The sequence below is a fragment of the Microbacterium sp. NPDC055988 genome (genome assembly GCF_042269505.1).
In the GTDB taxonomy this organism is placed as follows: domain Bacteria; phylum Actinomycetota; class Actinomycetes; order Actinomycetales; family Microbacteriaceae; genus Microbacterium.
The window spans coordinates 54522-110460 of sequence record NZ_JBHJXY010000001.1; the positions used below are offsets into that span (position 1 = coordinate 54522).

A 55939-nucleotide genomic window follows, 5' to 3' on the forward strand; every position below is an offset into this window, starting at 1 on the left:
CCTCGCACGCTCCAGATCGCCGGGAGTGGTGATCTTGAACGCGCGGGCGGAACCCTCGATGTGCCGCACCCTGTTTCCGGCGGCTGCGAACAGGGCAGCATCGTCGGTGTACTCGATCCCGTCGGCCAGCGCCGCCTCATAGGCCGCTTCGAGCCCTTCACGGGGGAAACCCTGGGGCGTCTGCGCGGCGGCAAGCTCGGAACGGTCGACGGCGGAGACCACGGCACCGCCCGCCACCTTCTTGAGCGTGTCGACCACGGGCAGCACGGGGATCACCCCCTCCCCCGGGACGACCGCCTGAGCGACCGCATCGATCTGCGCCGGAGGGGTGAGGGCGCGAGCGGCATCGTGCACGAGGACGGTCGTGACATCTCCCCAGAGTGCGGTCAGGCCCGCAGCCACGGACTGCTGTCGGGTGGCGCCTCCGGTCACGACTCGGCCGAGGTCGCGTCGATCACCTGCCGCCTCCTCCAACTCCGCCAGCGCATCCCCCTCGTACCCGGCCGGGGCGACGACGATCACCTGCGCCGGACCCGCAGCGAAGACGCCGTCGAGCGCGTGGCGGAGGATCGAATGCGCGTCGATTCCGACGAGAGCCTTGGGCGCCCCCGCATCCAGGCGGGTGCCGGAACCGGCGGCGACGACGATGATCGCGATGTCGGGAACGGGAAGCAGAGTCACCGTCTCACGCTACCGCGTGGCGAGTACGACGAAGGGGCGGATGCCGAAGCATCCGCCCCTTCGCAGAGAACTCAGGAGGCGAGGACCTCGTCGAGCAGTGCGCCCGCCTTGTCTTCGTCGGTCTTCTCCGCGAGCGCGAGCTCGGAGATGAGGATCTGACGAGCCTTCGCCAGCATCCGCTTCTCTCCCGCAGACAGGCCGCGGTCCTGGTCGCGGCGCCACAGGTCGCGGACGACCTCGCTCACCTTGATCACATCGCCGGAGGCGAGCTTCTCGAGGTTCGCCTTGTACCGACGAGACCAGTTGGTGGGCTCTTCGGTGAAGGGTGCGCGCAGCACCTCGAAGACATGATCGAGACCTTCTTTTCCGATCACGTCGCGAACGCCGACCAGGTCGACATTCTCAGCAGGAACCTCGATGATGAGATCGCCCTGGGTGACGTTGAGCTTCAGATATTTCTTCGCCTCACCCTTGATGATGCGCTCCTTGACCTCGATGATGGTCGCAGCGCCATGGTGGGGATAGACGACGGTTTCGCCAACCTCAAAAAGCATAAAAACGTGTCCTTTCGGCAACCTCAAGGATACCACAGGGGAGATGCGCTAAGGTTCGCGCCCCCTGGACCTCGGGGCGGTCGCGAGTTACCCATAGAATGGATGCGGACATCCCGCCGGACCTCAGGAGGACCCGTGAAATCGCGCCTTGTTGCGTCTGCTGCGCTCAGCGCTCTCGTTCTACTCGGCGCGACGGGGTGCACGTTCATCACTCCCCAGTCCACGAAGACCGAGTATGCGGCCTCGGACGGCGTCAACATCTCCGACGCCGACGGCCCGATCGATGTGCGCAACGCTCTCGTCATCGCCAACGAAGACGGCTCGGTCGGCAACTTCATCGCCGGCATCGTGAACCCGACCGATGAGAGCGCCACGCTCACCATCGCGCTCGCAGACAGCGAGCCGTTCATCGTCACCGTTCCGGCTGGTGGCACCGTGAGCCTCGGCGCCGACGAGGAGCCGCTGCGCATCGTCGGCCTCGACACCATGCCCGGCGCGACCGTCGAGATCCACTTCCAGTCGGGCGACTCCACGGGCGTCAAGGCAGAGGTGCCCGTGCTCGACGGCTCGCTCCCCTACTACGCAGACCTGGTCCCCTCGGAGTCGGTACCGTCTCCGACGCCGACCCCGACCGACACGGCGGCTCCGGCACCCGCCGACTGATCCTCCGCGCAGAACGCGCAAGAGGCCGGCACCCCGTGGGGTGCCGGCCTCTTCGTCGTTCAGCCCTCGAAGCGGTATCCGAGGCCACGCACGGTGACGAGCATCACGGGCTCGCTCGGGTTCTCCTCGATGCGGGAGCGGATGCGCTTGATGTGCACGTCGAGCGTCTTCGTGTCACCGAAGTAGTCGCTCCCCCAGACCCGATCGATCAGCTGACCGCGAGTGAGCACGCGCCCGGAGTTGCGCATCAGGACCTCGAGCAGCTCGAACTCCTTCAGGGGCATGTTGATCTGCTCGCCGGCGACCGAGACCGTGTGCCGGTCGATGTCGAGCGAGACCCTGCCCCCGTCGAGCACCCGCTCGTCGAGTTCGCTGTCGGCCTGCACGACGCGGCGCAGCACCGCGCGCATCCGGGCCAGAAGTTCGCGTGACGAGTAGGGCTTCGTGATGTAGTCGTCGGCTCCGAGCTCCAGGCCCACCACGATGTCGACCTCGGAGTCCTTGGCCGTGAGCATGATGATCGGCACCGCCGACGTCGAGCGGATCTGCCGGCACACCTCAGTACCGGGCATCCCGGGCAGCATCAGATCGAGCAGCACGATGTCGGCGCCCCGCTCCCGGAATCCCGCGAGCGCGCCGGGTCCGTCCTCCGCGATCTCCACCTCGTAGCCCTCGCGTCGCAGCAGGTACGCGAGCGGGTCGGCGAGGTCGGGCTCGTCTTCGACGAGAAGGATTCGGGTCATGCTCTCTCTCCGTTTCGAACGCGCGCGGATGCCGCGGCCTTGGCCGCTTTGCGTGCGCGCTTCTTCTTGCTCTTCTTGCCCGTGTCGGTGTGATCCGGGGCGTCGATCCGAGGAAGTCGGATCGTGAATGTGGAACCTCGTCCCGGGCGCGACCACAGTCGCACCTCCCCGCCGTGGCGCTGCGTGGCGTGTTTGACGATGGAGAGCCCGAGTCCGGTGCCTCCCGTGCGCCGGGAACGGGCCTCATCCGCTCGGTAGAAACGCTCGAAGATGCGTTCCCGATCCGCTTCGGCGATTCCGATGCCCTGGTCGGAGACGGCGATCTCGACCACGCCGTCCTCGGCCCGGACGCCTACCCCCACGCGCGAACCGCGGGGCGAGTAGACGATGGCGTTGGCGATCAGATTGCCGACGGCCTCGATCAGGATCTGCGCGTCACCGCGCACCCAGATACCTCGGTCGCCTCCCCTGGCGAGTTCTACGCCCGCAGAGTCGGCCTGCACGACATGAGCCTCGATGGAGGCGGCGATGACCTCGTCGATCGCGACGGGGCCCACCTTGGTCAGACCGTCCTCGGCCTGGAGCCGGGAGAGGCTCATGATGCGTCCGGTGAGCTGGCCGAGCCGCCCCGCCTCCGCCGAGATCCGCGCGGCGAAGATGCGTACCTGCGCCGGGTCGTCGGCCGCCGACTCGATCGCTTCGGCGAGCAGGCTCACCGCCCCCACCGGGGTCTTCAGCTCGTGGCTCGTGTTCGCCACGAAGTCTCGACGCATCTGATCGAGCCGTTCCTGCTCCGTGACGTCGCGGATGATCAACAGGACCAGGCGCGTGCCGATCGCGCTGGCACGAGCCGAGACGAGACGCGGATCGAGGCTCAGTCCGCCGCGCGTGATACGCATCGACTCGGTTGCCGAACCGCCGGCCGTCCTGACCCCGCGCACGAGCTGGCGCAGCTCCGGGTTGTCGAGCGTCGATCCGACGTCGATGCCGAACCGGCTCGCGGCGTCCGAGGCCGCGAGCACCAGCCCCGATGTGTCGACCACTCCGGCCGCGTCGTCCATGCTGTGCAGCACATCGGTGATGCCGGGAGGAATCGCCAGCGATGTCTCCTCCTGGACCCGCGCCCGCGCCCGATAGGCCCACACCACGAGCAGGGAGAGGCCGACGCCTATCACCAGCCCGATGGCGAGCGAAGACAGCGCGAGCTGCGGCAAGGTCATGTCATAAGGGTAGAGTGCGTTCACCCTCCGTCCGGCGGGTTTCCGCGCCCTGGCGGGAACAGGAGAAGTACTATTCACGTGCTGGGCACCGTTCGTTAACCTTCGAAGCAGACAATCGCTTCGGGCTTGTGCGGGAGCACAGACCTGCTCCTGTGCGGACGACCCGCCTTCTCGCGCTGACCCAGCCGAGATCCGAATGAAAGGTTGCGCCCCAACATGCGCGAAGTCTTCCACCAGTCCCTCGAGGACCTCCAAAACCGCCTCGTCGAGATCGCCGACCTCGTTACGGTATCGATCGACAAGGCCACCAGGGCTTTCGCCACCAGCGACGTCGCCCTGGCCGAAGAGGTCATCGCGGACGATGCGAAGATCGACGAACTCGCCGTCGCCCTCGACGAGCAGGCCATCGAGATCCTCGCCCGCCAGCAGCCGGTCGCCCGCGACCTGCGCATCGTCGTCACGGCGCTGCGCGTGAGCGCCTCACTCGAGCGCATGGGCGACATGTCCGAGCACATCGCCCAGCTCGCCCGACTCCGCTTCCCCGAGCGCGCCATCCCCAAGGGACTCAAGGGCACCTTCGTGAAGATGGGCGAGCTCGACGTCGAGGTCGCCCGTACGCTCTCGGAGCTGCTGCGCACCCAGGACCTGCGCTTCGCCGACGCGATCCGCAACGCGGACGACGACGTCGATGAGCTGCACGCCACGGTCTTCGAGAAGGTGCTCAGCGACAACTGGAAGGGCGAGGCCACGGCCACCGTCGACGCCACGCTCGCCAGCCGCTACCACGAGCGCTTCGCCGACCACGCGGTGGCCGTCGCGAAGAAGGTCGTCTACCTCGCCACCGGTGACTGGGCGGTCGAGGAGGAAGACATCCCCTTCGCCGTCGAGCAGCAGGAGCTCGGGCAGCAGGAGTACGGCCACGCCTGACCCGCGCACGCGAAACCCCGCTTTCACGCCGAAACCCCGTGCTGCAGACATCTGCAGCACGGGGTTTCGGCGTCTTCTCGGGGTTTCGGGCTCTTACTTCTTGCCCTGGGCCGCGACGGCGGCGGCGCCGGCGGCAGCGGCCTCCGGGTCGAGGTAACGCCCGGGACCGGTGGGCACGTTGTTCTCGTCCAGCTCGTAGACCAGGGGGATGCCGGTCGGGATGTTGAGCTCGGCGATGTCATCGTCGCTGATGCCCTCGAGGTGCTTCACGAGACCACGCAGCGAATTGCCGTGCGCCGTGACGAGCACGGTCTTGCCGGCCTCGAGGTCGGGGACGATCGCGCTCTCCCAGTAGGGCAGCAGACGGTCGATGACGAGCTTGAGCGACTCGGTGCGCGGCACCTCTCCGTCGATGTCCGCGTAACGGACGTCGCCGACCTGGCTGAACTCGCTCTCATCGTCGAGCACGGGCGGCGGCACGTCGAACGAGCGACGCCAGAGCTGGAACTGCTCGGGGCCGAATTCCTCGAGGGTCTGCGCCTTGTCCTTGCCCTGGAGCGCACCGTAGTGGCGCTCGTTGAGCCGCCAGGAGCGGGTCACCGGGATCCAGAGGCGGTCGGCGGCGTCGAGAGCGATGTTCGCCGTCTGGATCGCACGACTCAGCAAAGACGTGTGCAGCACGTCGGGGAGGATGCCGGACTCGGCGAGGAGCTCGCCGCCTCGGCGCGCCTCCTTCTGGCCCTGCTCGTTGAGGCGGACGTCCACCCAGCCGGTGAACAGATTCAGTTCGTTCCATTCGCTCCGGCCGTGGCGGAGCAGGATGAGGGTGCGCGTCGCAGTCATGTCGCCAGTTTATCCGGGCCGGGGCCGGCACCGGATTCGGATGCTGGGAGGATGGAGACATGGCGTCATCTCCCCTCGGTCGGCCGACCCGTGGCACCACGGGGACGAACCGGCTGCGGCGCAACGATCGCTGGATCGCGGCGAGCGACGCCCTGCGCCGAGCATCCGATCCCCTGGTCGTGGATCTCGGCTACGGTGCCAGCGGCGTCACTGCGTTCGAGCTCGCGACGCGCCTGGTCCGGGTGCGCGACGACGTCGAGGTGCGAGGTCTGGAGATCGATCCGGCCCGCGTCGCGACGGCCGACGCCCAGCTCGCCGAAGTGCGAGCGGGACGCACCTCCTTCGCCCCCGACCTCCCGGTCTCATTCGCGCGCGGCGGCTTCGAGGTTCCCCTTCCCGACGGTCGCAAGGCTGCGGTGATACGCGCCATGAACGTGCTGCGCCAGTACGACGAGCAAGACGTACCGACCGCGTGGGCGCGTATGGCGTCGCGCCTCGCACCGGACGGCCTGCTGTTCGAGGGGACCTGCGACGAGATCGGCCGCGTCTCGAGCTGGATCGACGTCGACGCCCGCGCTGTGCCGCTGTGCTTCACGATCTCTCTCCGGCTCGCCGATCTGGAGCGGCCGAGCGTCGTCGCCGAAAGACTGCCGAAGGCGCTCATCCATCGCAACATCCCCGGGGAACGGATCCACGCACTGCTCGTCGAGCTCGACCGCGAATGGGAGCGGGCCGCGCCCCTGTCGACGTTCGGTGCCACACAGCGCTTCCTCGCCGCCGTGGGCGCCCTTCGCGCCCAGGGGTGGCCGGTACTCGGCGGACGGACACGCTGGCGGCTGGGCGAGCTCACGCTGCCCTGGGCGGCCGTCGCTCCCCTACCGGGCTGAGGTCAGCTGCCGACGCCGGTGCTGCGCGGGTCCGGGGCGGACGGACGACGAGACAGTCGTGTGAGGCGCGGGATGTCTGCCACGGCACCGGCATCGGCCGGCACGATCACCTGCTGAGACGCGGCGATGTCGATGCCGTCGGCACGCACCACCAAATCGCCGATCGGCGCGCGACGGGAGAGGATGGCGAGCGCGATCGGCCCGTCCTCGTGGTGCCGTGCCACCGAGGTGATGTGCCCGACCTCATCGTCTCCCGCGAAGACCGCGTCTCCGGGCTCGGGAAGCACGGCGTCGCTGCCGTCGAGGTGCAGCGCAGCCAGACGGCGCGGAGGGTGTCCGAGGTTGTGCACCTTGGCGACGGTCTCCTGTCCGCGGTAGCAGCCCTTATTCAGGTGCACCGCACTGCGGATCCAGTCGGACTCGTGCGGCAGCGAGCGCTCATCGACCTCGGTGCTCCAGCGCGGACGCCAGGCGGCGATGCGCAAGGCCTCGGCGGCGAGGAGTCCGGCGAGGGCATCGCGGTCGAGCGATGCGGCGAGCGCATCCGCCGCGTCCGCGCTCAGGATCGCGACCCGCCACGCGTAGTCCGCAGCAGGATGCTCGACGACCTCGGCGTACTGATGCCCGCCGCTGCTGATCCGCTGCCACGGGTCGGCCCAGATCAGGGGGCTGCCGTTCGGCGCGAGCGCGGCGGCGGATGCCGTCGTGGCCACCGCACCCCCGTCGATGTAACCGATCAGCGCGAGGTCGGAGCGCACGTCGACCGTCGCCTGAGTGCGGAACTTCATGCGGGTCAACCAGCCCGCGAGCGCATCGGCATCGCCGGCGTCGGCGATCAGCCAGGTCGATGTACCGTCGTCGAGGACACCGGCCGCATGCTCGACGCGCCCCTGCGGGTCGAGCACCAGCAGCTCCGTGCTCTCGCCGGCGGCGAGACGGCCCACCGACTGCGAGGTGATCGAGTCGAGCCAGGTCAGCCGCTCCGGGCCCGCGACCTCGATGATCGTCCGGTCGCCGAGCGGGGCGAGGGCCGCGCCGTCGGCGAGACGCCGCTGCTCGCGGAAGGCGTCACCGAAATGCATGATCCGGTCGTCATCGGATACGACACCGTCGAGCTCGCCGAAACCCGGCATGTCAGACCTTGGCCAGTCGCGCCGAGGCATGCGCGCGGAGCGGGGTGCCGAGGGCCGCGACGTCCCATGCCCACAGCAGGTGACCGTCGACCAGGCCGTACATGCGGGAAGAAGCGGTGTGCACCTTCGCTCCGGAGCTGCGGACGACGGCATCCGTGCCGATATCGACGCGGGGTCCGTTGATCTCGCCGATGTAGAGCTCGAGCGCGCCGTCGGAGTGGGCGACGGAGACCTCGATCGGGAATCCGCCGCTGGGTGCGCGCAGCTCCTCGACGTCGTCGACCGTGCGGGTGACGGCGGGAGCCATCGGCGGGAGCAGTGCGGGACCCGGATCTGCCGACGTGGCCGGGCGAGCAAGCCGCCAGAAGCCGGTCTCGGCAAGGAGAGCCGTAGCCGGTGCGCCGTCTTCCGAGAGGAACGTCGCGGTACCGGAGTAGTTCAGGAAGGGGCCGCCGTCGTGGCTGAAGCTGACCCGGTGCGTGAACTCGCCCTGCAGACGTTCGTCACCCACCGGATAGTCGATGACGCCCGTGCCCTCCCACACGCCGATGAGCCACGCGAGAGGCGCGAGGTCGGCGGGAAGGTCGGTGGGGAGTTCGATCACGATCGCGTCAGCGCTGGCCGCGGAAGAGGTTGCGCAGCACCACTGCCGAGACGAAGACGATAGCGAGGCTCGCGAGGCCCAGCAGGCCGATGAAGAAGATTTCGAGCGCCATGAGGTCCATGTGCTCCACCTTACCGCGCCGCGCCGGCGTCAGGACGGGATCAACGCCGCCAGGCCGAAACCGATCGAGATGAGCCCCATCAGCAGCAGGGCGCCCGTGACACTGCTCGCCACCCGGAAGATGAAGCCCTGCGTGCGCCCGTACCAGAGCTGCACGGCGAACGACAGCAGCACGACGCCGCCGAAGCCGACCAGCATCCACGGCACGCGCCACTCCTCGGGCACGAAGATGCCGATCGCCACCGTGGCGACGAACGCCGCCGCCCACACGACGATCACGCCGACGAACGCGTTGCGCGGTGCGAGTGCTGGATCCGTCATGACACCATTGTTGCGCATCGCCTCCCGGTATCATGGCGGCACGACGTCGATCCCCCCGTCGGTGAGGAGTGCGCGTGGCCCTGGTCCTGGTTCTGACCAACGCTCCGCTCTCGGAGCAGGTCCTGCCCGCTCTCGAGTTGCTGAGCCATAAAGCGCGCCAGATTCCGGCGGAAACCGCACAGCTGGTCAACGCCCCGGAGTACGACGTCGTGATCGTCGACGGTCGTCATGACCTGGTGGCGGCGAAGTCGCTCTGCCGCCTGCTGCGCGCCACCGGACAGGACGCGCCGCTGCTCCTCGTGGTCACCGAGGGCGGCATGAGCGCTCTCTCCGGCGATTGGGGCATCGACGACGTCCTGCTGGTCACCGCGGGCCCCGCCGAGATCGACGCACGACTGCGTCTCGCACTCGCGCGGCGCGATGACGTCGCCGAGCCTGCACGGGTGCAGGCCTCCGGGGTCACGATCGATGAGCAGTCGTACTCGGCGAAACTGCGCGGCCGACCCCTGGATCTCACCTACAAGGAGTTCCAGCTCCTGCACTTCCTCGCCACGCATCCGTCACGCGTCTTCACCAGGGAGCAGCTGCTCAGCGAGGTGTGGGGCTACGACTACTTCGGCGGCACGCGTACCGTCGACGTGCATGTGCGGCGGCTCCGGGCGAAGCTCGGCGACCAGGAGCAGATCATCGGCACCGTGCGCAACGTCGGCTATCGCTTCAACGTCAACGAGGACGAGAACGTCGCCGCGGCCGGGTGAGGACGGACGCCGTTCACACGAGCGTCACCCGGCGGTGCTTAGATGTACCCCATGATCGATCCCGCACTCGCCGACGCCGGCCTCGGAGACGCCGAAGACGATGACTTCGACGCCATCGAGTCGCCCGACTCCCAGCTCCCGGACCACCGCTACCTGGATCGCGAGCTGAGCTGGCTCGCGTTCAACCAGCGCGTGCTGGAGCTCGCCGAGGATCCGTCGCTGCCCGAACTCGAACGGGCCAACTTCCTGGCGATCTTCGCCAGCAACCTCGACGAGTTCTTCATGGTGCGCGTGGCGGGCCTCAAGCGGCGCATCATGACCGGGCTCGCCGTGCCGACCAACATCGGCCGCTCCCCCGTCGACGCACTCGCGGACATCTCCCGCGAGGCGCACGCCCTGCAGCTGCGTCACGCCGATGCATGGATCTCGCTGGTTCGCCCTGCCCTCGCAGAATCCGGCGTGGAGATCACCGACTGGACCGAACTCACCGACAGCGAGCGCTCCGCGCTGTCCGAGTACTTCCAGGCCCAGGTGTTCCCGGTGCTGATGCCGCTCGCGGTCGACCCGGCTCACCCGTTCCCGTACATCTCCGGCCTGTCGCTGAACCTCGCGATCCGCATCCGCAACGCGCGAACCGGTCGGCAGGAGTTCGCCCGCCTCAAGGTCCCACCCATGCTCCCCCGCTTCGTCGAGGTGCCGAGCGGTGGCGAGATCAAGCGGTTCCTTCGCCTGGAGGAACTCATCGCGAACCACCTGGGCGATCTTTTCCCCGGGATGGAGGTGCTCGATCACCACGCCTTCCGTCTGACGCGCAACGAAGACGTGGAGATCGAGGAGGACGAGAGCGAGAACCTCATCCAGGCCCTCGAGGCCGAGCTGCTCCGCCGCCGGTTCGGTCCGCCGATCCGTCTCGAGATCACCGACGACATGGATGACGTCACGATGGACCTGCTGGTCCGCGAGCTCGACATCACCGACCTGGAGGTCTACCGCCTCCCCGGCCCGCTCGATCTGCGCGGCCTGTTCGATCTGTCCCGCATCGACCGCCCAGACCTTCGCTACCCGCCGCACCTGCCCACCACAGCCGTGGCCTTCCAGCCCGCGGGGTCGAGCAACCGCGCCGACATCTTCAAGGCCATCCGCAAATCGGACGTGCTCGTGCACCACCCGTACGAGTCGTTCACCACCAGCGTCCAGGCGTTCCTCGAGCAGGCCGCGCGCGACCCGCATGTGCTCGCCATCAAGCAGACGCTGTACCGCACGTCCGGTGACAGCCCCGTCGTGCAGGCGCTGATCGACGCCGCCGAGGCCGGCAAGCAGGTGCTGGCACTCGTCGAGGTGAAAGCCCGGTTCGATGAGGCCAACAACATCGTCTGGGCACGCAAACTCGAGAAAGCCGGCGTGCACGTGGTCTACGGACTCGTCGGACTGAAGACGCACTGCAAGCTCGCCCTCGTCATCCGCGAAGAAGACGGCAAGCTCCAGCACTACTCCCACGTCGGCACCGGCAACTACAACCCGAAGACCAGCCGCATCTACGAGGACTTCGGCCTGTTCACCGCCGATGCGCAGGTCGGCAAAGACCTGACGCGACTCTTCAATGAGCTCAGCGGCTACGCCATCGAGAAGAAGTTCAAGCGTCTCCTCGTCGCCCCATTGCACCTCCGGAAGGGCCTCGTCCGCCAGATCGACGCCGAACGCCGGAACGCCGAGGCCGGGTTGCCGGCGCACATCCGCATCAAGGTCAACTCGATGGTCGACGAGGAGATCATCGACGCGCTCTATCGCGCGAGCGCCGCGGGCGTGAAGGTCGACGTGTGGGTGCGCGGAATCTGCAGCCTGCGCACCGACCTCGACGGCATCAGCGAAAACATCACCGTGCGCAGCATCCTCGGGCGCTACCTGGAGCACTCGCGCATCTTCGCGTTCGAGAACGGCGGTGACCCGCAGGTGTACATCGGCAGCGCCGACATGATGCACCGAAACCTCGATCGTCGCGTGGAAGCGCTGGTGCGGGTCACCGATCCTGCGCACCTGAAGGAGCTGCAGACGTTCTTCGACCTGGCGATGGATGCCGGGACGACGTCGTGGCACCTGGGCGCCGGAGGTGTGTGGCAGCGCCACGCCGTCGACGCGGACGGCAAGCCCCTGATCGACCTGCAGGATAAGACCATGGGGTTGATCCAGAGGCGTCGCCGCGCACGGGCGGTGCGATGACCGGGCGGCAGCTGCAGCTCCCGCCCGACACCGCGACCGGCTCGAAGTGGGCGGACAAAGCCGTGTACGCCGCGGGGGCCGTGGTCTGGCGCCTCGTCGAAGGCAAGCTGCGGATCCTCCTGATCCACCGCACGAAGTATCGCGACATCACGCTGCCCAAGGGCAAGGTCGATCCCGGAGAGATGCTCGCCGAGACCGCCGTGCGTGAGGTTCACGAGGAGACCGGCATCCGCGTCTCGCTCGGCGTCCCGGTCGGCGTCAGCCGCTATCACCTCGCCTCCCGGAAGCAGAAGGTCGTGCACTACTGGGCCGCCGAGGCGACCGAAGACGCGATCCGCGAGTCGACCTTCCTGCCCAACCGGGAGATCGCGGCGCTCGAGTGGGTCAGCGTCAAGAAGGCTCGCTCCCGCCTGAGCTACCCCGTCGACCTGGAGATCCTCGACTTCTTCACGAACCTCGTCGACGACGGCGTGCTCCGCACCTTCCCGGTGATCGCGCTGCGCCACGCGAAGGCGATGTCGCGATCGGACTGGGATCGCTCGGATGCCGCGCGACCACTGACCGACCGCGGCCGCAAGCAGGCGAAGTCCATCGTCGGCCCCTTGCGCGCCTTCGGGGTGCGCAAGATCGTGACCAGCGACGCCGTGCGCTGCGTCGAGACGGTCACCCCCCTCGCCAAGGCACTCGATCGCAAGCCCGTGCAGACGGAGAAGATCAGTCAGGACGCGTGGGAGGACGGCACCGCCGATCTCCGCTCTGTCGTCGGGCGTCGTGTCCGCTCCGGAAAGCCCGCAGTGCTGTGCAGCCACGGCCCGGTGCTCCCCGCCCTGCTGTCGGAGATCGCCCTGGCCACCGGCACCGTCCACGGCTCGTATCTCGGCAGCGCCTCGGACCTGGAGCCCGCCGCGTTCTCCGTCGTCCACCTGTCGGCCACGAACCCCGGCTCGGGCATCATCGCGATCGAGACGCACATCCCCAAGGTCTGACGCTTCGACAAGCTCAGCGACCCAGGCCCGGAATCTCGCGGGAGCGCCCCAGAGAGTCGCCCGTCGTTCACCTGCCGTTCACCTGCTCGGGAGAGTCTCGTTAACCGTCGCCCATAGCGTCACTGTGTGCCCTGCACCGGGCCCCACCCATCCAAGATCGAAGGATCCACAGTGAAGATCTCCCGAATCGCACGAATCGGCGCCATCGGCGCCGTGGCCGCTCTCGCCCTCGCCGGCTGTGCCGCGAACGAAGGCGGAACGGGCGGCTCCAGCGAAGAGCCCTCCGAGTCCACGCTCTCCGGCACGATCGACGCCACCGGCGCGTCCTCGCAGGCCGCCGCCCAGGAGGCCTGGGTCGCCGCGTTCCAGAGCGCCAACCCCGATGTGACCGTCAACTACGAGCCGACCGGCTCCGGCACGGGTCGCGAGAACTTCCTCGAGGGCGGCAGCAACTTCATCGGCTCCGACCGCGCCTTCAACGACGAGGAGATCGCCGCCGGCGGCTTCGGCGCCTGCACGACCGACGACATCGTCGAGGTTCCCCTCTACATCTCGCCCGTCGCCGTCGCCTTCAACCTCGAGGGGGTCGACACCCTCAACCTGGATGCCGCCACCATCGCGGGCATCTTCGCCGGCACCATCAGCAACTGGAACGATCCGGCCATCGCCGCCCTGAACGACGGCGTCGAGCTGCCCGACCTGGCGATCTCGCCGGTGCACCGCTCCGACCCCTCCGGCACGCAGGAGACGTTCACCAAGTACCTGAGCGCCACCGCCGGTGACATCTGGACCTACGAGCCGGCCGACGTCTGGCCGATCCAGGGCGGCGAGGCCGCGCAGGGCACCTCGGGCGTCAAGCAGGCCATCACGGCCGGCAACGGAGCCATCGGCTTCCTCGACGCATCGCAGGCCGACGGTCTCGGCCAGGTCGCGGTGGGCGTCGGCGAGGAGTTCGTCCCCTACTCCGCCGAGGCCGCATCGAAGCTCGTCGAGAACTCCCCGCTGGCCGAGGGCCGCGGCGAGGCCGACCTCGTCTTCGACGTCGACCCGGCTTCTGCGGCCGACGGCGCCTACCCGATCGCCCTGGTCAGCTACCTCATCGGCTGCGAGCAGTACGAGGACAGCAACGTCGCGGAGCTCGTGAAGGAGTACTTCTCCTACATCGCGAGCGCCGAGGGCCAGGACGCCGCTGCGGAGAACGCCGGCAGCGCCCCGATCTCGGACGGTCTGCGCGAGCAGGTGCTGGCCGCGATCGACCTGATCCAGGTCGGCTGATCCAGCCGATCGACTGACGGCAGTGCCCCCGCGTCCTCATCGGGCGCGGGGGCACCTCCCGGTCAGAATCCGATCCATATCGACCCGGCCCGAAACAGGGAGATCATGAGCACGACCGCGCAGGCGCCCACACCGGCACCGATCAAGGCGCCGCCCGCACCGATCAAGGCGAAGCAGCGACTGGGCGACCGGGTCTTCTCGGGCACCGCGCTCGGGGCGGGGATCATCATCCTCATCGTCCTCGCGCTCGTCGCCGCCTTCCTCTTCATCCAGAGCCTTCCGGCGTTCCAGCTCGACACCACCGACAACCACATCCTCAAGGGCGAGTCCTTCTGGGTGTACGTGTGGCCGCTGGTCTTCGGCACGCTCTGGGCCTCGTTCATCGCCCTGCTCATCGCCGCCCCGATCGCCATCGGCATCGCGCTGTTCATCTCGCACTACGCGCACCGGCGACTCGCAGCCTTCCTCGGCTACGTCATCGACCTCCTCGCCGCCGTGCCTTCCGTGGTGTTCGGTCTCTGGGGCGGCCTGGTGCTCGCTCCCCTGCTGCAGCCCATCTACGCCTGGTTGAACACGAACGCCTCCTGGGTCCCCTTCTTCGGCGGCCAGGTCTCTTCCACCGGCAAGACGATCCTCACCGCGGCCCTCGTGCTCGCGGTGATGTGCATCCCGATCATGACGGCCATCTGCCGAGAGGTCTTCCTGCAGACGCCGAAGCTCCATGAGGAAGCAGCCCTCGCACTCGGCTCCACCCGGTGGGAGATGGTCCGCATGGCCGTGCTCCCCTTCGCACGCGGTGGCATGGTGTCGGCGGCGATGCTGGCCCTCGGCCGCGCACTCGGCGAGACCATGGCCGTGACCATGGTGCTCTCCCCCTCGGCCGTCGTCAGCTTCCTGGTGCTCACCGCCACCAACCCCACGCCGATCCCCGCGAACATCGCCCTGGCCTTCCCCGAAGCGCACGGCACCGGTGTCAACACGCTGATCGCGACCGGCCTCATCCTCTTCGTCGTGACCTTCGCGGTCAATGCGCTGGCGCGCTGGATCGTCGCCCGCCGCGCCGAGTTCTCGGGAGCGAACTGACATGACCACCCTCACCGCCGCTCCCACCGCGTCCGGTACGGCCTCCCTCACCTCCGGCAAGCTGCCGAAGTGGGCTCCGTGGGCCCTGCTCGCGGCATCCTTCGCGATCTCCGCAGCGATCTTCGGGGTCGCTGCGGCCGCCGCCGGGTCCAGCCTCGCCGACTTCAACATCGTCGGCACCGCGATCGTCGGCATCCTGCTCTACATGATCATCATCACGGTGATCTCCTCGATCGCGGAGAGCCGTCGCAAGGCCGTCGACCGACTGATGACGGCCCTCGTCGCCACGGCGTTCCTTATCGCCCTGCTTCCGCTCGTGTCGCTGCTGTGGACGGTCGTGGCCAACGGCATCGAGCGGTTCGACGCCGAGTTCTTCAGCTACTCGATGCGCAACGTCGTCGGCGAGGGCGGCGGCATCGTGCACGCCATCTGGGGCACGCTCCTGATCACCCTGACGGCGACCGTCATCTCCGTGCCGATCGGTCTGATGACCTCGATCTACCTCGTCGAATACGGCCGGGGCAAGATCGCCAAGGCGATCACCTTCTTCGTCGACGTCATGACCGGCATCCCCTCGATCGTGGCCGGTCTGTTCATCTACGCCGTCTTCGCGCTGATCTTCAAGCCCGGCATCTCGATGGGATTCATGGGCGCGCTCGCACTCGCCGTGCTGATGACCCCTGTGGTCGTGCGCGGTAGCGAGGAGCTGCTGCGGATCGTGCCGAACGAGCTTCGCGAGGCGTCCTATGCGCTCGGAGTGCCGAAGTGGCTGACGATCCTCAAGGTCGTGCTGCCGACCTCGATCGCCGGCATCACGACCTCGATCATGCTCGCCATCTCCCGCGTCATCGGCGAGACCGCACCCCTGCTGCTCACCGCGGGCTTCACGCAGAGCATGAACCTGAACATCTTCAACGGCCAGATGATGACGCTGCCGGTGTTCGCCTACAACCAGTACATGAACCAGGGCACGAGTCCCGATGCCGCCGTCGCGCGCGCCTGGGCCGCCGCCCTCACCCTCATCCTCATCGTCATGGTCCTGAACCTTCTCGCGCGTCTCATCGCGAAGTTGTTCGCCCCGAAGGTCTCCGGCCGCTGAGCGCCCGACCACTCAGAACAGGAATACACGTGTCCAAGAGCATCGAAGTCAACGACCTCAACGTCTACTACAGCAGCTTCCTCGCGGTGGAGGGCGTCTCCCTCGACATCCAGCCGCGGAGCGTCACCGCCTTCATCGGCCCCTCGGGCTGCGGCAAGTCCACGTTCCTGCGCACCCTGAACCGCATGCACGAGGTCATCCCCGGCGCACGCGTCGAAGGCGAGGTGCTGCTCGACGGCAAGGACCTCTATGGTCCGGGCGTCGACCCGGTGCTCGTGCGCCGTCAGGTCGGCATGGTCTTCCAACGGCCGAACCCGTTCCCCACGATGTCCATCAAGGAGAACGTGCTCGCAGGCGTGAAGCTCAACAACTCGCGCATGTCCAAGAGCGATCAGGACGCCCTGGTGGAGAAGTCGCTCACCGGTGCGAACCTGTGGAACGAGGTCAAGGACCGCCTCGACCGCCCCGGCTCCGGCCTGTCGGGCGGACAGCAGCAGCGTCTCTGCATCGCACGCGCGATCGCCGTGTCACCCGAGGTGCTGCTGATGGACGAGCCGTGCTCGGCCCTCGACCCGATCTCGACCTACGCGATCGAGGAGCTGATCGGCGAGCTCAAGAACGAGTTCACGATCGTGATCGTCACGCACAACATGCAGCAGGCGTCGCGCGTGTCCGACAAGACGGCCTTCTTCAACATCGCCGGCACGGGCAAGCCGGGGAAGCTCATCGAGTACGACGACACCACGAGCATCTTCACGACCCCGTCCGTGCAAGCCACCGAGGACTACGTCTCCGGCCGCTTCGGTTGAGCTGAGGTTCACTGCCACTGCCTTCTGCTACTGCCACTGCCGCTGAAGGGCTCGGGCGCCGCGGCATCCGGGCCCTTCCTGCATGTCCGCCGGCACAGCTTCGGAGATCGGACGATGACACGCCGATGCGAGCATCCGCTCTCCGGGGTGTCGTGCGCGATCTCCGAAGTTGTGCTCCTGCATGAACCTTCCTGCACAGGCAGCGAGTCGCCCGTGATCTCCCCGCGTTGCGGGGCCGGGGTCATGATGCGAACCGCGAGCGGGGCACTCTCGAAGCATGTGCGGTGCTGCGGGTGATCAGGTGTGGATGTACGGCACGCTGCGTCGGCGGATGCGGCGCGCGGAGATAGCGCGCCTCGCTCGGGACGGCCACCTCATCCACCTGCGCCGTGGCGTCTACGCGAGTTCTGACGCGTGCCAGGATGTTCTCGACGCTGCGGCTCACGGCGGTGTGATCGGCTGCGAGTCGGCCGCGCGGCACCTTGGACTCTGGGTACTCGATTCCCCGCAGCTGCATGTCTGGATGTACGGCGACCGCCATCAGTACGCGCACGGCGACGAACCGTGTTCCTGCATCGCGCATTGGGACGACGCTCCGCACGCATCGGCGTTCGCGCTCCCTTCGGTCCCGCGAGTACTGTGGCAGATCTTCCGATGTCGCGGCGGAGAGCGCTTCTTCGTCGCGCTTGAGTCCGCGCGGCGGCAAGGTCTGATCGACGCGTCCGGTCTGCGGTGGCTGCGACAGGCGCTGGGAAGGAAAGGCCGAGATCTGGTGGCGTTCTCTCGCACGGACTCGGACAGCGGATTGGAGTCGCTGCTTCGGCTGAGGCTGCGCGCATACGGTTGGAATGTCCGCACCCAGGTGTGGATCGTCGGTACGGGTCGTGTGGACCTCCTCATCGGGGATTGGCTCATCGTCGAAGCAGATGGCCGGGCGAATCACGATCCTCGCTCCCTCCGTCACAAGGACTTGGTCCGAGATGCCAACGCCGCCGCGTGGGGGCACGCGACTCTGCGATTCGACTACGCGATGATCGTGCACGATTGGGATCTCGTCGAGCGCGCGATCGTCGAGACCCTGCGGCAGCGCCGCTGACACGACCCCTCCCGCGGCATCCGTCCGGCGACACAACTTCGGATCTCGTGGCCGACACCCCGTTGGCTGGAGCCAATCCTCGGCGCGTCGGCGACGATCTCCGAAGTTGTGTCGCAGAGGGGGTGTCGCAGAGGGGGTGGGGCGGAGGGGGTGGGGCGGAGGGGGTGGACGAGGGGGTGGGGCGGGTGGGGTGGACGAGGGGGTGGGGCGGACGGGGCGGGTGGGGAGGGGACCGGGGTCAGTCGCGCGGGGAGAGGAGGTAGCGGTTCAGATCCGCGGTGAAGGCGTGGTCGACCGGGAGAGAGACGTCGTCCACAGCCGTGATGGCCGCGGCGAGGCGGACGCTCGACACCAGCCACGCGGCATCCGCCCGCGGCAGATCCGTCGCCGGGATGCGGTCGTATCCGACCTCGAAACCCTGGCCGGCGAGATGCTCGTACACGCTGAGCTGCGTCGTACCGTGGAGGATGCCACCGTTGGGAGCGGGCGTGACGAAGCGATCACCGAATCGGAGGATCAGCGAAGCCGTCGGAGCCTCCAGCACGAAGCCGTCGCTCGACAGGAAGATCGCATCATCCGCGCCGCGCCGTCGGGCCTCCCGCAGTGCAGCCATGTTCACCGCGTACGACAGCGTCTTCGCTCCCAGCAGCAGCCACGGCGCCCGCTCGGCCGCACCCAGGTCGTACCCGCGGTCGAGGGTGACCACGCGCACGCCGTTCTCGCGCACAGCGGAGAAATCGGATGCCGGCGCCGCCGTCACCCATGCCGTCGGTGTGGGCCCGTGCTCGACGCCCCGGCTGAGGATGAGCTTGATCACCGATTCCCCCGCACCCAGTTGTGCAGCCGCTCGGTCGATGGCCTGACGCCATTGCGCGAGGTTCGGCACCGGCAGGTCGCACAGGCGTGCCGAGTGCGCGAGACGCTCGAGGTGCGGGACGACCTCCTGCGCGTGGCCGTCGACCACACCGATCGACTCGAACACGCCGTCACCGCGCTGCGTGCTCAGCTCCCCCACACTGAGCGCGGGAGCGGCAGCATCCACCTGGGTGAACGTGTCGGCATAGTCGGAGCGCGGCTCCTCGGCGGCCACGGGATCGATCATGAGTGCGAAACGCCCGGTCATGATCCGAGCCTAGAGGGCGGGAATACCCATGGCCGCATCGCGTTACAATTGAACGGCCGGGCCGCATAACCCCGGGCTCCATTTTTCGCCGCTACGAGCGGCCTTCCGCCGAGAGGCGTTTTTGCGGCTCGGTCTTTTCTTGCCCGGTTGCTTTCTGCCCGGCCGAGCAGATGCCGATCTCAGCTCAGTGCGCCCGTGCGCCACAGCACGGCGGCGGCCGCCAGATCCTGCGCGTAGCTGCTCAGTCGCAGCGCTCGCGAGGTCAGCTCGCTGGCCCGCGCCGGTTCGGTCGCCTCGTAGTCATCGGCGGTGTGGGTCGCTCCCGATGCCTGCACGCGACAGAACGCGGCGGCGCGGTCGAGAGCGACGGCGAAGTCACCGCGGAACGCCCCGCGCAGAATCGTGTCGATGAGCGCGACGAGCTCGTCCGGGCTCGCCGGCACCGGGGCTCCGGCGATCACGACGTCGGCCGAAGCCAGCTCCACCCGCCCGCGGTCGTATAGCAGCGCCGCTGTGCGGGAGTCGGCGTGGATCGCCAGCTGCAGCACGTACAGGCGCCACAGAGCCCCGGGAAGCGTGCGAGATGGCGCCTTGGACCAGAGCTCCGCGATCTCGTCGATGCCGTGCTCGGAGGTGAAAGCGACGAGCCGCTCCGCGCTGGCGCCGCTCTCGTCCGCGCGCACGCGGGTCAGCAGAGCGGATGCCGTGGCGTGCGCGACCCGGGTCTCCTCGGCGGGATCGTGCGCGCCGACGATGTTGTCGAAGGAGGAGGTCGGTCGACGCACAGGGCGGTGGTGCTGCTCGGGCATCCCTCCAGGGTACGCGCGATCAGCGGCGTTCAGGCCGTGGGGATGACGATCACCGGGTCGGACGTCGGCTGTCCCGTCGGCGATCCGCCGGCCTGCTCGACCGTGACCGCGATCGCATCGCCCGCCTGCATGTCGCCGTCGAGCAGGGCGGTCGCTTCTCCGCTGTCCACATCGAACACGCCTGCCGAGACGGGAGCGTCACCGCGCACGAACCAGAGTTCGTAGGTCTCGCCCTCCCCCGGACTCGGAAGCCCGTCGGCCACGAGCACGGCCTTTCCGACCGAGCCCGACCAGTGCGCCGTCGCCGTCCCGCCGTCATCGAGCTCGACCGTCGCCTGCTCGGCGTCTCCGGCCGCTTCGATCTCCTGCAGTGCGACGACGCTCGCGGGGCGGTTGAGCTGCTGGTTCAGGGCGACCGCGCCGACGCCGACACCGACGAGGACCGCCAGGCATGCAGCCAACGCGAAGACCGCGCGACCCCAACGGCGCGGCTTCCGCGTCGGAACCTCGGCGACGGACTTTTCCGCCGCAGGACTCTCGGCCGCGGGTTCCGGTGCAGGAGCGGCCGCACGCGGCTCGTCTGCGTCCGGTGCGCTCCCCTGCGGCGTCATGGCGATCTGCGCGAGCAGAGCCGATCGGATGCTCGCGGGTGGATCGACCGTCGCGGCTGTCTCGGCGAGCAGACCGGCCGCAGCGGCATCCGACTCGACGATGGTCTGCCACTCGGGGTGTGCCGCGAGCGCATCACGGAAACGGCGCTCGTCTTCTGCCGAAAGTGCGTGCAGGGCGGCACCTGCCGCGAGCTCTGCGAATTCGTTCTCGTTCATGCCGTCACCCCCATCGCCGTGCGCAGACGCGTCAGGCCGTCTCGCATCCGTGTCTTGATCGTCCCCAGCGGCGCGCCCACCAGGGCCGCGATCTCGTTCTGACTGTAACCGCCGTAGTAGGCGAGGACGAGTGCCTCGCGCTGCACCTCAGGAAGCCCCGAGAGAGCGTCGACGACCTTCTCGCCTTCGATCCCCAACTCCACCTGCTCTGCCACGCTGTCGTGTGCCACTCCGATGTCCTTGAACCCGGCCCGCACATCGCGGTCGGCGCTCGACTGCGATGCCCGCACCCGGTCGACGGCCCGACGATGTGCGATCGTCATGACCCACGTTCGTCCTTGACCTCTGTTCGGAGCGAAGCGGGAAGCGGATTGCCAGATCTCCAGGAAGACCTCCTGCAGGACTTCCTCGCTCTGCGCCCGGTTCACCAGCACGCGGAGGATCAGCCCGAAGGCGCGGGAGGAGAGGGCGTCGTAGAGCGCCGCGAACGCAGCCTGATCACCGTCGGCGACGCGCACGATGAGGTCGCCGACGGCATCCTGCGTCGCACCGTCCTCCGGGACGTCCATTCCGTCGATGACCATCTCCACAAGCATGCCGCATCTCCTCTCCTTACCCGCGCAGACGTCACCCGAATGTGAAGGAATAGACCTGGATCCCCGGCGGGACGTCGAGCGTGAGGGTGCCTTCGGCGATGTCGCCCTGCTTCAGCAGCTCGTAGGAGCGCGGAGTCCCGTCGACGGCGATGGTCTCCGTCGAGCCGTCGTCGCGGCGGAGCTCGATGTCGCCGCTTCCGGCGACCACGACCCGCACCTCGGCGGCGTGATACTTGAGGCTGATCCGGCCGTCGTCGCCCTCGGGCGTCGCGAACTGCGTCTCGATCGTCCAGTCCCCCTCGAGCGCGAAGCTGTCGGCCGGCTGATCCTTCGGGGTCGTGTACGCATTCGTCCCGGCGCGGTAGTCGCCGTCGCCGCCGTAGTTCACGTCTTTCGACGAGCCGAGGAAGGTCTCCCTCGTCGTCGAGCCCACATCGGGCGTGTCATCCTCGACGTCCGTCGCGGCGGGCAGGTCGACGGAGGGGTCCGCGTCCTTCAGCAGCTCGCGGATCATCGATTCGGTCGCGGCGTAGTTGCCCTCGCCGAACGAGATGTGACGCACGGTTCCCTCGGCATCGATCAGGTAATGGGCGGGCCAGTAGCGGTTGCGGTAGTTCGTCCACGTCGACAGGTTGTTGTCCAGCGCGACGGGGTACTCGATGCCGAAGTCACGGGCACCGGCTGCCACGTTGCCCGGATCCTTCTCGAAGGCGTACTCCGGAGAGTGGATGCCGATCACCTGGAGACCCGCATCGCGGTACGTCTCATCCCAGGCCACGACATGCGGAAGAGAGCGCTGGCAGTTGATGCACGAGTACGCCCAGAAGTCGATCAGCACCACTTGGCCGCGCAGATCCTTCAGGTCGAGGGCCTCGCCGTTCGGCGTGTTCTGCCACTCCTGGATGCCCTTGATCGACGGGGCCGTGCCGCACGATTCCAGCTCTTCCGCGCCGTTGGTGCACTTGTCGAGGTCTTTGTTCTCGTCGTTGACGAGTCCGCCGAGATCGAGGGCGTCCTTCACCTGGTCCGAGTCGGCGATCTGCTCCTGCAGGGGCGCGGTGTAGTCCGGGAGCAGACGTTGCAGGGCCTGGGGCACGTTGAACACGAGGCCGACGGCGAGCGCGATCATCGCGACACCCGCGGCGATGCGCAGTCCACGCTCCTTCGAGCGGAACGAGCGGATGCGCTCGACGACGCTGCGACCGGCGAGCGCGAAGATCAGCAGCGGCACAGCCACACCGATCGAGAACGACACGGTGAGGAGCACGGTGCCGATGCCGATCTGCCCGGTGGAGCCCGCGACGATGATGGCGGCGAGCACGGGTCCGGCGCAGGGCACGAACACTGCACCGAGCGCGAGGCCGACCCCGAAGCCACTCCCCCGGTTCTTCACCTCGCGCTGGCCGAACCGCTGGAACGGCCGCTCGAGGATGTGCTGGAACCGCGGCACGATCAGGCCTACGCCGATGATGATCAGCACCGCGATGCCGACCCATCGGATGATGTCCTGCGGCAGGTTCAGCAGGCCGAGCAGGAGCGAGCCGCCGAGGGTGACGAGCGTGAAGCTCAGGACCAGTCCGGCGATCACGAAGTAGGGGCGGCTCCGCTTGGCGGGCACCACCTCGTCTTCGTAGCGCGCCGACTGCGCGCCCCCGGTGAGGAAGATCACGGGCAGCACGGGCAGGATGCACGGCGAGATACCGGTGATGAGCCCGCCGAGCAGGCCGATGATGATCAGGTCCATGAGGTCCCCACTTCTGTCGGGAGCTGTTCGCTCCGGGGACGACAACGGATTGGATTCGGTCGATCTGAGAGATTTCTGAGATTTCTCCCATCCGATCTCGAAGGTGCTCCGAACAGCCCTCGACGCCACGGAGAGGCCGTGGCTCAGTTCTGAAGGAGCTCGACATGTTCAGCACCAAGAAGAAGGTCACCGCAGCCATCACCCTCGGCCTGGCGAGCGCGTTCCTGCTCTCCGCCTGTTCGATGGGCAGCGGCAGCACCACGGAGGAGTCCACCGAGCCCAAGACTCCGGAGACGTCGGAGTCGACGCCTATGGAGGAGATGGACCCGGCCGCGAACCTGGTCGGCCCCGGTTGCGCCGCCTACGCGGAAGCCGTTCCGGAGGGCGCAGGCTCGATCCAGGGCATGTCCCAGGACCCGGTCGCCGTCGCCGCATCCAACAACCCGATGCTGACCACCCTGGTCGCCGCAGTGAGCGGACAGCTCAACCCCGATGTGAACCTCGTCGACACGCTCAACGGAGACGAGTTCACCGTGTTCGCACCGGTGGATGACGCGTTCGCGAAGATCGACCCCGCCACGATCGAGGCGCTCAAGACCGACAGCGAGACGCTGAGCTCGATCCTGACGTACCACGTGGTCCCCGGCCAGATCGAGCCGGCCGACATCGAGGGCATGCACACGACCGTGCAGGGTGCCGACGTCGAGGTCACCGGCAGCGGCGACGAGTGGATGGTCAACGACGCCAAGGTCGTCTGCGGTGGAGTCCAGACCGCGAACGCGACCGTGTACCTGATCGACACGGTCCTGATGCCCCCGGCTTCCTAAGCACGGGATGGCCGGGAGGAGGACCCGGCCGACGACCTTCCCGGGGTAGGGGGAGCCACCCGGGAAGGAAAAGGGGCCGTCGGCGACGTTCTGTCGCCGACGGCCCCTCGTCGTGCGCACTAGACTTTGAGGAGGGGCCTCTAGCTCAGTTGGCAGAGCATCGGACTTTTAATCCGCGGGTCGTGGGTTCGAGCCCCACGGGGCCCACCGTGAAGGCCGCACCTCGGCATCCCTCTCAGGATTCGCCGTCGTGTGTGCCCGCCAGCAGTTCCTCGCGGATGTCGGCCACCCCACTGGGCAGGGACTCGCCTTCGAGTTCGAATGTCGGGGCTTTCGGGGTGCCGCCGATCGCGCACACCGCGACGGTGTCCTGGTCGTCCAGCGTCTTGGGGATGACCACGAACCAGAGCGACTTCTCCCCCAGCCACTCGGTGGTCGCCATGTCGGCGAAGTAGGTCGCGTCCGGCGCGAGGCTGCGCGTCCGCTCGGTGCAGAGTTTCACGAGCTGGGATCCGGTGAACTCCGAGGCGGCCTCCGTCGGGTCCGGCGTCGGCGTGGCCGTCTGCGACGGCGAGGGAGTCGGCGACTCCGTGCCGGATGTCTCCGATGCCGACGGCGACGGGCTCGGGGCCGGCTCAGGGGCGCAGGCCGCGAGCAGAACGAGCATCGGCAGGAGGACGAGAGCAGGACGAACGCGCATGTCTGGATGCTACTGCCGGAGCAGCGGAATGCGACGGGAGCGCTCCGGAGACGAGGGCTTCTCCTGTATCACCGGCTCTACATCGCGGCCACCCCCTTCACACTTCGAAGCGTCCGGGAGAGGGTCGACTCATCCGCGATCCGCGGACGACCCTCCACGAAAGGACGACGAACCATGGCTCTCACCGGCAACCGAGTGGCATTTCTGGCGACGGACGGATTCGAGGACAGCGAGCTCACCAGCCCGTGGGATGCGGTGACGGCCGAGGGAGCCAGCGCGACGCTGATCGCTCCCGACGGCGCCGCGATCACCGGGAAGAACGGTCATGAGCAGGCCGTCGATCTGCTCGCCTCCGAGACGACGGCCGATCAGTTCGATGCGCTCGTACTGCCCGGCGGCGTCGTGAACGCCGACCACCTGCGCCTCGACAAGCCGTCGATCGCCCTGGCGCGGGCCTTCTTCGAGCAGCACAAGCCGGTGGGTGTGATCTGCCACGGCGCCTGGATCCTCATCGAGGCAGGGGTCGTGGACGGGCGGACGCTCACCAGCTACCCGAGCCTGACGACGGATCTCCGCAACGCCGGGGCGACCTGGGTGGACGAAGAGGTCGTGGTCGACGAGGGCCTCGTCTCCAGCCGCACGCCTGACGACCTGCCCGCCTTCAACGCGAAGCTCGTCGAGGAGATCGGCGAGGGGAAGCACTCCGGGCAGACCGCCTGACGGGGCTCTCAGTCAGCCGGCTCCACGGTGGGCGGAGTCCAACCCGACAGCTCGTCGAGCCGCGGCCGGTACAGACGGATCAGCAGATTCCACCCCTCCGGCGTAGGGACCTGGTTGGGACGGTCGTCGTCGAAGTCTCCGAGCCAGACGGTCAGACCCCCATCCGGGTCCTTCACTCCGAACACGTCGTTGACGTTGGTGGCACCCGAAGGTCCGGGCTCGAAATAGCCGTCGCCGTTGTAGACGCTGACGGAGTAGAACGCGTCCGCCGGCACGTCGCGAAGGGTGATCCGGTACCGCCCCGGCGGGAGGTCCGGAAACACGGATACGTACTGAGCCTCGTCGTCGGGCAGACCGCCCCAGCCGGACGCCGTTCCCAGGAGGTGGTGCACGGGGTCGACCTGATCGACGCTCCCGAAGCTCTTCGAGTACCCGGGAAGACCCCGCGCCAGCGCCAGCAGTAGATCCCGCGTCGTCTTGTGCGTGTTCGCGTCGAAGCCCGACGACGTGAAAGGCCTCGCCGACGCGGCTTCGAGGTGCATCCCATCCTGGATGGCGTGGACCTCGGCGATGTCATCGAGATCGGACGGATCGAACAGGGTTCGCGCGGCGACGACCACGAAGTCGGAGCCGAACTCCTCCGTCGTCAGGTCGTACGTTCCCGACTCGTGCAGCACTCGATTGATGTAGTGGTCCTGGTTGATGACCATGACCGAGACGTACCGGTCGCCGACCGGCGGAAGCGTGAACCGCGCCCCCTGGGAGATGTCGACGATCGCGAACGAGTACAGGGTGTCGCGGTTCTGCCGGATCACGGGCTGGTTCTCGAGCGGGGCGAGCTGCCGATCGTGATAGATCTCGTTCACCGCTCCGGATAGCTGCAGCATGCGGCTGATCATCGCGTCGGTCTCCGCGCGGGCGAAGTTGTCCACATTCACGATCACGTCGGTCACATCGTCTCCTCGTCTTTCCGGCAATCCTGGCAGAGGACGCGGCCGCGCGGTGTGGCCGAAAGTCTCGATCCCTCAGACGCGGGCCCGATGGCGCCGCACGGCGGCGCGGTTCGCACAGCGCACGGAGCAGAAGCGCTGACGACCGTTGCGGGTCACGTCGGCGACGACGTTCGTGCACGGCTCCGCCTGGCACCTCCCGAGCCTGCTCATCCCCCGCGTGACGAGGTGGAGCGATGTGCCGAGGCTGATGATCGCCCGCAGCACGTACGGCAGCGACGGCACGTCGTCACGGTAATGCAGGTGCCAGCCCTCACCGTCGTGGTTCGTGAGCCGTGGATAGGCGGCCGCGGCCGCGAGCTGGGCGTTCAGCAGCTGCGCACGGGCATCGGGGTCCGGCTCGTCGACGATCCTGAGCCAATCGTCGATGACCACCCTGACCTGCTCGTGGTCGTCGACGGCCGGCGGGAAGGTCTGGGTCATGCCCAGTTCGAGGGTGCGCTCCTCGATCCCGGCACGATCGGCCGGCCAGTCGTTGGCCAGCGAGGCGGCCAGCAGCACCGCGTATTCGCCGTAAGGGTTGAGATGCATAAGACCATTACATCACGCTGGATGCATGATCTCACAGAACACGCTCCCGATCCCCCGCGTCCGACCCCCCGCAGAGACGCACGAGCATGCATGGCTCGTCGAGTCCCGGCATCCGACGAGCGAGGGCGTCGTCCTCTACGTGCGGTGCGGGGACTGCGGCACGCGCCGCGTCGACCTGCAGTCGCACCCGCACACGCCGCCGGCCGCGCTGAGCACGGAGGCGGGCGCGGTCCGGGGCTGAGACTCAGGCTTCGACGATCTCGCCGTTCCGCGGAACCCACCGGCCACCGCCGAGCCGAGCGAACAGGATCGGAATGCCACGGGCTTCGCGCCCGAGCGAGTCGGACACCTGAACGTGCACGTGCGGTTCGGTGCTGTTGCCCGAGTTCCCGCACTCGCCCAGCTGCTCGCCGATCGCCACGTTCTGCCCCTGCCTCACGCGGATGCTCCCCCTGCGCAGATGGGCGAGAAGCACGAGTCCGCCGCCCACGCGGACGACCACGTGATTTCCGGCGATCGCCGGAGCACCCCCGCGGATGCGCGACGACTGAGTGAGCGCGTACCCGATCAGCGACAGCGGGGAGCGACGCGCGACGTGGTCGATCTCGCCGTCGTGGAGGGCCACGACCTCGCCCTCCACCGGGCTGAGAATCGGGCGGCCGAACCCCGCGAATGATTCCGGAGCCTCCGTGCCGATCAGACTCGCAACGGTGCGGGGCGCACTGCGCCCCTCCGGTCCGATAGGCACGAAGTCGATCGCGTGCGATGTGCCGAACAATTCCGTGCCGTGGCTCGGAACGCGGGATGCGGGACTGTTCTGAACCAGCCACCGCCCGGTGAACGGCAGGGCCAGCTCGACGGCATCCGGTGCGGTCACGCCGTCAGCTCGATGAGTTTCCGTGTCGTGCGGAGATTTCGGGCGGTCCCGGCGACGCCCAGTGCGCGATCGAGCACGGCCTTGGTGAGTTTGGTGGAGTGCACACCGCCGCTTCCGTAGTCGATCCACAGGTCGTTCCCGATCAGTGCGAGACGCTCCTCGGGCAGGAGTCGCTTCTCCAACTCCTCGACCGCTCCGTCGGACGGCGGCCCCTCGAGGAACATCGCGTGCACGAACTTCACGTCACCCTCGGGGAACGGCTGGGCGGACTCCGACGCGACCAACTGCGCATGCGTGCGATGGATGACCGGGGTGTCGACCCCGAACTCCTCCTGGATCGCGGCGCGCACGGCCGCGCATGCGGCATCCGGGTTCTTCGGGGTCGCGCAGATGATGTTGCCACTCGCGATGTAGGTCGACACGTCGGCGAGTTCGGTCTCGGTCGCCAGAACCTCCCGCAACCGCACCATCGGAACGCTGTTGCGCCCACTGACGTTCACGGCTCGGAGCAGCAGGACGCTGCGGCTCACGCGTCGGCGCTCTCGACCAGTTCTGCTCCCGCGTGCACGAGTTCGGCGAGGGCCGCTTCGCTCGGTTCCGGAGCAACCCCGGCGATGAGATCGGTCAGGATTCGGACGCGCACGCCGTGTGCGATCGCATCCAGTGCAGACGCGCGCACGCAATGGTCGGTGGCGATGCCGACCACATCGGCGCTGAGCACTCCCGCGGCAGTCAGCAGGGCGCCGACGGTCTCCCCCGCCTCCGTCTGTCCCTCGAACATCGAATACGCCGGCTTGCCCTGCCCCTTGCGGACGTGGTGCGTCACGGCATCCGTCACCAGGAGCGGGTCGTACTCCGCGCCTTCGGTGCCGGCGACGCAGTGCACCGGCCACGAGTCGACGAAGTCGGGGGCCTCGGCGAAGTGCCCGCCGTTGTCGCCGTCCGCGTCGTGCCAGTCCCGCGAGGCGATGATCACTGCGTAGTCGGAGGAATGCGCGGCGAGGAACCCCGTGACAGCGGCCGCGACCGCATCACCGCCCGCGACCGCGAGTGCCCCGCCCTCGGTGAAATCGTTCTGGACATCGACGATGAGAAGCGCTCTGCTCATGCTTCGAGGGTACGCCGGAGGAACGGGAAAGGCCCCGTGACCGCCGACCTCAGGGCAGGACGATCTCGAACGCGGGATCGCCGGGGCTGAGGACGCCGAGGATCTGCCGCAGCACACCGATGTCGCCTCGCGTCTCCACTCCGTCCGAGTCGACGTCGCCGCCGGCCAGCGCGATGAGCCGCGCCTTCGTGAGCTTCAGATGCAGCGCTGTGTCCTCGGCCGGTGATCTCTCGACGTAGACGAGGACTCCGTTGCGGAGGGTGAGATGGAAGCTCCGAGCAAGATCTGTGAGAGTGACATCGATCGCGAGATCAAGATCCCACGCCCGAGGCCCGTCGACGGTGATGGCGAGAGCATCGAACAGCTGCTCCGGGGTGAGCTGGGCCCGGATCGCGGGGGCAGTGGTCACCGTGGGCGTTCCGAAGTTCCCCTCGCGGAGCTCAGTGGCCCCGGAGAGGAAGAAGTTGCGCCAGGTGCCGTTCTCGGCCCCGTAGCCGAGCTGCTCCAGCGTGTCGGCGTAGAGCGACGTCACGGCCGCATTCGAGGGATCGGCGAAGACGCCATGATCGAGCAGGGTCGCCGCCCATCGGTAGTCCCCGGAGTCGAACGCGGCGCCCGCCAGTTCGACGACACGATCGATGCCGCCGAGGGCTTCGACGTAGCGGTCGGCCTGCTCCTTCGGCGGGTGCGGCCAGAGCCGCGCCGGATTGCCGTCGAACCAGCCCATGTATCGCTGGTAGATCGCCTTGACGTTGTGGCTCACCGACCCGTAGTAACCCCGGGCATGCCAGGAGTTCTCGAGCACGGGCGGCAGCTCGATCCGCTCCGCGATCTCGGCACCCTGGAGCCCTTGGTTGATCATGCGCAGCGTCTGGTCATGGAGGTAGCCATAGAGATCGCGCTGCAGCCCCAGGAACTCGACGATCTCCCGGTTCCCCCACGTCGGCCAGTGGTGCGAGGTGAAGACGACCTCGGCCTCGGGGCCGAATCGCTCGATCGCCTCTGTGAGGTACTGAGACCACACGTGCGGATCACGCACGACGGCCCCTCTGAGCGTCAGCAGGTTGTGCAGCGTGTGGGTCGCATTCTCGGCCATGCACAGCGCCTTGTACCGCGGGAAGTAGAAGTGCATCTCACTCGGAGCCTCGGTCCCCGGCGCCATCTGGAACTCGATGTCCAGCCCGTCGACGGTGTGCGTCTGACCGGTCGTCGTGATCTCGAGAGTCGGAGCCAGCAACGTTGCTTCCCCGGTCGACGTCGTCTGCCCGAGCCCTGCGCCGACGGCCCCCTTCGGCCCTCGCGCGAGCGCCGCTCCGTACATGTATCCGGCGCGACGGCCCATGGCAGTACCCGCGTATACGTTCTCCGCGACAGCGTGTTCCACCATGCCCTCGGGCACGATGATCTCGACCCCCGCATCCACCTGTTCCTGGGAAACGATGCCCTGCACGCCACCGAAGTGGTCGATGTGCGAATGCGTGTGGATGACCGCCGTGATCGGTCGGTCGCCGCGGTGCCTCCGATAGAGCGCGAGAGCAGCCGCCGCGGTCTCCTTCGAGATCAGCGGGTCGATCGCGACCACGCCGGTGTCGCCTTCCACGAAGGACATCACCGACAGGTCGAGTCCTCGGATCTGATAGAGCCCGGGAACGACCTCGAACAGGCCATGTTTCGCGACGAGTCTGCTCTGGCGCCACAGGCTGGGGTTCACGGTGTCCGGCGACTCGCCGGTCAGGAAGTCGTAGGTGGATGCATCCCAGACGACCTCGCCCGCATCATTCCGGATCGCCGGGTCATCCAGCGTCCCGATGAACCCGCGGGCCGCCGCCGCGAAATCGCGATCGTCATCGAAGGGGAGGTTGCGACGAAGCTCCGCCTGCTGCCGCCGGATCGAATCCGATGCGTCGTTCTGAGTCATGCTGTCCTCCAGATTCTCGCGTGCATGTGCATACCGAAGAGTCTGGTTCAGAGAAGCGCAATGAGCCAGGACCTCGGCGAGGACTCACCCGGGGGAGAAAACAGAAGGCCCCCGGATCACCGAGGGCCTTCTTAGATGGAGCCGCTTGTCAGAATCGAACTGACGACCTTTTCATTACGAGTGAAATGCTCTGCCGACTGAGCTAAAGCGGCGTGCGACGCGTGAGCGGCGCGATCACCGATATTACCCTGTCTCGTGCTCGCTCGCGAATCGAGCCCGCTTCACTCGCAGCGCAGGCCGTCTTCGGGCACCACATCGTCGAGCAGGAACGCCTCGACGGCGTCGTCCACGCACACGTTGCCCTTGTTGTAGCCGGTATGTCCCTCGCCGACGCGAGTGATGAGGACGCCTTCTTCGAGTTGGTCGGCCAGCGACTCGGACCACTCGTACGGCGTTGCAGGATCGTTCGTCGTGCCGATCACGAGGATGGGGCCTGCGCCCTCAGCCGTGATCTCCCCCCGCGTGCCGGTCGGCGGGTAAGGCCAGACCTCGCAGGAGTCGGGTCCGGTCCAGTACGGGGCGATCGTCGGAGCACCCTCGGCGATCTTGGCCTCGGTCGCGGCTTCGGCGGCCGGGTCGTCTTCGACCGGGTAGTCCATGCAGTTGTATGCCCGGAAAGCCTCGGTGGAATTGTCGGTGTAGACCCCGTCGTCGCCGCGCTTGTTGTAAAAGTCGGCGAGCAGGAATGCGGTGGTCGGGTCGCCCTGGAGCGCCTCGTCGAGGGCCTGGGTGAGGATCTCCCAACTCTCCTGGGCGTACAGCGCGGCGATGATCGCCGTCAGCAGGGAGTCCGCTCCCATCAAGCGTCCGTCGCCGTTCTCGAGCGGCGTGCGATCGACACTCGCCAGCAGCGCCCCGAGGTCGGCCATCGCCTCATCCACCGTTCCGTTGAAGGGGCAGCTTCCCGAGTCGAGACAGTTCTGCATGTAGGCGCGCAGCGCCGACTCGAACCCCAGCGCCTGAGTGGCGCCCACCTCGAGCCCCGGAACCGCGGGGTCGATAGCACCGTCGAGCACCAGGCGCCCGGCCTTCGCGGGGTACAGCTTGGCGTAGGTCGCGCCGAGGAACGTGCCGTAGGAGTACCCGAGGTAGTTCAGCTGCTTGTCGGCCAGCACGGCGCGGATCAGGTCCATGTCGCGGGCGGAGTTGACCGTGGTGATGTGGGGCAGGATGCCTTCACTGTTCGCCTCGCACGCCTCGGCGAACGACTTGTGCGCATCGAGCAGCTCGGCCTCCCACTCGGCGGTGCCGCGGGCTGCGGAGGGGATGCCGTAGAGGTAGTCGTCCATCTCGGACGCGTCGTAGCAGGTCACCGCGGTCGAGCCGCCGACTCCGCGCGGGTCGAAGCCGATCACGTCGTAGTTCTCGATGAGATCGGGCCCGACGGCGAAGTCGAGGCTGCTCTGGACGAGCTCCACACCGCTCGAGCCGGGGCCGCCCGGGTTCGTCAACAGGGAGCCGACGGGGGTCCCCTGCGCTCGGTGCCGGATCACCGACAGGCTGATGTCACCGGCTCCCGGGTTCTCCCAGTCGAGCGGCGCCGTCACGTCGGTGCAGTCGAAGCCGGGACCGCAGTCCGTCCACTCGAGCTCCTGCGAGTAGAAGGGCAGCAGGTCTTCGGCGACACCCTCGGTGTCGGGGACGATGGTGGTCGCCGGCCGCGAGGACTGCTCGGGGATCATCGCGTAGAGGCAGCCCGAGAGGGCGACGGATGCCGCTGCGATGCCGGCGATGACCGCGGCGGCGCGACGGAAGCGGGAAGTCGATCGGTGATTCACGGTTTCCTCCCGCTCGTGATCGTCACGAGCAAGCTCTCCAGTGCGAGCAGCGGAGCGACGTTGCGCTCCAGCGACTGCCGCGTCTCGGCAAGGTGGTCAAGTACGACAAGGGTACGGGCCTCGGGCCAGGCCGATGCCAGGCCCTCCAGCTCGGAGCGCAGCTCGCTGTTGATGAGGTCGTCTCCGCGGCTGAACTGGAGCATGATGACGTCGCGGAACAGCGACTGCATGTCGGTCAGCACGCGGTCGATCCCGTCACGCAGACTGCGCGTGGCACGCTTCTTCTGATCGTCTTCGAGGGCCGCGAGCTGCGTGCGCAGCGCCGGCGGTACGGCCTGCCCCTCGGCGATGCCGATCGTGCGCAGGAGCGAAGCCCGTTCCTGCGCGTCGCGCTCCGCGGTCAGCGCTTTCGCGTCGTCGGTCGCGGCCTGGATGATCCGTCCCGCCACGTCGACCGCATCGCCGACACCGCGGACGCCGATGACCGCGCGAAGAGTCTCGTCGCGCCGACGCCGCGCCGCGTCATCGGTGGCGAGACGCTGCGCCATGCCGATGTGGCGCTGCGCGTGCCGAGCGGCCTGCTCGGCGACGGCTTCGTCGACCCCCGTGCGCAGGCTGATGAGCCTGGCCACATCGGCGACGTCCGGCTCACGCAGGCGCAGGGAGCGCACCCGCGAGCGGATCGTCGGCAGCAGGTCGGCCTCGCTGGGCGCGCACAGGATCCACACCGTCTGCTCGGGCGGCTCCTCGAGGGCCTTCAGCAGCACGTTGGAGGTGCGTTCGACCATGCGATCGGCGTCTTCGACCACGATGACGCGGTATCGACCGGCGGAGGGTGCGAAGTAGGAGCGCTCGACGAGAGCGCGGGCCTCGGCGATCGTGATGATGACCTTGTCGGTGCGGAGCGCCGTGACATCTGGATGGGTGCCCGCGAAGACCTGCCGCATCACCGCCTCATCGTCCGCGTGGTCGGCGATCAGCGCCGCCGCGAACGCGTACGCGAGAGTCGAACGGCCGGATCCGGGCGGGCCCGTGATCAACCAGGCGTGCGAGAGCGCAGCCGGATCGGATGCGGCCGCACGGAGCGTGTCGACGGCGGCATCCTGCCCCCACACATCCGCCCACGGGAAAGGAGCAGGAACGGTGGGAGGCATGCACTCAGCCTAATCGCGACCACCGACGCCGAACGGCACGGGTGTCGTTCGACCGGGTCAGCCCAGAAGAGCGGCGACCCGAGCGCGGATCTGCTCCGCGATCATCGACGGCGCTGCGGCGGCGTCGAGCACGAGGAACCTGTCGGGCTCGGCCGCCGCGAGGGCGAGGTACGCATCGCGCACGCGGCCGTGGAACTCCGCCTGTTCTGCTTCCAGCCGATCGAACGGCTTGTCGGCGGAGTCGAGACGGGTACTAGCGGCCGCCGGGTCGAGGTCGAGCAGCACGGTGAGGCCGGGCAGCGCACCTTCAGCCGCCCACAGGGACAGGTCGCGAATTTCCGTCGCATCGAGCACACGGCCGGCACCCTGGTACGCCACGGACGAGTCGAGGTAGCGGTCCTGCAGCACCACGTCGCCGCGGTCGAGTGCGGGCCGCACGACCGTCGCGACATGATGCGCGCGGTCGGCCGCATACAGCAGCGCCTCGGCGCGCGGCGCGATGTCACCCCGATGATGCAGCACGATGTCGCGGATGAGGTGCCCGACTTCGGATCCGCCGGGTTCGCGCGTGCGCACGACCGTTCGGCCCGTGCTTTCGAGCCACTCCGCGAGAAGGTCCGACTGCGTGGTCTTGCCCGTGCCGTCGCCGCCTTCGAGCGTGATCCACACCCCGTGGCCCGGGGTCACGAGCCCGCCTTCTCCGCAGCCTTCGCGGCGGCGTTGGCTGCACGCGTGGCCGCGGCCTTCTTCGCCGCCGCCGAGCGTGCGGCCGACGTCGCCGCCGTGGTCTTCTTCGCCGCAGTCTTCTTCGCCGGAGTCTTCTTCGCCGCGGTCTTGGCTGCGGGCTTCTTGGCGGGCGCCTTCTTGGCCGGCGCCTTCTTGGCTGCGCCGCGCTTCGGGGCCGGCCCCTTCGCACGCTTGTCGGCGAGCATCTGCACCGCGATCTCGAAGGTGATGTCGTCGACGGTCTGGCCGCGCGGGATCGTGACGTTCGTCTCGCCATCGGTCACGTAGGCGCCGAAGCGGCCGTCGCGGATGCGGATCGGCTTGCCGCTGACGGGGTCCGCCTCGAACTCGGCGAGTGCGCTGGACGCACGGCGTCCGGCGCCGTACTTCGGCTGGGAGTAGATCTCGAGCGCCTGTTCGAGCGTGACGTCGAAGATCTGCGACTCGCTCTCGAGCGACCGCGAGTCGGTGCCCTTCTTCAGGTAGGGACCGAAGCGGCCGTTCTGCGCCGTGATCTCGTCACCGGATTCGGGGTCGACGCCCACCACTCGCGGCAGGCTCAGCAGCTTCAGGGCCGTGTCGAGGTCGATCTCGTCGACGGACATCGAGCGGAAGAGCGATGCGGTGCGCGGCTTCGGGGCCGTCTCCTTCTTCGCGCCGCGCTTCGGCTTCGGGGCCTCGACGACCTCGCCGGTCGTCTCGTCGACCGCGGCGTCCTCGGACACCGGGTCGTTCTCCTGCACGTACGGACCGAACCGGCCGTCCTTGACGACAACGATCTTGCCGTTCTCCGGGTTCTCGCCCAGCACGCGGTCGCCGGCGACAGGAGCATCGATGAGCTCCTGTGCCTTCTCGGCGGTCAGCTCGTCGGGCGCGAGGTCTTCCGGCACGTTGACGATGCGCGGCTTGGCGTCGGGGTTCTCCGGGTCGGCGACCTCGAGGTACGGGCCGTACTTGCCGAAGCGCAGTGTGGCCGTGTCGGTGATGCGGGTGGAGTTGAGGGCCCGCGCGTCGATCTCGCCGAGGTTGTCGACGACCTGACGAAGCCCCGTGTGCGAGTCGGAGCCGAAGTAGAACGACTTGAGCCACTCCACCCGGTTCTGCTCGCCGCGGGCGATCGTGTCGAGGTCGTCCTCGAGCGCGGCGGTGAAGTCGTAGTCGACCAGCTCGGCGAAGTGCTCCTCGAGCAGCCGGACCACGCTGAACGCCAGCCAGGTCGGCACGAGCGCCTGTCCGCGCTTGACCGCGTAGCCGCGATCGAGGATGGTCTCGGGGATCGAGGCGAACGTCGAGGGACGGCCGATGCCCTTCTCTTCGAGCACCTTCACGAGCGACGCCTCGGTGTAGCGCGGCTTCGGCGTGGTGCGATGCCCCTTCGCCTCGGCATCCGACACCGCGAGCTGATCGCCGACGGCCACGGCGGGCAGCGACTGGTTCTCGGCGGCATCCGCATCGCCGCGCTTCTCGTCGCGCCCCTCTTCGTAGGCCTCCAGGAAGCCCTTGAAGGTGTACACGGTTCCTGACGCCGTGAACTCCGCCTTCTTCCCGGCGGCATCGACGGCGATGGTGACCGTGGTGGTCTCGTACTTCGCGTCGGACATCTGGCTCGCGACCGTGCGCTTCCAGATGAGGTCGTAGAGGCGCTGCTCGTCACGATCCAGTTCCGACGACAGCGAGGCCGGCGTGCGGAAGTTGTCACCGGAGGGGCGGATCGCCTCGTGCGCCTCCTGCGCGTTCTTGCTCTTGGACTTGTAGACGCGCGGCTTCAGCGGCACCGCGGCGTCGCCGTACAGCGCGACCGCCTGGCTCCGTGCCGCCTGCACCGCCTGGGTGCTCAGCGACGTGGAGTCGGTACGCATATAAGTGATGTAACCCTTTTCGTACAGCCGCTGGGCCACACCCATCGCCTGCTTGGCTCCCATCGAGAGCTTGCGCCCCGCCTCCTGCTGCATCGTGGAGGTCGTGAACGGCGCGTACGGGCTGCGCGTTCCCGGCTTGGCCTCGACCTTGGTGACGCTTCCGGTGCCGACGGCGTCGACTGCCTCGGCGAGCGCTGCGGCGGTGGCCTCGTCGAGGATGACGACGGCCTTCTTGAGCTTTCCGTCATCATCGAAGTCGGTGCCGCGGGCGAGCTGGCCGCCGTCGACGCGCACGAGGCGGATCTTGAACGACGTGCCGGTCGCGGCTGCCTGGGCGTCGACGTCCCAGTACTCGGCGGAGGTGAACGCCATGCGCTCGCGTTCACGGTCGACGATCAGGCGAGTGGCGGCGGACTGCACGCGTCCGGCCGAGATGCCGGTCTTGACCTTGTACCAGAGCACAGGCGAGACGTCCCAGCCGTACAGACGATCGAGGATGCGGCGGGTCTCCTGCGCGTCGACGAGGTCGTGATCGAGCTCACGCGTGTTGCCGACGGCAGCCTGGATCGCGTCCTTCGTGATCTCGTGGAACACCATGCGCTTGACGGGGACCTTGGGCTTGAGCGTCTCGAGCAGGTGCCAGGCGATCGCCTCGCCCTCGCGGTCCTCATCAGTGGCGAGCAGGAGCTCGTCGGCGCTCTTCAGGGCGCGCTTGAGTTCGGCGACCGTCTTGGTCTTGCGATCGGAGACGACGTAGTACGGGTCGAACCCGTTGTCGATGTCGATGGAGTACTTCCCATAGGCCTGCTTGTCCGCAGCCGGGATCTCCTTCTTGTCAGCGAGGTCGCGGATGTGGCCGACGGAGCTGAGCACCTCATAGCCGTCGCCGAGGTATCCCTGAATAGACCGCATCTTCGTCGGGGACTCGACGATGACGAGCTTCTTGCCTTCAGCCAAGGGTGCGTCCTTTCTTCGAAGCACACCATACACACCACTGTGTGGGGTCGTTCACAGTGAGTGAGGTCGCACGGCCGTCACTGTCCCTCGGGTGGCCCGGCACGGGCTCGGGAGACGGCTGCGAGTCCAGCGTACGCCGCCTGCACCTCCACGGTCGCCACGAAGCCCTCGAGAGAGCAGGCGGTGAGCACCGCGCCCGCCGCCTCCGCAACCCGCCCGGCGAGCGCGCACGGCTCCGCTGCGGTCGCAACGGCGCCGCTCGCGGCATCGGCTGCGGCGAGCGCCGCGGCATCAGCCGCCCCGGCAGCGCGCTGCGCCGTCACCGCCGCTCCACCGACGGCGGCGAGCCCGAGCGAGAGCGCGGCCGCGACCACCAAGACCCCGGCGGCCACCGCCGTGCCCGCCATCAGCGGCCTCCGTCGAGCGCACAGCTCGCCGCCTGCAGTGGCAGCCGCACCAATGCGCCGATGGAAGCCTCGAACGTCGCCGTGACGCACACCAGGTCGCCCGAGCGCGACGTCGAGATCCCTGCGCCCGAGACGGCCGCTCCCACCACGCGCTGCGCGGCGTCGGCGCCCTCGCCGCGCCCGAGGAGGCGGGCCGCATCCGCCGACGCATCCTGCAGCGCCACCTGGCGCGAAGCCGCGCCGAGCGCGCCCGCACCGAGGAGGAGCGTCAGGACCACCGCGGGCAGCGCGAGAGCGAGTTCTGCGGCGACGGAGCCTCGCTCCCCCACCCCGCCACGACCGGCGCTCCTCCAAGTACGCATCACGACACGGTGAGCGCGCGCCGGACGAGATCGGTGAGGATGCCGCGAACCTCATCGGACCGCATGATGACGACGAGGAGCCCGGCGAAGGCGACCGCGGCCATCGTGGTGATGGCGTACTCGGCCGTGGCCGCACCGGTGTCGTCGCCGAACAGCGCAGCCGCGCGGCGCCGGTCGAGTCGGGGGATGTCGATCATGATGTACCTCTTTCTCTGTGTGATGGTTTCGTCCCGGTGGGGTGGTCTCCGCAGGTGCACGGGAGCTCGCTCACAGGGGCAGCGGTGTCGCGGCCAAGACGCTGAGCAGCATCGGTGCCACGCCGAGCAGCAGGAATGCGGGCAGGGTGCACACGCCGAGCGGGATGAGCAGTTGCGTCGAGAGCTTCGCCGCGCGCAGTCGGCCGTGCACCCGCGCGGCATGCCGATCCTGCGCGGCGGACGCCCGGAGAAGCTCCACAGCGGGCACGCCGGCGGCACGGGACAGCTCCAGCACGGACCGGATTCCCTCTTCGGCCCCGCCGCCGGCCGAGCTCTCGGCGACCAGACGGAGGGCACGGTCGACGGATGCGCCGCCGGCGAGCGCGACGGCCACCAGTTCGGCCCGCATTCCGGGCGTGCCCGTCTCGGGCGCAGCGCGGCGGAGCAGCCGCCTGGTCCACAGCCGCGCCGCGAGCACGAGCAGCAGGCCCGCGACCACACAGGCGGCACCCAGCGGGTTGCCGACGATGACCCCGATGGTGTCGAAGCCGAGCGCGAAGCCGAGCAGGAGTCCCGCAAGCGGCATCCACAGCAGCAGACGTGCCGTTCCCGCAGGTTCGGCGAGTGCGATGCGCACGTCGTCAGCGGCAGACGCGGCATCGCGAAGGGATTCGGCGATGATCCTGAGCACCTCCGCGAGCGGGGCTCCGACGGTCGTGGCGATCTCCCACGCAGCCGCGAGGTCGACCCAGGCCCCGCCCTCGGCCTCGATGGCGTCGAGAAGAGGCACCCCCGCCTCGACTCGATCGGTCACGGCCACCGCGTGGGGATCGCCGATGCCGGCGAGATGCCGCCAGGCGACGACCGGCACAGCCCCCGCCTGCAGCAGCACAGCCAACGTCTGCACCGAGGTCGCGGCGTCGCTCGATCCCGTCCCGCTCTCGCTCTGAGCAGAACGACGCCGGATCACCACGGTGTCACCTCCTCGATGTCCAGCCGGTCGCCCACCATGACGAGCCGCCCGGCCTGACGGATCCGACGGACACCGCCGGGGGCGCGGTCGAGATGCAACACGACGCTGAACGCGCTCACGGCCTGCCGCGCGAGGGCGACCGCGTCCATCCCCGCCAGCGCGCCGAGGGCCTCGAGCCGCGCCGGCACGTCACGGAGTCCGCTGGCGTGCATCGTGCCGGCACCGCCGTCGTGTCCGGTATTGAGCGCGGTGAGCAGCTCTCGGACCTCTTCCCCGCGGCATTCTCCGACCACCAGCCGGTCGGGCCGCATCCGCAGAGACTCCCTCACCAGCCGAGCGAGTGTGATCCCTCCCGCTCCTTCGACGTTCGCCTGGCGCGCCTCGAGCGCGACGTGATGGGGGTGGCGCGGTCGAAGCTCGGCGACGTCTTCGATCGTGACGATGCGTTCGGTCGTGGACACCTCGGAGAGCAGCGCGGACAGGAGCGTCGTCTTGCCCGTGCCGGTGCCGCCGGTGATGAGGATGTTCGCCCGCTCGGCCACCAAGCCGACGAGCCAGGCCTGCTGGCGCGCACCGAAGGAGCCGAGCGCGGCGAGCGCCTCGAGGTCGGCTGCCCGCACCCGAGGGATGCGGATGGAGAGCGCGGTGCCGGTCGTCGAGACCGGAGCGAGGACGGCGTGCACGCGGATGCCGGAATCGAGACGGACGTCGACGCACGGCGCCTGGTCGTCGAGATGGCGTCCGCCGAGACCGACGAGGGCGACGGCCAGGTCTCGGACCTCACGCTCCGACGCCCGCCATCCGCTCACCGGCTCGGCGCCGCTGCCCCGGTCGACGAACACGCCGCCCGGGCCGTTGACGAAGACATCGGTGACGGCGTCGTCGATGTGCGGGAGGAGCGGGCCGAAGGCGGGGTCGAGCCGCAGCGGCTCGGGAGCGGCCTCCGTCGCGCCGGCGAGGGGGGCCGCGCCTCGGGGTTGGATGACGAAGGAATCGGACATACCGCGAAGGTAGGCGGCACGAACGGCGGAAGTGAGGGGATGCGCAACCGAACCTCGGACGCTGTGCAGAAGCGCCGCGGTGACCGGCCGGTGCAGGAGACGGACGGGCCACTAGGCACCGAGAACGGGAGCGCTCCCAACGGAATGGGCGGCATCTCACGGGGGGAATGAGATGCCGCCCACGGCGATGCACGATTGGGGGAATCGGGCACGCCAAGGCCGGAATGAGATTTCGGCTGTCGTCGAGTGTACGCAAGGCAACCGTCCTGACAAAACCGGCGCGACTACCGACTTTCGGCAGTATGCGATGTGTGGCCGCGCGGATAGATTCGCCCTGACCAGGCCGTCCACCCCCACGGCCGGGCTCGAACGACCCGAATGCCGCAAAGGAGCGTCTGCCGATGAGCAGCCAGATCGACCACCTTCTCGACGAGACCCGGCGGTTCGCACCGTCGGAGGAATTCGTCGCCCAGACCATCTCATCGCCCGAGCTCTATGAGCGCGCCGCCACCGACCGCGAGGCGTTCTGGGGTGAGCAGTCCCGCGAGCTGGTGCACTGGCACAAGCCGTTCACGCAGGTGCTCGACTGGACGAACCCGCCGTTCGCGAAGTGGTTCGACGACGGCGAGCTGAACGTCGCGTACAACTGCCTCGACCGTCACGTCGAGGCCGGGAACGGCGACCGAGTCGCCCTGCACTGGGAGGGTGAGCCCGGGGATTCCCGGCGCATCACGTATGCCGAGCTGACCGAAGAGGTCAAGCGGGTCGCCAACGTCCTCGAAGGGCTCGGCATCGGCCAGGGCGACCGCGTCGCGATCTACCTGCCCATGATCCCGGAGGCGATCGCCTCGATGCTCGCGGTCGCGCGTCTCGGTGCGATCCACTCGGTGGTGTTCGGCGGATTCAGCGCCGACAGCCTCCGCTCACGCATCGACGACGCGGGGGCGAAGCTCGTCATCACCGCAGACGGCGGCTACCGCAAGGGCCGCGTCTCCGCGTTGAAGCCCGCGGTGGATCAGGCCCTCGCCGACCGCGGCGAGGGTGAGCAGCAGACCGTCGAGCACGTCCTCGTGGTCCGGCGGGGCGAGAACGAGGTGGACTGGATAGAGGGACGCGACCTCTGGTGGCACGACGTCGTCCCGGCGGCGTCCGCCGAGCACACGGCCCAGGCCTTCCCCGCGGAGAATCCTCTCTTCATCCTCTACACCTCGGGGACCACCGGAAAGCCCAAGGGCATCCTGCACACCTCCGGCGGCTACCTCACCCAGGCCGCGTACTCGCACAAGTACGTCTTCGACCTGCATCCGGAGACCGACGTCTTCTGGTGCACGGCCGACATCGGATGGATCACCGGGCACAGCTACGTCACCTACGGTCCGCTCGCGAACGGCGCCACCCAGGTGCTCTATGAAGGCACGCCCGACGCACCGCACCCCGGCCGCTGGTGGGAGATCATCGAGAAGTACAAGGTCTCGATCTTCTACACCGCGCCGACGGCGATCCGCTCGTTCATGAAGATCGGCCGCAGCGTGCCGAAGAAGTTCGACCTGTCGTCGCTGCGACTGCTCGGTTCGGTGGGCGAGCCCATCAACCCCGAGGCGTGGATGTGGTACCGCGAGGTCATCGGCGCCGGCAAGACGCCGATCGTCGACACGTGGTGGCAGACCGAGACCGGAGCGATCATGGTCTCCGCCCTCCCCGGCGTCACCGAGACCAAGCCCGGGTCGGCTCAGGTTCCGCTGCCCGGCATCTCGATCGACGTCGTCGATGAGCAGGGCGTCGAGGTCGGCAACGGCAACGGCGGGCTGCTCGTGATCACCGAGCCTTGGCCCAGCATGCTGCGCGGCATCTGGGGCGACCCGGAGCGATACCGCGAGACGTACTGGGAGAAGTTCGAGGATCAGGGCTACTACTTCGCCGGCGACGGCGCCCGCCTCGACGAGGACGGCGACCTGTGGCTGCTGGGCCGCGTCGACGACGTCATGAACGTCTCGGGTCACCGTCTCTCCACGGCCGAGATCGAGTCGTCGCTGGTCGCGCACGAGGCGACCGCCGAAGCTGCCGTGGTCGGCGCATCGGATGAGACCACCGGCCAGGCAGTCGTGGCCTTCGTCATCATCAAGGAGAGCTACCTCGCCGAACACGAGCCGGCAGGTCTCGCCCAGCTGCTGCGCCTGTGGGTCGGCGAGCAGATCGGGGCGATCGCCCGCCCGCGCGACGTGTACATCGTCGGCGAGCTGCCGAAGACCCGCTCCGGCAAGATCATGCGGCGACTCCTGCGCGACGTCGCCGAAGGCCGCGAGGTCGGCGACACGACGACACTGGCCGACACCGCGGTCATGAGCATCATCTCGGCGCAGGTGAAGTAGCACTCCCCGCGTACGAAGAACGCGCCTTCCCGATCCGGGGAGGCGCGTTCTTTCATGTGCGGCACGGATGTGCCGGATGGCCGGATGCTCAGGCGAGGATGAAGGTCACCTCGACCTCGACCGGGCTGCCGAGGGGAAGCTCTGCGACGCCGACGGCCGCACGGGCATGACGCCCGGCCTCGCCGAAGATCTCGCCGAGGACCTCGCTGGCGCCGTTGATGACGCCGGGCTGACCCGTGAAGGCTTCGGCGGAGGCGACGAAGCCGCCCACGCGGAGCACCCCGCCGATGCGGTCGACGCCGCCCGCGGCATCCGCCGCCGCGGCGAGGGCGTTCAGAGCGCAGGTGCGCGCGTAGACCTTCGCGTCCTCCGCCGAGACCGCGTCTCCGACCTTGCCGACGGCGGGGAGCGCACCGGCGACGAACGGGAGCTGACCCGAGGTGTAGACGAGGCCGCCGTGCGCGACCGCGGGAACGTAGGCCGCGACGGGTGCGGCGACCGCGGGCAGCTCGATGCCGAGCTCGGTCAGGCGGGCGGCGACGCTCACGCCTGGCCTCCCTCGAACTGACGGGCCGCCTGCTCCGCGGCGGCGAGGCCGGCGTTCGCCGAGGAATCCGACGTGACCGGACGCTTCAGGTAGGCGACGAGACCTCCTTCGGGACCCTGCACGACCTGTACGAGCTCCCAGCCCTGCTTGCCCCAGTTGTTGAGGATGGCTGCGGTGTTGTGGATCAGCAGCGGCGTGGTGAGGTACTCCCACGTGGTCATGGCACTCCTGTCGATCGGGGCGCGACACCGTGATTGCGGGCCGGCTCGTCAAAGGTGGTATTCAGGGAACTCCCCTACGATCAAGCGTATGCCCCAAAAGAATCGCACGGTGAGAGGCGTGCTCGGCGGTCTCGTCGGGCTCGTCGGCTTGAGCGCCGTCGCCGGCCTCCTGGTCGCTGCCAGCGTCACGCCCGTCCTCACCATGACCGGTCTCGCCGGCACCCAGGCACTCACTCTCTTCGACCAGCTGCCCGAGAACCTCAACCCGGGTACGCCGATGGAACAGTCGACGATCTACGCGACCGATCCCGACGGCAAGCCGGTCGAGCTGGCCTCGTTCTACGAGCAGAACCGCATCCCGGTCACGTACGAGCAGGTCTCACCCGTGCTGTACGACGCGATTCTCTCCAGTGAGGACAAGAGCTTCTACAGCCACGGCGGCGTCAACCTCGGCGCGACCGTGAAGGCGCTCATCGACAACGTGCGCGGCACCTCCAGCCGCGGCGCTTCCACGATCAGCCAGCAGTACGTGAAGAACGTGCTGATCCAGGAGTGCGAGCAGGACGTCGACCGGGCCTCCGAGACCTACACGGACGACCTCCGCAAGTGCTTCGACGACGCGACCAACGCCAGCGGCAACGAGGGCATCGAACGCAAGCTGCAGGAGATGCGCTACGCGATCCAGGTCGAGAAGGACTTCTCGAAGAACGACATCCTGCTCGGATACCTGAACATCGCGAACTTCGGCGGCACGGTGTACGGCATCGAGGCCGCATCGAAGTACTACTTCAGCACGAGCGCCGCGAACCTCACGGTCGCGCAGGCCGCGACCTTGGCCGGCATCGTGCAGAACCCGAACACGTACCGCATCGACATGCCGCAGGGCACCACGACGAACCAGGACGGCGAGGCGGTGAACACCGCCGAGAGCGGATACTCGCTCACGAAGGACCGTCGCCACTATGTGCTCGGCCGCATGCTCGCCGACGGCAAGATCACCCAGGCGCAGTACGACGAAGCGGACGCCTCCGACATCACGCCGTCGCTGAAGCAGCCCACGCAGGGCTGCGCGGCGGCCGGCCTCAACGCCTACTTCTGCCAGTATGTGCGGTCGATCGTGCTCGACGACGAAGCCTTCGGCAAGACTCCCCAGGAGCGCGCCGACCTGCTCCGCCGCGGCGGCCTGAAGATCTACACCTCGCTGGACTACCGCATTCAGAACCCGGCGGCACAGACGATGAGCGAGATCGTTCCGGCCAACTACGACAACGACTACTTCGGCGCTGCGGGCGTCTCGATCGAGGTCGGCACCGGTCGCATCCTGTCGATCACGCAGAACACGCGGTTCGACGAGACCACCACCGATGATCTCGGCAAGACCTCGCTCGTCTTCGCCGGCGACCAGAAGCACGGCAACTCCGGCGGCTTCCAGGTGGGCTCGGTGTACAAGCTGTTCACGCTGATCGACTGGCTCGAGAAGGGCCACTCGGTCAACGAGGTGCTCAACGGTCGTGTGCAGACGAACCTGAAGATCCCTGTCTGCGAGAGCCCGCAGAGCACGAACACCAAGGAGATCGGCAACTTCGGCGGCGGTGGCGGCAGGACCGGGAACGTGATGGACTTCACGCGGCAGTCGCTGAACAGCGGCTACTTCGCGATGGCGTCCAAACTCGACATCTGCGACATCAATAAGGTCGCCGACCGGATGGGTGTCACGCTCGCCAGCGGCAAGAAGGTCACCGACGAGAACGTGCCGTACGACGTGCTCGGCCCGAAGAACATCTCCCCCATCGCCATGGCGAACGCCTATGCCACAGTCGCGAGCGGCGGCAAGTACTGCACCCCGCGCGCGATCGACCGCGTGGTCGGCCCCGACGGCAAGGACCGCGAGCTTCCGGCCGCCTCGTGCACCGACGGCGTGCTCGCCCCTGAGGTAGCGGCGACGGCCGCGTATGCGCTCAAGGGAGTGATGGATTCGGGCGGCACCGGTCAGAACGCCAACCCGTTCGACGGCACGCCGCTGATCGGCAAGACCGGGACGCACGACCGCTGGTCGACCATGATGATCGAGTCCAGCACCAAGGTCACCACGGCGGTCTGGGCGGGCCGCTGGAAGGGGCAGTCGGACATCTACCAGAAGTGGGCCGGGAACTACCAGCTCAACAACATGCGCTATCCGCTGGCCAAGGCCGCGCAGGCCGCCGCCAACGAGGTGTACGAGGGAGGCGCCTTCCCCCGTCCGGACGACAAGCTGATCCGTCGGGTGGTGGTCGACGTCCCGAACGTCGTCGGCATGACGATGGAGGAAGCGGAATCGACCCTCAAGAGCAACGGCTTCGGCGTGTCCGTCGGTGCCGCTGTCGACAGCGACAAGCCGACCAACATCGTCGTCGCGCAGGATCCCTCCGGACAGACCGCGGGCGGATCGACCATCACGATCTCGCCCAGCAACGGCCAGGGCACGACGGTTCCCGCCAACCTCGTCGGCATGTCTCGGTCCGACGCGTCGGCAGCGCTCACCGCTGCGGGATTCACGTCGATCGCCATCGATAACTCGTGCAACCCGCCAACCGCGGTGGTGTCCTCGACGGACCCGGCACCCGGCACGGCGACCAGCAAGTCCACCCCCGTCACCGTGACGTGCAAGTAAACGCTCGCGGTGCCGCGCACCCGGCCCTCATCGCGCTCGGCGCGGTGGGGGCCGTCGGTGCTGCCGCAGCGGTCTGGGGCATCGGCATCGAGCGCTACCTGTTCACGGTGCGCGAGGCGACGGCATCCGCGCTCCCGCCCGGCTCAGCGCCGCTGCGCATCCTGCACGTGTCGGACGCGCACATGGCGCCGTGGCAGCATCGGAAGCAGGACTGGCTGGCCTCACTCGCCGAGCTGAAGCCGGACCTCGTCGTCAACACGGGCGACAACCTGGGGCATGAGAACGGTCTGGAAGGCATCCGCCGTGCATTCGACCCGCTCGCGGGCATCCCCGGTGTCTTCGTGCACGGGTCGAACGACGTGACCGCTCCGTCTCCCCGCAACCCGCTTCGTTACTTCCTCGGGCCGTCCAAGAAGCAGCCCGAGCCGGAGCACCTCGACACGGCGGCCATGGACCGCTACTTCACCGACGAGCTCGGGTGGACCGACCTGAACAACGCGGCGGCACGGCTCACCATCGCCGGCGCGACGGTCGACCTCTTCGGCGTGAACGACGCCCACCGCGACTGGGACCGCCTCGACGTGCTGCCGGATGCCATCGGCGCGCTCGGTCCCCGCGACGCCTCCACACCGATGCTGGGCGTGACCCATGCGCCGTACCAGCGCGTGCTCAACGGATTCATCGACCTCGGCGCCGACGCCATCCTCGGCGGTCACACGCACGGCGGCCAGGTGTGCCTCCCCGGTTACGGCGCCCTCGTGGCCAACTGCGACATCCCCCTCAAGCAGGCCAAGGGACTGAGCACGTGGTCGCACGACGGCCATGCGGTGCCGCTCAACGTGAGCGCCGGCTGCGGACACTCGATCTACGCACCGGTCCGCTTCGCCTGCCGCCCCGAGGCGACGCTGCTCACGCTCACCGCGCGAGACTGATCGCCGCCTCGATTCGGCGCAGGGAGCATTTCCCTGTAGACTCGGAGGGTTGCAAACGGGGTGTGGCGCAGCTTGGTAGCGCGCTTCGTTCGGGACGAAGAGGTCGCAGGTTCAAATCCTGTCACCCCGACCAGTGACACCGGAAGGCCGCCCCCACAGGGGCGGCCTTCTCTGTATGGGGAACACGCACGAAGGGGGAAGGGACGCATGGGGTCTCTGCTTCCGCCACCGCGCCGATTCACCCGGGCGTGGGCACTGGCTCTCGGCATCCCGTTCCTCCTGGGCCTCGCGGCTCTGACCCTCACACCGACGCGAGTCGAGCAGGTCATGCCCAATCTCCTCGACCTGACCCTCCGCGCCGCGCACCGCCTCGGTTGGGAATCGCTCGACTTCACCCGGCTCGAGATCATCGCGAACATCCTGGTGTTCGTGCCCGTCGGCATCCTCGCCTTCCTCCTGCTCCCCCGCCGGGTGTGGCCGATCGCTCTGCTGGTGGGGCCGCTGCTCTCGCTCGGCATCGAGACCGCCCAGCGCGTGGCCCTCCCGCATCGGGCAGCGACGGTAACCGACGTCGTGGCCAACTCGACCGGCGCGCTCGTCGGCGTCGTGTTCGCCGTGCTCTGCACACTGCTGCTCGCTTCACGACCCTCCCAGCGGCCACCTTCTAGGCTGGAGACACTATGACCGCGCCCACACTCGTCGCCTTCGACCTCGATGACACGCTCGCCCCGTCCAAGGGCCTGATCGACCCGCGCATCGCTTCGCTGCTGCGCAGTCTGCTGCGATCGGTCGACGTCGCCATCATCTCCGGCGGCAACGAAGAGCAGTTCCGCAATCAGGTCCTCGCGCGCCTCGGCGATACGGATGCCGCCGACCTCGCCCGCCTGCACCTGCTCCCGACCTGTGGCACGCGCTACCTCCGCCACGACGGGTCCGACTTCGCTCCGGTGTACGCGCACGACCTCAGCGACGAGGACAAGCAGGCCGCGTTGACGGCACTGCGCGAAGAAGCCGAGCGCCTGGGACTGTGGGAAGCCGAGCCCTGGGGCGAGATCCTCGAAGACCGCGGCTCGCAGATCACGTTCTCTGCACTGGGGCAGCGGGCGCCGCGCGAAGCGAAGCACGACTGGGATCCCACGGGAGACAAGCGCGCCGCTCTTCGCTCCGCCGTCGCCGCGCGACTCCCCGGACTCGAGGTGCGCTCCGGCGGATCGACGTCCATCGACATCACCCGGGCCGGCATCGACAAGGCCTTCGGGATGCGACAGCTCGCCGAGCACACCGGCATCCCTCTCACCGCGATGCTGTTCTACGGCGACCGCCTCGACGAGGGCGGGAACGACTATCCGGTCCTCGCCATCGGCGTGCCGTCCGTGGCCGTCGACGGGTGGGAAGACACGGCGGACAAGCTCGATGAGCTCCTGCTGACGCTCTGACGTCGGAAGCGTCCTGCGGCACAGTCTCGCGCCGTGGTCCTAACATGGCGTCATGGATGCCCTGCTGATCGTCATCGTCACCGCCGCGGCCGCCAGCGTCGCGTGCTGGATCCTCTCCCTGATCACGCGCGACACCTCATGGGTCGATCGGGCGTGGTCGATCGTTCCCGTGGCCTACGTGTGGATCTTCGTGGCCGGCGCCTTCGCGAACGGCGACGGCTCCGTGCGTGTCGTACTCATGGGAGTGCTCGCGACCGCCTGGGGAGCCCGCTTGACCTTCAACTTCGCGCGCAAGGGCGGCTACACCGGCGTCGAGGACTACCGGTGGGCGATCCTGCGCGGACGCATGCGCCCGTGGCAGTTCCAGGTCTTCAACGTGCTGTTCATCATCGGCTACCAGATGACGCTGCTCGTGCTCATCACGCTGCCCGCCCTGGTCGCGGCGGAGCACCCCGCAGCCCTCACCGGGTGGGATGCACTGTTCGTCGCCGCGTTCCTCGGGTTCCTCGTCGGCGAGACCGTGGCCGACCAGCAGCAGTGGCGTTTCCACCAGCGCAAGAAGCAGGCAGGGGGCACGCTCGCCCCGGGGTTCGTGACGACGGGGTTGTTCCGCTTCAGCCGCCACCCGAACTTCTTCTTCGAGCAGGCGCAGTGGTGGGCCTTCTATGCGCTCGGCGCGACCGCGGCAGTCGCAGGCGGTGTGGGCTTCGTCGGCGGCGCGCTCAACCCGACGATCATCGGACCTGCCCTGCTGACCCTGCTGTTCATCGGTTCGACCATCTTCACGGAGTCGATCACCGCATCCAAGTACCCTGCCTACGCGGAGTACAAGCGCTCGACCTCGATGCTCATCCCGTGGCCGCCGCGCGTCCGCGCCGTGGTCCCGCAGTCCTGAGACGGCGAGGCCACGGTACGGCCGACGCGATCAGCGCGTGCGCACCTCGGCGCCCGCACGGGCGACCGGCACCAGACGCGTGAGCTGGGTGACGTGGCCCGGCTCCAGCTCCGCGAGCGAAGAGACACCCAGCAGCCGCATCGTGCGCTCGATCTCGCTGCGCAGGATGGCGATCGTGCGGTCGACGCCCTGGCGCCCACCGGCCATCAGGCCGTAGAGGTACGCACGACCGATGAGCGTGAAGTCGGCCCCGAGGGCGACGGCCGCGACGATGTCGGCGCCGTTCATGATGCCGGTGTCGATCATGACGGTGAAGTCATCGCCGACAGCCCGCCGGACCTCGGGCAGCAGATGGAACGGGATGGGCGCGCGGTCGAGCTGGCGTCCTCCGTGGTTCGACAGGACGATGCCGTCGACGCCCGCATCGCGCAGACGCACGGAGTCCTCGACGTTCTGCACGCCCTTGATCACGATCTTGCCCGGCCAGATGTCGCGGATGACGGCGAGGTCGTCGTAGCTGATCGTCGGATCCATCGCCGCGTCCAGCAGTTCGCCGACCGTGCCGCCGGTGGTGCTCAGCGACGCGAACTCGAGCTTGGGTGTCGTGAGGAAGTCGAACCACCACCACGGGCGCGGGATCGCGTTGATGATCGTGCCGAGCGTGAGCTGCGGCGGGATGCTGAAGCCGTTGCGCTTATCGCGCAGACGAGCACCGGCGACGGGAGTGTCGACGGTGAACTGCAGCGTGTCGAAGCCGGCCGCGGCCGCACGGCGGGTGAGCTCGTAGGAGATCTCGCGATCACGCATCACGTAGAGCTGGAACCAGTTGCGGCCGTGCGGGTTCGCGGCCTTGACCCCCTCGATCGACGTGGTGCCCAGCGTCGAGAGGGTGAACGGGATGCCGGCGGCGGCCGCAGCCCCGGCTCCGGCGACCTCGCCCTCGGTCTGCATCAGCCGCGTGAACCCGGTGGGCGCGATGCCGAACGGCAGGGCCGACGGGCCACCGAGGATCTCGGTGCTCGTGTCGACGTCGGGTGCCGGACGCAGGATGCCGGGATGGAACTCCACGTCCTGGAAGGCCTGGCGGGCACGGGTGAGGGAGAGCTCGCCCTCGGCCGCGCCATCGGTGTAGTCGAACGCCGCCTTGGGCGTGCGCCGCTTGGCGATCAGACGCAGGTCGTCGATGGTCAGCGCGGCGTCGAGGCGGCGCTTGCGACCGTCGAGCTCCGGCTTCTTGAACTTCATGAGGTCGAGGAGTTCGACGGGATTCGGGAGCTGGCGCTGCACCATGATGTGCCTCTCAGTTCTGGGGGTGGATGTCGCGGGTGAGCCCCGCGGACGTGTAGTAGCCGGTGATGTGCGTGCGGACGAGAGTTCGAGCAGCCTCGACATCGGCGGCATCGATCGCGGTCACCAGTGCGTGGTGCTCGGCGCGGAGCCTGGCCGCCATCGCCTCCCAGTCCGGGATCGCCGCAGCCCCCGCCCGTACGTACGACTCGATCGACGAACGCAGGCCCGCCATCATCGCGGCGATGACCGTGTTCCCGCTGGCTTCCGCGAGCGAGAGGTGCAACTGAGCGTCGAGGGCGAGGAACTCCTCGGCGGAGAGGTCGGCGGCATCCATCGCGTCGAGCAGTGCGTGCGCTCGTGCGGTGTCGCGATCGGGGGAAGTGGACAAGGCGCTGACGACCGCATCCTCGAGGACGAGGCGCGTGCGGACGACATCGTCCAGCGGAAAGCCCTGCGCCGCCACCTGCAGGCGCAGCAGCGCCGACATGCCCCCGGTCGGGGTCGCGATGACGATGGCACCCGACTGCGGCCCGGAACCGGTCGCGGTGCGGATGAGTCCCATCACCTCGAGCACGCGGAAAGCCTCGCGCACGCTGGACCTGCCGACGCCGAGCTCGGTCGCGAGATCGCGCTCCGACGGCAGGCGGTCACCGGGTCCGAGTCGACCGTCGAGGAGATCGCGCTCGATGTGCTCGAGCACGAGCTGCCATGCGCGCGCCGGCTGGTCGCTCATCGATCCTCCTGTGGTCTGACCACAGGTTAGCGCGTGTGGTCCGACCACGCAAACGGGCTCGGGGATGCGGAGCGTCCCGCCGAGCCTGCGCCGCCGAGCCCTGCGCCGCCGAGCCGCCCTTTTCTGTGCGAGCCAGCCCCTTGCGCGCGTCCGAAACGGGGCCAGTCGGGCGAAAGGGGGTGGCTCGACGGGAATCGAGTGCGCGGCTCGCTCGGGAGAGGGGCACGCGGACTCAGCCCAGCCGGCCGCCGGACTCCTCGAGATAGCAGGTGCCGCACAGGGACTCGTAGGTCGTCAGTTCCGGCGAGGGGGATCCGATGGCGCCCTCGTCGATGGCGACCTGGTCGCCGTCGAACACGAAACGCCCGCCGACGACGCGGCCGTTGAACACGGCCTTCCGCCCACACCGGCAGATCGTCTTGAGCTCCTCCAGCGAGTGCGAGATCGCGAGCAGGCGCGCAGACCCGGGAAAGGCATGGGTGAGGAAGTCGTTGCGGATGCCGTACGCCATGACCGGGATCCCGTCCTCCACCGCGATTCGAAAGAGATCGTCTACCTGAACCGGCGTGAGGAACTGCGCCTCGTCGATGAGGAGACACGCGACATCGGTGGGCCCCGCGGGGAGCAGCTCGTCGTCGGATGCATGCTGCATGCGCGCGCGGTGCTCCGCGAAGAGCGCTCGCGCGTCGTCGTCGGGGCCGATCAGGAAGTCGACCTGACGGGTGACACCGAGCCGGCTCTCGATCTCGGATGCCCCCTTGGTGTCGATCGCGGGCTTCGCGAGCAGCACGTGCTGGCCGCGCTCCTCGTAGTTGTACGCAGCCTGCAGCAGAGAGGTCGACTTGCCCGAGTTCATCGCGCCGTAGCGGAAGTAGAGCTTCGCCACGGTGCGGACTCAGACGTTGATGCCGAGGGTGGCGGCGGTCGCCTCGGTGGACTGCTCCGCGAGTGCGGCATCCGCGTTCAGCTTCTCGCCGAACGTGGGGATCAGAGCGCGGAGTTCAGGCTCCCAGCCCGGGTATTCCTCCGGGAAGCAGGCCTTGAGCAGCGAGAGCATGATCGGAACGGCGGTCGATGCGCCCGGCGAGGCACCCAGGAGGCCGGCGATCGAGCCATCTGCGGATGAGACGACCTCCGTGCCGAACTGCAGGATGCCGCCCTTCTTCGGGTCTTTCTTCATGACCTGGGCGCGCTGACCGGCGTCGATGAGAGTCCAGTCCTCGTCCTTGGCGGTCGGCATGAAGGTGCGCAGGCTGTCGACCTTCTTGGCGTGGTTCTTCAGCAGCTCGCCCACCAGGTACGTGATCAGGTCGGGGTTCTTCACGGCCACCTGCAGCATCGGCAGCAGGTTGTGCGTGCGCACCTGCGAGACGATGTCGAGCATCGATCCGTTCTTGAGGAACTTCGGGCTGAATGTCGCGAAGGGCCCGAACATGAGCGAGGACTCGCCGCCGACGACGCGGGTGTCGAGGTGCGGTACCGACATCGGCGGAGCACCGACGGATGCCTGCGAGTACACCTTCGCCTTGTGCTGGGCGACGACCTTCGGGTTCGTGGTCTTGAGGAACTGGCCGCCGATCGGGAAGACGCCGTAGCCCTTGATCTCGGGAATGCCAGAATTCTGCAGCAGCTTGAGCGCCCAGCCGCCCGCACCGACGAACACGAAGCGCGCCTTGACCTCGTTCGGGGTGCGACCGATGGTGGTGCGGTACTTGACCAGCCAGCCGCCGTCCTTCTGCTTCTTGAGGCTGCGCACCTCGTGGTTCGTGCGCAGCGTGACACCCGACTCGGTCAGGTGGTCGAAGAGCTGATGCGTCAGGGCTCCGAAGTCGACGTCGGTGCCGGCCGGCACGCGCGTCGCGGCGAACGGCTCACCCTTGCGACGCTGCTGCATCAGTAGCGGCGCCCACTTGTTGATGACGCGGGAGTCCTCGCTGTACTCGATGCCGGCGAACAGCGGCTGCTCCTTGAGCACCTCGTAGCGGGCCTTGAGGTACGCGACATCTTTCTCACCGCGGACGAACGTCATGTGCGGAGTCGCGTTGATGAAGGTCGACGGCGCGTCGAGCACGCCCTTCTCGACCAGCGACGACCAGAACTGGCGGCTCTGCTGGAACTGCTCATTGATCGACACGGCCTTGGCGGGGTCGAGCGGAGCACCACCCTGCTGCGGCATGTAGTTCAGCTCGCACAGGGCGGCGTGCCCCGTGCCGGCGTTGTTCCACGGGTTCGAGCTCTCCTGAGCCACATCCGAGAGTCGCTCGAAGGCGACGATCTTCCACTCCGGCTGCAGCTCGTGCAGGAGAGTACCCAGGGTGGCGCTCATGATGCCACCGCCGATCAGGACGACATCGACGTTTTCTGTCACCGAACCAGTCTAGGTGGCGGGCACGCGCTCGCAGACCATGTGGACCGCCCCTGCCAGAGCGGTTCCACATGGCGGGGATACCGTCAGGCTATGACCAGACGCTCCGCGAGGACCTCGGCGATCTGCACGGCGTTCAGCGCAGCCCCCTTGCGCAGGTTGTCGTTGCTGATGAAGAGGACGAGCCCCTTGCCCTCGGGAGCAGACTGATCGGCACGGATCCGTCCGACGAAGCTCGGGTCCTTGCCCGCCGCCTGCAGCGGCGTCGGCACCTCGTCGAGCACGACGCCGGGCGCCGCACTCAGAACCTCGCGGGCACGCTCGGGCGTGATGTCACGGGCGAACTCGACGTTGATCGACAGCGAGTGACCGGTGAAGACCGGGACGCGCACGCAGGTGCCCGCGACACGGAGGCCGGGGATCTCGAGGATCTTGCGGCTCTCGTTGCGGAGCTTCTTCTCTTCGTCGGTCTCGTTGTCGCCGTCGTCGACGAGGTTTCCGGCGAACGGGATCACGTCGAACGCGATCGGCGCGACGTACTTCTCGGGCTCGGGGAAGTCGACCGCCGAGCCGTCGTGCACGAGGCGCAGGGTGTCGCCCTGGGCGAGCACGCCCTCGACCTGGCCGAGCAGCTCCTGCGCACCGGCGAGACCGGAGCCGGAGACGGCCTGGTAGGTGGAGACGATCAGACGCTCGAGGCCGGCCTCGGCATCCAGCGCCTTCAGCACCGGCATCGCGGCCATGGTGGTGCAGTTCGGGTTCGCGATGATGCCCTTCGGGCGCTCATCGATCGCGTGCGGATTCACTTCGCTGACGACGAGCGGAACCTCGGGGTCCATGCGCCAGGCGCTGGAGTTGTCGACGACCACGGCGCCGGCCGCAGCGAAACGCGGAGCGTAGGCGCGGCTCGCCGTGGCGCCGGCGGAGAACAGGGCGATGTCGATGCCCGCGGCATCCGCCGTCTCGACGTCTTCGACGATGACCGTGGCGCCGCCGAACTCGATCGCCGTGCCCGCGGAACGCGCGGAGGAGAACAGGCGCAGATCGCGGATCGGGAACGAGCGCTCGGCGAGAATCTCGCGCATCACGGTGCCTACCTGGCCGGTGGCGCCGACGATGGCTACGGAGAGTCCTGATTCGGAGATGCGGGTCATGATGTTCCTTGGCGTCGTGCGGTGCTGCGTACGAGGCTTCGGGCGCGGCGTCGGGATGCGGATGCTGCGCCTGGCGCCGGTGTCAGGGTTTCGGTGAGTCTACCGTGGTCCGAGATGATGCGGACGATTCACGGTGCGGGTGACGATTCGCCGACGAATTCGTGGAACCCCTCCGCGAATCGTCCATCTCTCGGTCAATCGTCGGGCAACCGCCAGAGATCAGCGCCCGGTGCCGGCGTGGACCGTGGCTTCCGACTCCCCGTCGAGCCCGTAGGCGGTGTGTACGGTGCGGGCCGCCTCGGTCAGGTCGGTGTCGCGCAGGACCACGGAGATGCGGATCTCGGACGTCGAGATCATCTCAATGTTGATCCCGCCGGCCGAGAGCGCCTCGAACAGGGTCGCGGAGACACCGGAGTGCGTGCGCATCCCCGCACCGACCACCGAGAGCTTGCCGATCTGGTCGTCGTGGATCAGGTTCTGGAAGCCGACCTCGGCCTGGTCGCCCGCCAGCGCCTTGAGCGCGGCGGCGGCATCCGCCTTGGGGACGGTGAACGAGATGTCTGTACGCCCGGTGGCCGACACGTTCTGCACGATCATGTCGACGTTCGCGCCGGACTTCGCGACGATCTTGAAGATCTCGGCGGCCTTGCCCGGGACGTCGGGCACGCCCGCCACCGTGATCTTGGCCTGGCTGAAGTCGGTGGCGACCCCGGCGACGATCGGTTCTTCCATGACTGCTCCCTCGGCTTCGCGAGGGTTCTTCATGCCCTCGCCCAGAACGTACGTGCCCTCGGCCGACGAGAACGTCGACCGAGCGTGAATGAGGACGCCGTGACGTCGTGCGTACTCGACGGCGCGGATGTAGAGCACCTTGGCGCCGTTGGCAGCGAGCTCGAGCATCTCCTCACTGGAGACGTGATCGAGCTTCTGCGCCTTCGGGATCACGCGCGGATCCGCGGTGAAGATGCCGTCCACGTCGCTGTAGATCTCGCACACGTCGGCGTCGAGAGCGGCGGCGAGGGCGACGGCGGTGGTGTCCGAGCCGCCGCGACCGAGCGTGGTGA

The 55939-nt window shown here is 68.2% G+C and carries 57 protein-coding genes and 3 tRNA genes (2 of these 60 only partly in view); 22 read left to right on the forward strand and 38 right to left on the reverse strand.

Annotated elements, in window-relative coordinates:
• A protein-coding gene (gene ispD, locus ACFC14_RS00300) for a 2-C-methyl-D-erythritol 4-phosphate cytidylyltransferase (RefSeq protein ID WP_376100413.1) crosses the window boundary here: on the reverse strand, window positions 1-681 show its 5' portion. Its footprint begins 543 nt before the window's first position; the window shows 681 of its 1224 coding nt (coding positions 1-681); its start codon is at window positions 679-681; its stop codon lies beyond the left edge, outside the window.
• Window positions 682-752: 71 nt separating this feature from the next.
• On the reverse strand, window positions 753-1235 hold the full coding sequence (locus ACFC14_RS00305; RefSeq protein WP_017201416.1) for a CarD family transcriptional regulator: 483 nt from the start codon (window positions 1233-1235) through the stop codon (window positions 753-755).
• A 135-nt stretch (window positions 1236-1370) separates the two neighbouring features.
• On the opposite strand from ACFC14_RS00305, the gene ACFC14_RS00310 reads away from it, so the two are divergent.
• Window positions 1371-1898: a DNA modification methylase gene (locus ACFC14_RS00310; protein ID WP_376100418.1), complete on the forward strand. Its 528-nt coding sequence runs from the start codon at window positions 1371-1373 to the stop codon at window positions 1896-1898.
• Window positions 1899-1957: 59 nt separating this feature from the next.
• On the opposite strand, the gene ACFC14_RS00315 is transcribed toward ACFC14_RS00310, so the two are convergent.
• Window positions 1958-2641, reverse strand: a complete 684-nt coding sequence (locus tag ACFC14_RS00315; protein ID WP_376100421.1) for a response regulator — start codon at window positions 2639-2641, stop codon at window positions 1958-1960.
• Entirely contained in the window at window positions 2638-3861 is a 1224-nt protein-coding gene (locus tag ACFC14_RS00320; protein WP_376100424.1) for a sensor histidine kinase, read from the reverse strand. Before ACFC14_RS00320 ends, ACFC14_RS00315 begins: the two co-directional genes overlap by 4 nt.
• Window positions 3862-4077: 216 nt before the next feature.
• On the opposite strand from ACFC14_RS00320, the gene phoU reads away from it, so the two are divergent.
• A complete protein-coding gene (gene phoU, locus ACFC14_RS00325; protein ID WP_376100427.1) occupies window positions 4078-4788 on the forward strand; it encodes a phosphate signaling complex protein PhoU in 711 nt (236 codons plus the stop codon).
• Between the two features lie 93 nt (window positions 4789-4881).
• Here the strand turns inward: phoU and ACFC14_RS00330 are convergent, their stop codons facing one another.
• Window positions 4882-5631, reverse strand: coding sequence for a phosphoglyceromutase (locus ACFC14_RS00330; protein ID WP_376100430.1), 750 nt, complete (start codon window positions 5629-5631; stop codon window positions 4882-4884).
• 59 nt (window positions 5632-5690) lie between these two features.
• Between ACFC14_RS00330 and ACFC14_RS00335 the strand changes: the two genes are divergently transcribed.
• Complete coding sequence (locus tag ACFC14_RS00335) at window positions 5691-6518, forward strand: class I SAM-dependent methyltransferase (RefSeq protein WP_376100433.1); 828 nt, start codon at window positions 5691-5693, stop codon at window positions 6516-6518.
• A 2-nt stretch (window positions 6519-6520) separates the two neighbouring features.
• On the opposite strand, the gene ACFC14_RS00340 is transcribed toward ACFC14_RS00335, so the two are convergent.
• The 3 genes from ACFC14_RS00340 to ACFC14_RS00350 form a co-directional block, all read right to left on the reverse strand.
• On the reverse strand, window positions 6521-7651 hold the full coding sequence (locus ACFC14_RS00340) for a YgfZ/GcvT domain-containing protein (protein WP_376100436.1): 1131 nt from the start codon (window positions 7649-7651) through the stop codon (window positions 6521-6523).
• Between the two features lies 1 nt (window position 7652).
• On the reverse strand, window positions 7653-8255 hold the full coding sequence (locus tag ACFC14_RS00345) for an FABP family protein (protein ID WP_136041174.1): 603 nt from the start codon (window positions 8253-8255) through the stop codon (window positions 7653-7655).
• Window positions 8256-8405: 150 nt separating this feature from the next.
• Window positions 8406-8696, reverse strand: coding sequence for a hypothetical protein (locus tag ACFC14_RS00350; protein WP_136041175.1), 291 nt, complete (start codon window positions 8694-8696; stop codon window positions 8406-8408).
• Between the two features lie 74 nt (window positions 8697-8770).
• Between ACFC14_RS00350 and ACFC14_RS00355 the strand changes: the two genes are divergently transcribed.
• From ACFC14_RS00355 to ACFC14_RS00390, 8 genes are all read left to right on the forward strand, one after another.
• The gene (locus ACFC14_RS00355) at window positions 8771-9454 is read left to right on the forward strand and encodes a response regulator transcription factor (RefSeq protein WP_136041176.1); all 684 of its coding nucleotides are present in this window, start codon (window positions 8771-8773) and stop codon (window positions 9452-9454) included.
• 51 nt (window positions 9455-9505) lie between these two features.
• Window positions 9506-11671 (forward strand): RNA degradosome polyphosphate kinase, encoded by a 2166-nt coding sequence (locus tag ACFC14_RS00360; protein WP_376100441.1) that lies wholly within the window; start codon window positions 9506-9508, stop codon window positions 11669-11671.
• Window positions 11668-12657: an NUDIX domain-containing protein gene (locus ACFC14_RS00365; RefSeq protein WP_376100444.1), complete on the forward strand. Its 990-nt coding sequence runs from the start codon at window positions 11668-11670 to the stop codon at window positions 12655-12657. Before ACFC14_RS00360 ends, ACFC14_RS00365 begins: the two co-directional genes overlap by 4 nt.
• A 171-nt stretch (window positions 12658-12828) precedes the next feature.
• Window positions 12829-13932 carry a phosphate ABC transporter substrate-binding protein PstS gene (locus ACFC14_RS00370; RefSeq protein WP_136041178.1) on the forward strand — a complete coding sequence of 368 codons (1104 nt, stop codon included), beginning with the start codon at window positions 12829-12831 and terminating at the stop codon, window positions 13930-13932.
• Between the two features lie 105 nt (window positions 13933-14037).
• Window positions 14038-15015: a phosphate ABC transporter permease subunit PstC gene (pstC, locus tag ACFC14_RS00375; RefSeq protein ID WP_376100447.1), complete on the forward strand. Its 978-nt coding sequence runs from the start codon at window positions 14038-14040 to the stop codon at window positions 15013-15015.
• 1 nt (window position 15016) lies between these two features.
• Window positions 15017-16114 carry a phosphate ABC transporter permease PstA gene (gene pstA / locus ACFC14_RS00380; protein ID WP_136041180.1) on the forward strand — a complete coding sequence of 366 codons (1098 nt, stop codon included), beginning with the start codon at window positions 15017-15019 and terminating at the stop codon, window positions 16112-16114.
• Window positions 16115-16143: 29 nt separating this feature from the next.
• Window positions 16144-16923, forward strand: a complete 780-nt coding sequence (gene pstB, locus ACFC14_RS00385) for a phosphate ABC transporter ATP-binding protein PstB (protein WP_116635803.1) — start codon at window positions 16144-16146, stop codon at window positions 16921-16923.
• A 277-nt stretch (window positions 16924-17200) separates the two neighbouring features.
• On the forward strand, window positions 17201-18019 hold the full coding sequence (locus ACFC14_RS00390; RefSeq protein WP_376100451.1) for a DUF559 domain-containing protein: 819 nt from the start codon (window positions 17201-17203) through the stop codon (window positions 18017-18019).
• A gap of 238 nt (window positions 18020-18257) precedes the next feature.
• On the opposite strand, the gene ACFC14_RS00395 is transcribed toward ACFC14_RS00390, so the two are convergent.
• The 5 genes from ACFC14_RS00395 to ACFC14_RS00415 form a co-directional block, all read right to left on the reverse strand.
• The gene (locus ACFC14_RS00395; protein WP_376100454.1) at window positions 18258-19142 is read right to left on the reverse strand and encodes an aminodeoxychorismate lyase; all 885 of its coding nucleotides are present in this window, start codon (window positions 19140-19142) and stop codon (window positions 18258-18260) included.
• 179 nt (window positions 19143-19321) lie between these two features.
• Window positions 19322-19951, reverse strand: coding sequence for a DNA-directed RNA polymerase subunit beta (locus ACFC14_RS00400; protein WP_376100457.1), 630 nt, complete (start codon window positions 19949-19951; stop codon window positions 19322-19324).
• Window positions 19952-19980: 29 nt separating this feature from the next.
• Window positions 19981-20778 carry an anti-sigma factor domain-containing protein gene (locus ACFC14_RS00405; RefSeq protein WP_376100460.1) on the reverse strand — a complete coding sequence of 266 codons (798 nt, stop codon included), beginning with the start codon at window positions 20776-20778 and terminating at the stop codon, window positions 19981-19983.
• The gene (gene sigK / locus ACFC14_RS00410) at window positions 20775-21374 is read right to left on the reverse strand and encodes an ECF RNA polymerase sigma factor SigK (protein WP_376100463.1); all 600 of its coding nucleotides are present in this window, start codon (window positions 21372-21374) and stop codon (window positions 20775-20777) included. The genes ACFC14_RS00405 and sigK overlap by 4 nt, the downstream gene beginning before the upstream one ends.
• A gap of 31 nt (window positions 21375-21405) precedes the next feature.
• Complete coding sequence (locus tag ACFC14_RS00415) at window positions 21406-23118, reverse strand: cytochrome c biogenesis protein DipZ (protein WP_376100466.1); 1713 nt, start codon at window positions 23116-23118, stop codon at window positions 21406-21408.
• Between the two features lie 164 nt (window positions 23119-23282).
• Here ACFC14_RS00415 and ACFC14_RS00420 point away from each other — a divergent pair, with 164 nt between their 5' ends.
• Together ACFC14_RS00420 and ACFC14_RS00425 are read left to right on the forward strand one after the other, a co-directional pair.
• A complete protein-coding gene (locus tag ACFC14_RS00420; RefSeq protein WP_376100469.1) occupies window positions 23283-23945 on the forward strand; it encodes a fasciclin domain-containing protein in 663 nt (220 codons plus the stop codon).
• Window positions 23946-24079: 134 nt separating this feature from the next.
• A tRNA-Lys gene (locus ACFC14_RS00425) sits at window positions 24080-24152 on the forward strand.
• Between the two features lie 28 nt (window positions 24153-24180).
• Here ACFC14_RS00425 and ACFC14_RS00430 read toward each other — a convergent pair.
• A complete protein-coding gene (locus ACFC14_RS00430) occupies window positions 24181-24645 on the reverse strand; it encodes a hypothetical protein (RefSeq protein ID WP_376100472.1) in 465 nt (154 codons plus the stop codon).
• Window positions 24646-24819: 174 nt separating this feature from the next.
• On the opposite strand from ACFC14_RS00430, the gene ACFC14_RS00435 reads away from it, so the two are divergent.
• The gene (locus ACFC14_RS00435; RefSeq protein ID WP_376100474.1) at window positions 24820-25365 is read left to right on the forward strand and encodes a type 1 glutamine amidotransferase domain-containing protein; all 546 of its coding nucleotides are present in this window, start codon (window positions 24820-24822) and stop codon (window positions 25363-25365) included.
• An 8-nt stretch (window positions 25366-25373) separates the two neighbouring features.
• On the opposite strand, the gene ACFC14_RS00440 is transcribed toward ACFC14_RS00435, so the two are convergent.
• A complete protein-coding gene (locus tag ACFC14_RS00440; RefSeq protein ID WP_376100476.1) occupies window positions 25374-26318 on the reverse strand; it encodes a DUF1254 domain-containing protein in 945 nt (314 codons plus the stop codon).
• A 72-nt stretch (window positions 26319-26390) separates the two neighbouring features.
• Window positions 26391-26906, reverse strand: coding sequence for a CGNR zinc finger domain-containing protein (locus tag ACFC14_RS00445; RefSeq protein WP_376100478.1), 516 nt, complete (start codon window positions 26904-26906; stop codon window positions 26391-26393).
• A 25-nt stretch (window positions 26907-26931) separates the two neighbouring features.
• Between ACFC14_RS00445 and ACFC14_RS00450 the strand changes: the two genes are divergently transcribed.
• Window positions 26932-27147, forward strand: a complete 216-nt coding sequence (locus ACFC14_RS00450) for a hypothetical protein (RefSeq protein WP_376100479.1) — start codon at window positions 26932-26934, stop codon at window positions 27145-27147.
• A 3-nt stretch (window positions 27148-27150) separates the two neighbouring features.
• On the opposite strand, the gene ACFC14_RS00455 is transcribed toward ACFC14_RS00450, so the two are convergent.
• The 14 genes from ACFC14_RS00455 to ACFC14_RS00520 form a co-directional block, all read right to left on the reverse strand.
• Window positions 27151-27783, reverse strand: coding sequence for a M23 family metallopeptidase (locus tag ACFC14_RS00455; RefSeq protein WP_376100481.1), 633 nt, complete (start codon window positions 27781-27783; stop codon window positions 27151-27153).
• Window positions 27780-28313, reverse strand: a complete 534-nt coding sequence (locus ACFC14_RS00460; RefSeq protein WP_376100483.1) for a DUF1697 domain-containing protein — start codon at window positions 28311-28313, stop codon at window positions 27780-27782. The genes ACFC14_RS00455 and ACFC14_RS00460 overlap by 4 nt, the downstream gene beginning before the upstream one ends.
• Window positions 28310-28891: an isochorismatase family protein gene (locus ACFC14_RS00465; protein ID WP_376100485.1), complete on the reverse strand. Its 582-nt coding sequence runs from the start codon at window positions 28889-28891 to the stop codon at window positions 28310-28312. The genes ACFC14_RS00460 and ACFC14_RS00465 overlap by 4 nt, the downstream gene beginning before the upstream one ends.
• Window positions 28892-28940: 49 nt before the next feature.
• Window positions 28941-30809, reverse strand: a complete 1869-nt coding sequence (locus ACFC14_RS00470) for an alkyl/aryl-sulfatase (RefSeq protein WP_376100487.1) — start codon at window positions 30807-30809, stop codon at window positions 28941-28943.
• A gap of 136 nt (window positions 30810-30945) precedes the next feature.
• A tRNA-Thr gene (locus ACFC14_RS00475) sits at window positions 30946-31021 on the reverse strand.
• Window positions 31022-31090: 69 nt separating this feature from the next.
• Window positions 31091-32647 carry an alpha/beta hydrolase gene (locus ACFC14_RS00480; protein ID WP_376100489.1) on the reverse strand — a complete coding sequence of 519 codons (1557 nt, stop codon included), beginning with the start codon at window positions 32645-32647 and terminating at the stop codon, window positions 31091-31093.
• Window positions 32644-33801 carry a DNA polymerase III subunit delta' gene (locus tag ACFC14_RS00485; protein WP_376100491.1) on the reverse strand — a complete coding sequence of 386 codons (1158 nt, stop codon included), beginning with the start codon at window positions 33799-33801 and terminating at the stop codon, window positions 32644-32646. Before ACFC14_RS00485 ends, ACFC14_RS00480 begins: the two co-directional genes overlap by 4 nt.
• A gap of 57 nt (window positions 33802-33858) precedes the next feature.
• Window positions 33859-34488: a dTMP kinase gene (gene tmk / locus ACFC14_RS00490; RefSeq protein WP_376100493.1), complete on the reverse strand. Its 630-nt coding sequence runs from the start codon at window positions 34486-34488 to the stop codon at window positions 33859-33861.
• A complete protein-coding gene (gene topA, locus ACFC14_RS00495; RefSeq protein WP_376100495.1) occupies window positions 34485-37343 on the reverse strand; it encodes a type I DNA topoisomerase in 2859 nt (952 codons plus the stop codon). The genes tmk and topA overlap by 4 nt, the downstream gene beginning before the upstream one ends.
• A 77-nt stretch (window positions 37344-37420) precedes the next feature.
• Window positions 37421-37750 carry a helicase gene (locus ACFC14_RS00500; protein ID WP_376100497.1) on the reverse strand — a complete coding sequence of 110 codons (330 nt, stop codon included), beginning with the start codon at window positions 37748-37750 and terminating at the stop codon, window positions 37421-37423.
• Window positions 37750-38112 (reverse strand): TadE family type IV pilus minor pilin, encoded by a 363-nt coding sequence (locus ACFC14_RS00505; RefSeq protein ID WP_376100499.1) that lies wholly within the window; start codon window positions 38110-38112, stop codon window positions 37750-37752. Before ACFC14_RS00505 ends, ACFC14_RS00500 begins: the two co-directional genes overlap by 1 nt.
• Window positions 38112-38309: a DUF4244 domain-containing protein gene (locus tag ACFC14_RS00510; protein ID WP_376100501.1), complete on the reverse strand. Its 198-nt coding sequence runs from the start codon at window positions 38307-38309 to the stop codon at window positions 38112-38114. Before ACFC14_RS00510 ends, ACFC14_RS00505 begins: the two co-directional genes overlap by 1 nt.
• A gap of 70 nt (window positions 38310-38379) precedes the next feature.
• A complete protein-coding gene (locus tag ACFC14_RS00515) occupies window positions 38380-39282 on the reverse strand; it encodes a type II secretion system F family protein (RefSeq protein ID WP_376100503.1) in 903 nt (300 codons plus the stop codon).
• Window positions 39276-40283, reverse strand: a complete 1008-nt coding sequence (locus ACFC14_RS00520; protein ID WP_376100505.1) for a TadA family conjugal transfer-associated ATPase — start codon at window positions 40281-40283, stop codon at window positions 39276-39278. The genes ACFC14_RS00515 and ACFC14_RS00520 overlap by 7 nt, the downstream gene beginning before the upstream one ends.
• Before the next feature lie 401 nt (window positions 40284-40684).
• Here ACFC14_RS00520 and acs point away from each other — a divergent pair, with 401 nt between their 5' ends.
• Window positions 40685-42652 (forward strand): acetate--CoA ligase, encoded by a 1968-nt coding sequence (gene acs, locus ACFC14_RS00525; RefSeq protein WP_136040628.1) that lies wholly within the window; start codon window positions 40685-40687, stop codon window positions 42650-42652.
• A gap of 88 nt (window positions 42653-42740) precedes the next feature.
• Here the strand turns inward: acs and ACFC14_RS00530 are convergent, their stop codons facing one another.
• Together ACFC14_RS00530 and ACFC14_RS00535 are read right to left on the reverse strand one after the other, a co-directional pair.
• The gene (locus tag ACFC14_RS00530) at window positions 42741-43199 is read right to left on the reverse strand and encodes a RidA family protein (protein WP_376100507.1); all 459 of its coding nucleotides are present in this window, start codon (window positions 43197-43199) and stop codon (window positions 42741-42743) included.
• Window positions 43196-43420 (reverse strand): hypothetical protein, encoded by a 225-nt coding sequence (locus tag ACFC14_RS00535; RefSeq protein WP_376100509.1) that lies wholly within the window; start codon window positions 43418-43420, stop codon window positions 43196-43198. Before ACFC14_RS00535 ends, ACFC14_RS00530 begins: the two co-directional genes overlap by 4 nt.
• A gap of 88 nt (window positions 43421-43508) precedes the next feature.
• On the opposite strand from ACFC14_RS00535, the gene ACFC14_RS00540 reads away from it, so the two are divergent.
• From ACFC14_RS00540 to ACFC14_RS00565, 6 genes are all read left to right on the forward strand, one after another.
• Complete coding sequence (locus ACFC14_RS00540; RefSeq protein ID WP_376100511.1) at window positions 43509-46070, forward strand: transglycosylase domain-containing protein; 2562 nt, start codon at window positions 43509-43511, stop codon at window positions 46068-46070.
• Complete coding sequence (locus ACFC14_RS00545) at window positions 46061-47002, forward strand: metallophosphoesterase (protein WP_376100513.1); 942 nt, start codon at window positions 46061-46063, stop codon at window positions 47000-47002. Before ACFC14_RS00540 ends, ACFC14_RS00545 begins: the two co-directional genes overlap by 10 nt.
• A 56-nt stretch (window positions 47003-47058) precedes the next feature.
• A tRNA-Pro gene (locus tag ACFC14_RS00550) sits at window positions 47059-47135 on the forward strand.
• Window positions 47136-47209: 74 nt separating this feature from the next.
• Entirely contained in the window at window positions 47210-47686 is a 477-nt protein-coding gene (locus ACFC14_RS00555; RefSeq protein ID WP_376100515.1) for a VanZ family protein, read from the forward strand.
• Window positions 47683-48438, forward strand: coding sequence for an HAD-IIB family hydrolase (locus ACFC14_RS00560; protein ID WP_376100517.1), 756 nt, complete (start codon window positions 47683-47685; stop codon window positions 48436-48438). Before ACFC14_RS00555 ends, ACFC14_RS00560 begins: the two co-directional genes overlap by 4 nt.
• Window positions 48439-48490: 52 nt before the next feature.
• On the forward strand, window positions 48491-49333 hold the full coding sequence (locus tag ACFC14_RS00565; RefSeq protein ID WP_376100519.1) for a DUF1295 domain-containing protein: 843 nt from the start codon (window positions 48491-48493) through the stop codon (window positions 49331-49333).
• 30 nt (window positions 49334-49363) lie between these two features.
• Here the strand turns inward: ACFC14_RS00565 and ACFC14_RS00570 are convergent, their stop codons facing one another.
• From ACFC14_RS00570 to ACFC14_RS00595, 6 genes are all read right to left on the reverse strand, one after another.
• Window positions 49364-50623: an alpha-hydroxy-acid oxidizing protein gene (locus tag ACFC14_RS00570; RefSeq protein ID WP_376100521.1), complete on the reverse strand. Its 1260-nt coding sequence runs from the start codon at window positions 50621-50623 to the stop codon at window positions 49364-49366.
• A gap of 10 nt (window positions 50624-50633) precedes the next feature.
• Window positions 50634-51356, reverse strand: coding sequence for a FadR/GntR family transcriptional regulator (locus ACFC14_RS00575; RefSeq protein ID WP_376100523.1), 723 nt, complete (start codon window positions 51354-51356; stop codon window positions 50634-50636).
• Between the two features lie 232 nt (window positions 51357-51588).
• On the reverse strand, window positions 51589-52242 hold the full coding sequence (locus ACFC14_RS00580; protein ID WP_376100525.1) for a thymidine kinase: 654 nt from the start codon (window positions 52240-52242) through the stop codon (window positions 51589-51591).
• 9 nt (window positions 52243-52251) lie between these two features.
• Window positions 52252-53724: a malate:quinone oxidoreductase gene (locus ACFC14_RS00585; protein WP_376100527.1), complete on the reverse strand. Its 1473-nt coding sequence runs from the start codon at window positions 53722-53724 to the stop codon at window positions 52252-52254.
• 83 nt (window positions 53725-53807) lie between these two features.
• Entirely contained in the window at window positions 53808-54875 is a 1068-nt protein-coding gene (locus ACFC14_RS00590; RefSeq protein ID WP_376100529.1) for an aspartate-semialdehyde dehydrogenase, read from the reverse strand.
• 219 nt (window positions 54876-55094) lie between these two features.
• Window positions 55095-55939, reverse strand: partial view of an aspartate kinase gene (locus tag ACFC14_RS00595; protein WP_376100531.1) — the 3' portion only. 436 nt of this gene lie beyond the right edge of the window; the window shows 845 of its 1281 coding nt (coding positions 437-1281); its start codon lies off the right edge, out of view — the gene reads right to left on this strand; it ends in the stop codon at window positions 55095-55097.

Bases quoted from the DNA above. Each gene is read 5' to 3' on its own strand.
- ACFC14_RS00400 (WP_376100457.1), bottom strand. From the start codon at position 19,951: ATGCCCGAGCAGCACCACCGCCCTGTGCGTCGACCGACCTCCTCCTTC.
- ACFC14_RS00575 (WP_376100523.1), bottom strand. From the start codon at position 51,356: ATGAGCGACCAGCCGGCGCGCGCATGGCAGCTCGTGCTCGAGCACATC.
- ACFC14_RS00330 (WP_376100430.1), bottom strand. From the start codon at position 5,631: ATGACTGCGACGCGCACCCTCATCCTGCTCCGCCACGGCCGGAGCGAA.
- ACFC14_RS00390 (WP_376100451.1), top strand. From the start codon at position 17,201: ATGTGCGGTGCTGCGGGTGATCAGGTGTGGATGTACGGCACGCTGCGT.
- ACFC14_RS00590 (WP_376100529.1), bottom strand. From the start codon at position 54,875: ATGACCCGCATCTCCGAATCAGGACTCTCCGTAGCCATCGTCGGCGCC.
- ACFC14_RS00565 (WP_376100519.1), top strand. From the start codon at position 48,491: ATGGATGCCCTGCTGATCGTCATCGTCACCGCCGCGGCCGCCAGCGTC.
- ACFC14_RS00465 (WP_376100485.1), bottom strand. From the start codon at position 28,891: ATGAGCAGAGCGCTTCTCATCGTCGATGTCCAGAACGATTTCACCGAG.
- ACFC14_RS00535 (WP_376100509.1), bottom strand. From the start codon at position 43,420: ATGACCACGTGGGAGTACCTCACCACGCCGCTGCTGATCCACAACACC.
- ACFC14_RS00540 (WP_376100511.1), top strand. From the start codon at position 43,509: ATGCCCCAAAAGAATCGCACGGTGAGAGGCGTGCTCGGCGGTCTCGTC.
- sigK (WP_376100463.1), bottom strand. From the start codon at position 21,374: ATGCTTGTGGAGATGGTCATCGACGGAATGGACGTCCCGGAGGACGGT.
- ACFC14_RS00340 (WP_376100436.1), bottom strand. From the start codon at position 7,651: ATGCCGGGTTTCGGCGAGCTCGACGGTGTCGTATCCGATGACGACCGG.
- ACFC14_RS00470 (WP_376100487.1), bottom strand. From the start codon at position 30,809: ATGACTCAGAACGACGCATCGGATTCGATCCGGCGGCAGCAGGCGGAG.
- ACFC14_RS00570 (WP_376100521.1), bottom strand. From the start codon at position 50,623: ATGGTGCAGCGCCAGCTCCCGAATCCCGTCGAACTCCTCGACCTCATG.
- pstA (WP_136041180.1), top strand. From the start codon at position 15,017: ATGACCACCCTCACCGCCGCTCCCACCGCGTCCGGTACGGCCTCCCTC.
- ACFC14_RS00520 (WP_376100505.1), bottom strand. From the start codon at position 40,283: ATGTCCGATTCCTTCGTCATCCAACCCCGAGGCGCGGCCCCCCTCGCC.
- ACFC14_RS00560 (WP_376100517.1), top strand. From the start codon at position 47,683: ATGACCGCGCCCACACTCGTCGCCTTCGACCTCGATGACACGCTCGCC.
- ACFC14_RS00500 (WP_376100497.1), bottom strand. From the start codon at position 37,750: ATGGCGGGCACGGCGGTGGCCGCCGGGGTCTTGGTGGTCGCGGCCGCG.
- ACFC14_RS00350 (WP_136041175.1), bottom strand. From the start codon at position 8,696: ATGACGGATCCAGCACTCGCACCGCGCAACGCGTTCGTCGGCGTGATC.
- ACFC14_RS00450 (WP_376100479.1), top strand. From the start codon at position 26,932: ATGATCTCACAGAACACGCTCCCGATCCCCCGCGTCCGACCCCCCGCA.
- ACFC14_RS00555 (WP_376100515.1), top strand. From the start codon at position 47,210: ATGGGGTCTCTGCTTCCGCCACCGCGCCGATTCACCCGGGCGTGGGCA.
- ACFC14_RS00485 (WP_376100491.1), bottom strand. From the start codon at position 33,801: ATGCCTCCCACCGTTCCTGCTCCTTTCCCGTGGGCGGATGTGTGGGGG.
- ACFC14_RS00335 (WP_376100433.1), top strand. From the start codon at position 5,691: ATGGCGTCATCTCCCCTCGGTCGGCCGACCCGTGGCACCACGGGGACG.
- ACFC14_RS00395 (WP_376100454.1), bottom strand. From the start codon at position 19,142: ATGACCGGGCGTTTCGCACTCATGATCGATCCCGTGGCCGCCGAGGAG.
- ACFC14_RS00430 (WP_376100472.1), bottom strand. From the start codon at position 24,645: ATGCGCGTTCGTCCTGCTCTCGTCCTCCTGCCGATGCTCGTTCTGCTC.
- ACFC14_RS00365 (WP_376100444.1), top strand. From the start codon at position 11,668: ATGACCGGGCGGCAGCTGCAGCTCCCGCCCGACACCGCGACCGGCTCG.
- ACFC14_RS00510 (WP_376100501.1), bottom strand. From the start codon at position 38,309: ATGATCGACATCCCCCGACTCGACCGGCGCCGCGCGGCTGCGCTGTTC.
- ACFC14_RS00305 (WP_017201416.1), bottom strand. From the start codon at position 1,235: ATGCTTTTTGAGGTTGGCGAAACCGTCGTCTATCCCCACCATGGCGCT.
- acs (WP_136040628.1), top strand. From the start codon at position 40,685: ATGAGCAGCCAGATCGACCACCTTCTCGACGAGACCCGGCGGTTCGCA.
- ACFC14_RS00405 (WP_376100460.1), bottom strand. From the start codon at position 20,778: ATGAACGAGAACGAATTCGCAGAGCTCGCGGCAGGTGCCGCCCTGCAC.
- ACFC14_RS00435 (WP_376100474.1), top strand. From the start codon at position 24,820: ATGGCTCTCACCGGCAACCGAGTGGCATTTCTGGCGACGGACGGATTC.
- ACFC14_RS00315 (WP_376100421.1), bottom strand. From the start codon at position 2,641: ATGACCCGAATCCTTCTCGTCGAAGACGAGCCCGACCTCGCCGACCCG.
- ACFC14_RS00320 (WP_376100424.1), bottom strand. From the start codon at position 3,861: ATGACCTTGCCGCAGCTCGCGCTGTCTTCGCTCGCCATCGGGCTGGTG.
- ACFC14_RS00360 (WP_376100441.1), top strand. From the start codon at position 9,506: ATGATCGATCCCGCACTCGCCGACGCCGGCCTCGGAGACGCCGAAGAC.
- ACFC14_RS00445 (WP_376100478.1), bottom strand. From the start codon at position 26,906: ATGCATCTCAACCCTTACGGCGAATACGCGGTGCTGCTGGCCGCCTCG.
- phoU (WP_376100427.1), top strand. From the start codon at position 4,078: ATGCGCGAAGTCTTCCACCAGTCCCTCGAGGACCTCCAAAACCGCCTC.
- ACFC14_RS00420 (WP_376100469.1), top strand. From the start codon at position 23,283: ATGTTCAGCACCAAGAAGAAGGTCACCGCAGCCATCACCCTCGGCCTG.
- ACFC14_RS00415 (WP_376100466.1), bottom strand. From the start codon at position 23,118: ATGGACCTGATCATCATCGGCCTGCTCGGCGGGCTCATCACCGGTATC.
- ACFC14_RS00505 (WP_376100499.1), bottom strand. From the start codon at position 38,112: ATGCGTACTTGGAGGAGCGCCGGTCGTGGCGGGGTGGGGGAGCGAGGC.
- pstC (WP_376100447.1), top strand. From the start codon at position 14,038: ATGAGCACGACCGCGCAGGCGCCCACACCGGCACCGATCAAGGCGCCG.